The organism is Corynebacterium lemuris (genome assembly GCF_024919295.1).
GTDB classification, from domain to species: domain Bacteria; phylum Actinomycetota; class Actinomycetes; order Mycobacteriales; family Mycobacteriaceae; genus Corynebacterium; species Corynebacterium lemuris.
In genome coordinates this window covers 1-57,671 of sequence record NZ_JANWTC010000005.1, presented here as the reverse complement: position 1 = coordinate 57,671, position 57,671 = coordinate 1, and the positions used below count along the sequence as shown (strand labels likewise).

Sequence of the window (57,671 nt, the reverse complement as noted above, 5' to 3'; positions counted from 1 at the left end):
GGCACCGCCACCGTCATCGACGCCAAGACCCTGAAGGTCACCGCGAACCTGCCGGCCGGCGTCAACGCCAACCACATCTCCGTCGGCCCGGACGGCTCCGCCTACCTGGTCAACAAGGCCGGCCGTGAGGAAGGCGACAAGCGCGTCGACGACCTCTACCGCTACCGCCCGATCGGCAAGACCGGCGGCGAGAACCCCGGACCGGGCAAGCCCAACCCGGGCAAGCCTTCCGGTTCCGCCAAGCTCGGCGGCTCCTCCCACTAGGTGACGCCCCCGGAGGTGTCGTCCGCCCCGCCTTCCTGGCGGTGGGTAGCACCTCCACCCACCTGGTCCAGGCAGTGACCGGGTGTTGAGATTCCCTTCCGACCGCGGGACATCCGGAGTTTTCCGGGTGTCCCGCGCAGGGTTTTCCCTCCATATGACTGATTTGCTCATCTTCCTCGAAAGGAATCCCCACACATGAACCGTAGTTCCAGGTTCAGCCTCCTCGCCCTGCTGCTGACGGCACTGCTGACGGTCAGTGCCTGCAGTTCAGGTGCCGACGGCTCTGCGGGTGGCCCTACCCGAACCGTCACCGACATTGAGGGCACCGAAGTGCAGGTGCCTGTCGAACCCGCCCGCATCGTCACCCTCTCCGAACCGACTCTCGACGCCGTCCTGGCCCTGGGCCTGACCCCGGTGGGCACCGTGTCCGGGCGTGGCCTGCAGACCGTCCCCGACTACCTGGGTGCAGCTGCCCAGGAGATCCCCCTGCTGGGTACTGTCGCCCAGCCCAACTTCGAGGCCATCGGTTCCGTCTTCCCGGACCTCATCCTGGTGGACGGAACGAGCATCAACAACAACCCGCCGGTGATCGAGGCCCTGCGCCAGATCGCACCGGTTGTCTACACCGGCTACGCCGGCGGCGACTGGCGGTCCAACCTGCAGCTGGTCGCCGAATCCGTGAACATGGCGGAGGAGGGCGAGTCGCTCATCGCCGACTATGACACCAGGGCAGCCGCTGCCGCCGAGCAGCTGAAGGGCCACCAGGACCAGACCTTCTCCGTGGTCCGCTGGCAGGGCAACTCCGCCGCCCTGATCCTCAAGGAACTGCCTGCGGGCCGGGCGCTGACCGACGTCGGCCTCCAGCGGCCGGCCAACCAGGACCGCATCGGCCGCGGCCACTCCGAGCCGGTCTCCGCAGAGAACCTCAACGAGATCGACGCCGACCACATCTTCTTCGGAACACTCGGCGGCTCCAGCGTCGGCAACCCGCTCGCGGGCGGTGGCGCCGACGTCGGTGAAGCCCAGGCCGCGATCGACCAGGCGGCGAGCGTCCCCGGTTTCACCCAGCTCAGCGCCTACCAGCAGGGCAACATCATCCCGGTCGACGGTTCCGCCTGGACCTCGACGGGAGGCCCGCTGCTGATGTTCCGCCTCATCGACGACATCCTCACCGCGCTCACAGAGGGGAATTCCCCGTGATCCTGAACAGGAAGACCATCCGTTCGGCGACCGTCGCCGCCTTCGCCACCTGCCTCGCGTTCTCTGTCCAACCCCTCACCGCCACCGCTGCACCCCAGCCGGAGATCCGCACCGTGACCACCGCCGCCACAGGCGCGGTCCAGCAGATCACCGTCGGCACCGCCACCGTGGAGGTGCAGCAGGACGTCGAGGACGGCGGAGAACTCCGGCTCAAGGGCACCGGTTGGCGTACCACCTCCGGTTCCGGGGGCTCCGTCATCACCGTCAAGCTGAACAAGGAGACGGCCGGCATCAGCCAGCAGTACATCCGCACCGGCGCCGACATCATCAACCACCCCAGGAACGGCGCCCCGGACCAGACCATCTGGGCCATGATCAACGCGGATACCCAGGGCAACTTCGACACGACCATCGACCTCCCGGTCGGCCTCGTCGCCGGGCAGAAGCTCACCGCCAACATCGCCAGCGGACTGACCGACGGCGATGTGGAACGCACCGTCAACACGAGGCCGCTCACCGTCGGCGGGATCCCTTACGGGGACGATGCGGGAGAGGCAGTCACTTGCACACCGGCCGTGAATCCGGCAACCGTCGAGGTCGCTCCGACCCCGGACGGCGACGGCGTGCTCAAGGTGACGGGCCGCGGTTGGTGCAACACCATCAGCGGTGGTTCCATCGTGGCCATCAAGCTGGATGAGGGCGGGATCAGCCGCCTCGACACCTCCGTGCATTCCAACCAGACGATCTGGTCGGTCTTCCCGGCGGATGACCGCACCGGTGACTGGGAGTACGACCTCGTCCTGCCGGACGGCACCACCTCCGGTGCGCGGGGGTCCACCCCGGCCTTCACCCCGGGTGAGCACACCATGCGTGTGCTCAGTGGATCGCTGAAGAACGGTGACCCCATCCGGAGTGTGCCCGGCCGTGGCGCCACCCTCGCCTTCACCGTCGGTGAATACCGGCCCAACAGCTTCCCCGATCCGCTCGACTACGCCGCCGACCTCGCGGCCGGCACGGATGGCGGTGTCGAGGTGGCCAGAAGCAACAAGAACCTCGTGGTCACCGTCCCCGGCGGCAAAGCCGGCGACTGGGTCCACCTCACCGCCTACAGCACGGGTGGCACCCCGCAGCTGCCCTGGCAGGGGGAGTGGCACCAGCTTGATGAGGGTCTTTCCTTCACCGTCGCCCAGCAGGACGTCCTGCTGCCCGCGGGAGACCTGAAGATGGTGGTGCAGTCCGGCAACCAGGGCCAGCGCGGTGCGCTGCTGGGCTGGGATCTGCTCACCGTCGCGGAGACGACGACCACGGACACCACGACCACGGAGGCCACGGCCGGCACCCTGGCAGGGGACCTCACCGGCCTGGCCGGCGACATCAACGGCATGTTCAACGCCCTCGGCGTCCTGTCCGATGACATCGACCGTCTCCGCGGAACCGATGCCGCCACGCCGGTTGTGGCTGCTCCCGCCACGGAGATCGAGACCTTCGACGACATCGAGGAGGTGGGCACCCGGACAGACTTCGTCGACGTACCCGCTCTCGTGCCCGCCGGTGGACAGTTCCTCACCCCCACCACCACGGTCACCGCGGCGGCAGTGACCGGCACCGTGACCGCCGCGGCAGGTTCCCGCCCGGCACCCACCCATGAGCCGGACGCACCGGTGGCCCACCAGGATGAGCTGGACGACCCGAAGTCCGGCGACCTGGAGGCGGTCCTGGAGAACGAACTGCTCACGGTGACGCTCAGCAACCGCGAGCCGGGGGACTGGGTCTTCCTCCATGTCTACGGCCCCGAGCCGGTACCGGTGGGCTGGACCCAGGTGGATGATGAACGCAAGGTCCGCCTGGAGACCGGCACCATCCCGAACGGTGAATTCAAGGTCTCCCTGCTCAGCGAGGAGGATTCCCTGCTCGGCTGGGTCGCCATCGCCCTGGGTGAGCCGGGTGCCACCGAGAGCGCCGACCCCACTGTCCCGCGTCCCACGACCGTGATCAGGACCGCCAAGGTGGTCGGTGCCACCGACTGGTGGATGATCGGCCTCGGTGCCCTCATCCCCTCCCTCTATGCGCTCGCCCTCTGGGGCGGCAACCGACGTACACAGCGATCCGGGAGGATCTGACATGGCTGCTTCCGCTCTCTCCACGCCGCGCCGACGGGCGGGCCTGACCACCCTCATCGCTGCTGGCGCCGTCGCCCTGGTCATGGGCCTGCAGTCCTCCCCGGCCATCGCGCTGCCTCCGGGAGGTGCCTCCGGGGACACCCCGGGAACCACGTCCACGGTTTCACCCACCACCCTCGAGCCCTGCGGAACGCTCAACTTCACCCTCCACGGTTTCCCCGCCGGCGAGGTCGTCAGCGTCAAGATCGACGACGGCCAGGGTTACGGTGACGAGTCCGTACAGGGCACGGGCGTGGTGGCCACGCAGCGGATCAGTGCATCGGGAACCGCCTCCGGTTCCGTCCAGGTGCCCTGCGACATCAGCGAGGGCGACCACTGGCTGCGGTACCTGGCCAGCGAGGTCATGACCGACGCCTCCGGCGCCCAGATCGGCGTCAAGGGCTACTCCAACCGCGGCAACTCCAACTTCAAGGTGGTCAAGGCGGCCGGGGCAGCGGCAACCACGGCCGCCGCGGCCACGACGGCTGCGGGTACCCCGGCGACCACCGGGGCCCGGACGAACACCACCGGCACTACGGCGCGTGCCGCCGGTGCCGCCAACACCGCGCAGGGGGCCCGGGTAGCCGGTACCACCGGTACGGCCGCCACCACCGGGACCGGTGGACAGGCTGCAGGGGCCATGTCCGGTGGCGCAGTTGCCGGCGGCACCCAGACGGCCGCCACCGGTGGCGGCGCGGACTCAGTCGGCACCGCCGCGGGGGATACCGGCAACAACGGCCAGCCGCTCGGCATCGACGGCGCCGCCTTCGGTGCCGGCGGGGAGCAGATACTCGCTGAACAGGGGCAGGTGATCACCCCGGCCGGCACGGTCGTGGCCACCTCTGCCTCGGCCGGGGGAACGGTGCCCTACATCGGGTTGTTCATCGGCGGAGCCATCCTGCTGGTCGGGCTCACCGCGATCAACACGTGGCTGACGGTGCAGCGCCGCAGTAGTGGCGCGCACCGTTACCACGGGGGCGCCGTGGGGGACACGACTGAGTTCCAGCCGCGTCCTGAAGGACAGGACCGCTAGATGGTCATGCTCAGTTCCCCCGGCGCCGTCTCCTCACAGGCGACGCCGGCGCAGCGCGGGGCGACCGCAGGGTGGGCGCTGCTCACCGTGGCCGTTCTCATCCTGCTGTCCGCGGCCTCCCTGTTCATCGGCTCGAACCCCATCCCCTTCACCCGGGTGATGGAGGTGCTCACCTCCCCGGACGGCAGCTTCGAGGCGACGGTTATTCTGGAGCAGCGTCTGCCCCGGACATTCCTGCTGGTTGCCGTGGGTGCCGCCCTTGCCGTAGCCGGCGCGCTCATGCAGTCGATGACCCGCAATCCCCTGGCCGACCCGGGCATCCTGGGCGTCAACGCCGGTGCCTCCTTCGCCGTCGTGCTCGCGGTGGCCGCCTTCGGCATCACCTCCATCTGGTTCTACCTCTGGTTCGCCTTCGCCGGTGCGGCGCTGGCCGCGGTCGGTGTCTACATCCTCGGCGCAGCCGGTCAGGGATCCCCGGCCCCCGAACGCCTGGCCCTGGCCGGTGTCGCGGTGAGCATGGCGGTCGGCGCGATGGTGCAGACCGTGATCCTCACCGACCAGAACGCCTTCAACGAGTTCCGGTTCTGGGCCGCCGGCTCCGCGGAGGGCCGCGGTGAGACAGTGGTTCTCGCGGTGGCCCCCTTCATCGCGATGGGCCTGGTGCTGGCCATGGCCAGCGCTCCCGCGCTCAACGCACTGGCCCTGGGGGAGGAGACCGCCCGTGGACTGGGCGTGAGCGTCAACCTCTCCCGCACCCTGGTGGTTGTCGCCGTCACCCTGCTGGCGGGCGCTGCCACCGCCGCGGTGGGCCCCATCATGTTCATCGGCCTCGGTGTCCCTTATCTGGCGCGCGGGGTGTGCGGCTCTGACCAGCGGAAGGTGCTGCCCTATGCGGCGCTCGCCGGTCCCTGCGCCATGCTGCTCGCGGATCTGCTCGCCCGGGTGGTCCTGCCCGGGCAGGAGGTCCAGGTGGGCATCATGACCGCGATCCTGGGCGGCCCGGTCTTCGTGGCCCTCGTGCGCCGCCGCCGACTGGAGGCGATGTGACCACCACGAAACCCCTGAAAACCACGAGCGCGGCGGAGGCCCCGCCGCGGCGGAAACGCCACCTGCTGATCACCCTGCCGGGGATCGTGCTCCGCCTGGAGTCACGCACGGTGGCGGTGACGGCCGTGCTCACCGGCCTCATCCTGGCCCTCGGCTGCGGTGCTCTGCTGCTGGGGGACTATCCCCTGACCGTGGGGGAGGCGCTGCGGGCGCTGGTGGGGCGCAGCTCTGATCCCCTCGCCGAGTTCTTCGTGCAGAACCAGCGGGTGCCGCGTGTACTCGCCGCCGTCCTCGTCGGCGCGGCCCTCGGTGCCTCCGGCGCGATCTTCCAGGGACTGTCGGGCAACCCGCTCGGCAGCCCCGACGTCATCGGCTTCACCGTCGGTGCGGCCTCCGGTGCGCTCATCCAGATCATCGTGTTCAACGGTGGCCCAGTGGCGATCGCCTTCGGTGCGCTGCTCGGCGGTTTCGGCACCGCCGCACTCGTCTATCTGCTGGCCTGGCGCGGCGGGCTGAGCGGTATCCGACTGGTGCTGGTCGGCATCGGCGTGTCCTCGGTGCTGCAGGGGCTCAACTCCCTGTTCATCGTCCGGGCCTCGCTGACCGCCGCGCAGACAGCCGGCCAGTGGCAGGCCGGTTCCTTCAACGCGACCGGTTGGCCGACGGTGTGGACGATCATCGCCACCCTGGTGGTGCTGCTCCCCGCCGCCCTGGTGCTCGCCCGCCCGCTGGACATCATGATCAGCGGCGATGACCTGGCCACCGGTCTGGGGGTTCGGGTGGAACGCCGCCGCCTGGAGCTGCTCGTGGTGGGCGTGGCACTGGTGTCCATGTCCGTGGCGGTGGCGGGACCCATCGCCTTCGTGGCCCTGGCTGCGCCGCAGCTGGCCCGCCGCCTCACCCGCACCGGTTCCGTGGGGATCGGGGTGGCCGCCGTCATGGGCGGACTGCTGGTCCTGGCCTCCGATGTGGTGGCCCAGCGGTTGTTCGCCCCCACCCAGCTGCCGGTGGGTGTCGTCACCGGCACCCTCGGCGGCATCTATCTGATCTGGTTGCTTGCCCGTGAATGGAGAACTCGACGATGACCATCCCTGGGACAACGGAACTCAACCTGCAGCAGCCCCGACTCGTGGGCCGGGACCTGTCGGTCGGCTACGGGGACCACCAGGTGATCTCGCACCTGGACGTGTCCATCCCGAGCGGGGAGATCACCGTGATCGTCGGCCCGAACGCCTGCGGCAAATCGACGCTGCTGCGCACCATCGCCCGCCTGCTGCCCACCTCGACGGGTGTGGTGGAGCTCGACGGGGTGCCCATCGACAGCTACGCCTCGAAGGAGGTCGCGCGCCGGCTGGGGCTGCTGCCGCAGTCGCCGCTGAGCCCGGACGGCATCCTGGTGGAGGATCTGGTGGCCCGCGGCCGTTATCCCCACCAGGGGGTGCTCCGGCAGTGGTCGTCCCGCGACCAGGCGGCGGTGGACACGGCCCTGCAACGCGCCGGGGTGGCTGATCTGGCCGGCCGGCGGATCACGGATCTGTCCGGTGGCCAGCGTCAACGGGTGTGGCTGGCGATGATCCTGGCGCAGGAGACCCCGATCCTGCTTCTCGACGAACCCACCACCTACCTCGACATCACCCACCAGGTGGAGGTCCTCAACCTGGCCCGTCAGCTGCACCGGGAGGGGGTGACCGTGGTGATGGTCCTGCACGAGCTGACGCTGGCCTTCCGCTACGCGACGAATCTGGTGGTGATGAAGGGCGGGGCGATCGTCGCCCAGGGGCCGGTATCGGAGGTGGTCACCACGGAACTGATCGAGGAGGTCTATGACCTGCCGTGCCAGCTGCTGACGGATCCGGTCAATGAACGGCCCATCGTCATCCCGATCGACGTCTGATCCGGGGAACGGAGGGGCGTCGACAAGCAGCGCTCAGCACATGCGCTGAGCTGCATGAAGGTGGATCATCACTCACATTCTGGGATTAAATGTGAGGTAAATCTCACTGGACCGGCTATTAAACACGGGAAAACATGTTTAAAATCGGATCCAGTTGATTGCTGACCACCCACATAGGAGTGAGACACCCTTGTTCGTCACCACTGAGCCCACCTCCCGCGACCGCAAGCTGAAGCCTGAGAACGAGGCGATCATCAAGGCCACCCTGCCGGCCGTCGGCGAGAACATCGGGACCATCGCGAAGACCTTCTACCGGACCATGTTCGGCAATCACCCGGAGCTGCTGGCCAACACCTTCAACCGCGGCAACCAGAAGTCCGGCGAGCAGCAGAAGGCCCTGGCCGCCTCCGTCGCCACCTTCGCCTCCATGCTGGTCAACCCGGATGCCCCGGACCCGCTCGACCTGCTCAAGCGCATCGGCCACAAGCACGTCTCGCTCGGCATCACCGAGGACCAGTACCAGATCGTCTACGAGAACCTCTTCGCCGCGATCGTCGAGGTGCTCGGTGCGGATGTCGTCACCGAGGACGTTGCCGCAGCCTGGAGCGAGGTCTACTGGATCATGGCGGACGTCCTGATCACCTACGAGAAGGAGCTCTACGCCTCCGATGGCGTCAAGCCGGGTGATGTATTCCGTGAGGTCAAGGTCGTGGAGAAGGACGAGATCTCCGACCAGGTCACCGTCTATGTCCTCGAGGGCGACCTGAGCAAGCCGCTGCCGGGCCAGTACACCTCCATCGGTGTCGTCCTGCCGGACGGTGCCCGCCAGCTGCGCCAGTACTCCATCATCGCCCAGCGTCCGGGCAGCTACACCATCGCCGTGGAGACCGAGGGTGAGGTCTCGACCCACCTGCGCGAGAAGGTCCAGGTCGGCGACACCATCCAGGCCACCCTGGCCGCCGGCGACCTCGTGCTCGACAGCGGTGAGGGTGCGGATCCGCTGGTCCTGGTGTCCTCCGGCATCGGCTCCACCCCGATGGTCGGCATGCTCAGCTACCTGGCCCGCACCGGTTCCGACCGCCCGACCCTGTACCTGCACGCCGATGACTCTGAGGCGCTGCACGCCCAGCGGGCCCACACCTCCACTCTCCTGGAGCGGCTGCCGAACGTGAAGGCCGAGGCCTGCTACCGCACCGAAGGTGTGCTTGTCGACGTCGCCCAGCACGACCTCGCCGGCGCCGACGTCTACCTCTGCGGCGGCAACGCCTTCCTCCAGGCCGTCCGCGATGACCTGGCGAAGCTGCCCGACGACAAGGCGCCGAAGTCCGTCCGCTTCGAGCTCTTCTCCCCGAACGACTGGCTGCTGAACTAACGCATCAATCGGTCACGGATGAACCCGCTGCAGGACCCCGACCAGGGGCTCCTGCAGCGGGTCTCCTCATTATTCCCGCAGCTCCGCCACAACCTCCGCGACCAGTGCTTCGCGACGCCCCGGTGCCAGCTCCAGCAGCTGCTCCGCCGCCAGCCGATCAAGGGTTACCTCGACAACTCGGGTGGTCCCGGGGGAAGTGGAGAGGACAGAGACCTCGGCGCTGATGACCACCAGGCCGGCGGCGGCGACGCGGGCGGAGAGGGTGTCGGCAAGCCCGCGGGAGAGCTCCGCGCGGGGGAGTGCAGCGACGACCTGACGTAGTGCGGTCTCCGCCCGGGAACAGAGGAAGCCCTCGGCATCATCGACCGCGAAGGTGGCCCGGGCGGTGTCGGCGACCCGCCAGGTGATGTCCGCCCGGGCCCGCACCACATCACCGTCGATGCCGTTGACCTCGACCTGGCCGGTCGTCAGCTCCCGTTCGCGCACACTGACCTTCGTGGACCAGGTCAGCGGCGGGAGCAGTGACATCCCGGTGCGCCGGCTGGTCCCCAGGTAGTGGCCGAAGAACCGGACCACCTGGGCATCGCCGTGGGCGGTGACGCGCACCGTGGCCGCAAGTACCGAGGTGATGACGAGCCCGACCATGCCGTGGACGACGCGGATGGTGTCCCCGAGCTGGAGGCCCCAGATGATCCGCCCGATGCTGCCGAGAAGGATGAGGACGGCGAGGACGATGACGATGCCGGCCCGTCGGGGACCCGCCGTCCGTGCGGGACGTTCCGCGAAATCAACCTCGCTCCCGGGGGATCCGGCAGCCTCGATGGTGGTTGTGGTGGTGGGCATGGCGGAAACCTCTCGGGGTGGGAAAATCTCGTCCCAGATTAATTCGGACGGAATCGGATTTCCACACCTCTGTGCACCGGGTGCCCGTTTCCGCAGCAGGTGACCCCATGGACTAACCTTGGTGAGCGTGAGCGAGCAGAAGAATTCCCAGGCAAGCAAGGCCGATTCCGGCACCGATCTTCCCGAGCAGCTGCGCATCCGCCGAGAAAAGCGTGCCCGTCTGCTCGAATCCGGCATCGAGCCCTATCCCGTGACCGTCGACCGCACCATCTCCCTGCATGATCTGCGGGAGAAGTTCGTGGTCGTGCCGGAGGGGGAGACCGCTGAGGACAGTGAGGGCGTGACCTACCTCGCCCCAGGCGAGGAGACCGACGCCGAGGTCGCGGTCGTCGGCCGTCTGATCTTCATGCGCAACACCGGCAAGCTCTGCTTCGCCACCCTGCAGGCCGGCGACGGCACCCAGGTCCAGGCCATGCTCTCCCTCGCAGAGGTCGGCCAGGAGTCCCTCGATTCCTGGAAGTCCGACGTCGACCTGGGTGACTTCATCTCCGTGCGGGGCCGGGTCATCGCCTCCCGCCGTGGTGAGCTCTCCGTCATGGCCTCCTCCTGGCAGATGGCGGCCAAGGCGCTGCGCCCGCTGCCGGTGACCTTCGCCGAGATGGGCGAGGACACCCGCGTGCGCCACCGTTACACCGACCTGATCATGCGGGAGCAGGCACGCACGAACGCGATGACCCGTATCAAGGTGATGCGTGCCCTGCGCCACCACCTCGAGTCCGAGGGTTTCCACGAGATCGAGACGCCGATGCTCCAGACCCTGCACGGTGGTGCCGCGGCCCGCCCCTTCGTCACCCACTCCAATGCCCTGGACATCGACCTCTACCTGCGTATCGCCCCGGAGCTCTTCCTCAAGCGGGCCGTCGTCGGTGGTCTCGAGCGCGTCTTCGAGGTCAACCGCAACTTCCGCAACGAGGGCATCGACTCCACCCACAGCCCCGAGTTCGCCATGCTGGAGACCTACCAGGCCTGGGGTGACTACACCGACGGCGCCCGCATGATCCAGGGACTGGTCCAGTCGGTCGCCCTCGAGGTCTTCGGTTCCACCACGGTGACCTGGGTCGACGGCACGGAATTCGATCTGGGTGGCGAGTGGCCGGTCATCGAGATGTACCCCTCCCTCAACGAGGCGCTGCAGCGCCGGTACCCGGGCCAGCCCGAGGTCACCATCGACAGCACCGTCGAGGAGCTCAAGAAGCTTGCCGACGTCGTCGGTCTCGACGTCCCCAAGGCCGGCGGCTGGGGCCACGGCAAGCTCGTCGAGGAGATCTGGGAGGTCCTCTGTGAGGACCAGCTGCAGGGTCCGATCTTCGTCAAGGATTTCCCCGTGGAGACCTCCCCGCTGACCCGTCAGCACCGCTCCAAGCCGGGCGTGACCGAGAAGTGGGACCTCTACGTCCGCGGCTTCGAGCTGGCCACCGGCTACTCCGAGCTGGTGGACCCGATCATCCAGCGCGAGCGTTTCGAGGACCAGGCCCGTCTGGCTGCCGGCGGCGACGAGGAGGCCATGGTGCTCGACGAGGAGTTCCTCGCCGCCATGGAGCAGGGTATGCCGCCCACCGCCGGTTGCGGCATGGGGCTGGACCGCCTGCTCATGGCCCTGACCGGCCTGGGTATCCGCGAGACCGTGCTGTTCCCGCTGGTCAAGCCCGAGCAGAAGTAGGTTCCGGCAACCAGCGTCCTGGCCCATGAGGAAAACCCTGTGATCTGATGATCACAGGGTTTTCTTCGCTGCCGGGGTGGGGTCAGTCGACAGCGGCTGGCTGCAGGCTCTGCCCGCGGGAGTTCAGGTAGTTGGCGATGGCCATGCGGTTGATGGCGGAACGGCTGACGATGCCGACGACCCTGCTGCCGCGGAGGACGGGAACCTTCTTGATGTGGGCGTCGGAAAGCGCGGCCACGGCGTCGGCGACGGAGGCGTCGGCGTCGATGGTCAGGACGTCGCGGGTGGCCAGCTTCAGCACGTTGAGGCTGCCCAGGTCGGTCATTGCCTGCTCGAGGTCATCTTCTGCGCCGATGGCGAAGGAGTAGATCGAGGTCGACGACGGGTGGGTGGCGGAGAGGTAACGCATGACGTCACCGTCGGAGATGAAGCCCGCCAGGGAGCCGTCCTTGTGCATGACCGGCGCACCGGAGAAGCCCCGCTCCGTGAAGGTCTGCAGTGCGCTGAGCACGGTCTGGTCGGAGGACAGGGTGTAGACGTCGGTCTTCATGATGGCCTCGACGGCGTTCGTCTGCGGCGCGGTGGACTCGACGACCCCGGCCGCAGCCTTCCTGCGGTAGGCCAGGAACGCCAGGGCGATACCGATGGCGGAGGTGACGACGACCAGCCCGACGGAACCGCGGAAACCTGAGAGCAGAGATTCCACCTGACCTCCGGATGCCCGGGAGGCTGCGACGGCACCGTAGATACCGGTGGCCAGGGAGGTGCCGACGCTGCCGGCGATCTGGAAGCTGGTGGAGACGACGGTGACACCGTGCGGGCTGGTCTCGCGGTCCAGGCTGGACAGGGCGAAGGTCTGGGAGGGCCCGATCACGAATGCGGTGGACAGGACCGCGGGGACGTAGAGGACACCGAACAGCAGGATGGAGTCCTGACCTGCGGCGACACCGACGAGGGTGACGAAGACGGCCATGATCGTAAAGCCCAGCGGGATGGACCAGCGGCCACCGTGACGGTCGAACAGTTTGCCCGCGATCGGTCCCAGGACGACGGTGAGCAGGATGCCCGGTGCCAGGGTCAGGGAGGCGCCGAGCGGATCCATGTCCCGTGCCCCCTGCAGGAACAGCGGAATGGTGACGTTCATGGCGAAGACGAAGACCAGGCCCAGCATGGTCATGAGGACGCCGATGACGAACGGTGTGCTGGAGAAGGGCCGCAGATCGATCAGCGGGTTCTCGATACGGCGCTGACGGAGGACGAACAGCCACAGGGCGACCAGGCCGACGATGAACGAGATTCCCGCATATATGGCGGAGCCGCCGAATGCGGAGGACGCGCCGTAGAGAATGCCGATCAGACCCACTGCGACGAGGAGGAAGGACAGGACATCCAGGACAGGGCGGCCGAGTGCTGCGACGTTGCGCAGGATGACGGCACCGGCGATCAGGACGAGGAGGGTCAGGACGCCGAAGACCCACATCAGGGTCTGCCACGGTGCGACGGTCAGCAGGACGCCGGACAGGACGATGGCCAGGGACGGGCCCAGGGTGGTCATCGCGGCCATGATGCCCATGTTCTGGCCGAGCTTCTCACGCGGGGAGACCGCCAGAGTGACGTTCATACCGATCGGGGTGAGTAGACCGGTGCCGACAGCCTGCAGCAGTCGGGCGATGAGCAGCACCCCGAATGACGGTGCAAGTGCGCCGATCACCGAGCCGACGACCATGATCGCCACGACGGCGACGAAGAGCTGGCGGGTGGGGAAGCGGTGGTACAGGACGTTGGCGACCGGCACGAATACGGCGGCGACCAGCAGGTAACCGGTGGTCAGCCACTGGACGGTGTTCACGTCGACCTGGAAGTCCTGCATGATCGGTGTGAAGGCCACGTTGAGGAAAGTCTCATTGAAGGTGGCGAGGAAGGCGGCTGCTGCCGCGACGGCAATCATCCAGGGAATACGCTTCGGTGACTGCACGGGTGGGGTCTGGGTATGCGTCAAGGGTCCTCCTGACATTTCGGCTGGTAAAAAATCGCTCAGTGCCGTGTCAGGAGATTCCGCAGGGATCCCTACCGTGTCGTGTCATCGATTTCCGGGCCCGTATGGGCCATCGGGCTCAATATGATAGCACCTGATTTGTTGAAGTGTCAAATACTGTGCCGGTCCCTGGTTCCACGTGGAACCAGGGCCTGATGGTCTCCGGCAGGTGATCAGATCTCCGGTGGCGCCTCCTCCAACTCGACGGTTGCCCAGCTCGTCCCGTCGAATTCCGCCACCCCGGTAGGTGTGGGCCGCTCCCACCGCTCAGCACCCTCCGGGTGGACGAGCACTACGAAACGGGTGGGGGAATCGATCCGGACGTCGACGAAGTGCCCTGCAGGGACGGCCCACCGGGTGATCTCCCGGCCGGTGTCCTGCTCTACGAAGCTCACTTCCGGACCCGCACTCTGCACGGCGACACCGTGTTCGGCGGACCACCGCCAGGGGATGTCATCCATCGTGCTCTGCTCCACGGACTCGACCCGGAAATCAGGACCGATGACCAGATGGAGCTGCCAGCAGTCGACGAAATACCGGTCCCCGACGCGGGTGGCCTGGTTGATGGTGAAACCACCGGTGTCCATGGGGCAGACCTCCATCCTCCCGTCCCCATCCCGCCGTCCCAACGCGGTGCGGGAACCGTCCTCGGTCAGCATGACCAGGGAATACAGCCCATCCGACAAGTGATGGTCGATCTCCCACGGTTCCGGGACAGGCGGAGGGACCTCCGGTTCAACCTCCTCATCTGGGGGAGCCCAGTCCGGGACTGCGACTGTCACTGCGGAACCGGGGGACAGGCGCCAGGCGCCCTGCTCACTGTGGACGACACCTGCCCCGAACCGCAGGAAATGGGCATCCCGCACTGAGACCGGCACCAGAGTCTGGCCACGGTAGTCACCGGTCCGCAGATCCCAGCAGCGCAGCACCGGGCAGGCCCAGTCCCTGATCCACAGGTGGGATCCCTCCACATGTTTCGTGCCGGGGCGGAACAGTTCGGGTACCAGGGGTGGGGGCACCGCCCCGTCGAGAGTGACGTCGAGAACCACATCCCGCAGCCCGATCTCTTCACCGCGGTAGGCCTCGGTGGTGTCCTCGACCTCCTGCCACACCCGCTGCGGGTCGGAATAGACACCCAGAGAGACATAGATGCGTTCCACCCGGACATCATTCCCGCCCGAGTCCGGGTCCCAGGCGGAATAGTCGAACCACCCCTCCAGCTCCGCCTCCTGCCGGACCGGTGTGGGCAGGAGGGCGTAGCCCGACCAGCCGTCGCCGCTGAAGATCACGGGCCAGTGCGGATCGGGCAGTGGTTCCCCCACGTGCCGGACCCAGCCGCGCCGGGTGCTCAGCAGCTCCGGCAGGGGAGGGGAGGTGAGGCGGAAGGCCAGGGGCAGGCGTTCGGAGCGACCCACCCGGTACTGCGGGTAGGCGCCCTCGAGGGAACCGTCACCGATGTATATCCGCAGTCGCCGCGGGTCCGTGGGGTGCGGTGGGAGCTGCTCCAGCAACCCCGGGATCTCCTCCGCAGGCGGGAACTGGACCGACTCCTCAAGGTCGGCGCGCTGTCCGTCCCATTCCGTCCGCCAGTCGGTGGCCGGGCCCTCCCAGGCGATACCGGGGAAGTCGGCGGGGAAGGAGACGGTGGCGGCCTCCACCCGTTCCCGGTCAGTCTCCACCGCCAGCAGCGTCCCGTGTTCCCGGTCGATCTCGATGAGGCGGGGGTGATCCTCCTCGGCGAAGCGGCTGTGGGCGGCACTGGGCACGACCCAGGTCTCCCGCCCCGCGATCTCACCGACAGTGATCCGGTCGGGTTGCGCATCAATGAGGTTCATCTCCCGGATGAGCCGCTCCTGGTCGAGGAAACAACCGGTCGGGCTGAACACCGCCAGGTCGTCGATCTTCGCATGGGCGGGGATGTCCCGGCCCTGGAAGAGCCACCGGTCCTGACCTCTGCCGCGCAGGACATCATCCCCATCCCGTAACGCGTGCACACCGGCGGGGGAGCGGTGGACGGTGAGCCCGGTGGCGTCGATGAGCGCGAAGAGCTTCGGTGCCATCACCCAGCCGTAGCGGCCGGCGGGTTCCTCCGCGTGGGGCACCGACAGCGTCAGGGACACGGGCGTCCCGGCGCCCCGACGGATGAGGGACAGTAGTTCGGGTACGGACTCCATTGGCTCAGGGTAGGTCAGTGGCCTGCGTCCCGCCCCGGAACGCTGTTGAGTCCCGGGACAGGCACCACCGCACTCACACGCGGAGCACAAGGTGATTTAAGCTACCTCCATGGCTGAAGCGCCCCGCAACCGAGCGGGTGCCGCGAACCGGAGCGTCGGCAGCCAGTAGACAGCCGGTCACCGGCGTGAGGAGACCCACGGGCAATGACAAGTCAGACCCAATCCGCCCGGCCGAAGACCCGGGAGAGCTGGAGCAGCCGACCGGCGTTCATCATCGCGGCCATCAGCTCCGCGATCGGCCTGGGCAACATCTGGCGTTTCCCCGGCGTTGCCTATGAGAACGGTGGTGGAGCCTTCCTCATCCCGTACCTCATCGCCCTGTTCACCGCCGGCCTGCCGATCCTCTTCCTCGATTTCGCCGTCGGTCACCGCTTCCGCGCGGCCCCGCCGCTGGCGTTGCGACGCATCAGTAGGAAGCTGGAGCCGCTGGGCTGGTGGCAGGCGATCATCTGTTTCGTCATCTCCTCCTACTACGCCGCGATCCTGGCCTGGGCCCTGTGCTACGTCTGGTTCTCGCTGCGCCAGTCCTGGGGAGATGATGCCGCCACCTTCTTCGCGGTGGACTTCCTCAAGGCGACCGACCCGGGTGTGACCCCCACCGTTGTGCCGGCCATCTTCTTCTCCCTGGCGGTGATCTGGCTGGGCATCATCATCTTCGCGGCCCTCGGTTTGCGCAGGGGCCTGCAGCTGGCCAACCGCATCACCCTGCCCGCCCTGGTGGTGCTCTTCCTCATCATCGTGATCTACGGTGTGACCCTGCCAGGCGCGGTCGACGGCCTGAACACCTTCTTCACCCCGAGCTGGGAGGCGCTGGCCGACCCGACGGTGTGGATCGCGGCCTACGGCCACATCTTCTTCTCCTTCTCCATCGCCTTCGGCATCATGCTCACCTACTCCTCCTACCTGAAGAAGCGGAGTGACCTGACCGGTTCCGGTGTCGTGGTGGCCTTCTCCAACACGAGCTTCGAGCTGCTCGCCGGAGTCGGTGTCTTCGCCGCCCTGGGCTTCCTGGCCAACCGCCAGGCGACCACCGTCGCAGAGCTGGAGGGCATCACCGGCGTGGGGCTGGCCTTCATCACCTTCCCCACCCTGCTCTCGGAGATGCCCGGCGGCCAGATCATCGGCGTCCTGTTCTTCCTCAGCCTCGCCTTCGCGGGCTTCACCTCCCTGCTCTCGCTGATGCAGGTGGTCATCGGTTCAGTGGCGGACAAGACCGGCTGGTCCACCGCCCGCAGCGCCATCGCCGCAGGCCTGGCCACCGGCGCGCTGTCCCTGGCGCTCTACTCCACCTCCGCGGGCCTGAGCATCCTCGACGTCGTCGACGCCTTCATCAACAACGTCGGCGTGGTGGCCTCCGCCATCGCGATGATCCTCGCCCTCGGCTGGGGTACGAAGATCCTGCCGACGCTGGCCGCCCACCTCAACGCGGTCAGTTCCCTGCGCGTCGGCCGCCTGTGGAGCCTGATGATCAGGGTGGTCACCCCGGCCATCCTCATCGTCATCTTCATCACCGGCACGTGGAGTTACATCGTCGACGGTTACGGCGGTTACCCGACCTGGTTCCTCCTGACCGCCGGCTGGGCCATGCTCGCCGTCGTCGCGGTGGCCTCACTGCTGCTGAGTTTCTCCCGTTACCGCCGCCCCTTCGCCGAGGACTACGACCCGGAGAAACAGTTCGACCTCAACGACACCAGCTACCACCACGTCAAGGGAGAGTAGACCATGACCCCCATCGCCATCACCGTGTTCGTCCTCTCCGCCGGTGTCCTCTGGGGAGGGCTGGCCTGGAGCATCATCCGCCTGCGCAAATACCCCGACAACCTGCAGGATTCCCCCATCGACGAGTAACCCCCGGGGGCCGGGTGGCCTGAGACGCCCCTGAGAGCTACAGTGAACGTCTTTCCTCAAGGACGTTCCGGAAGGCTTCCCCAGTGAGTACCACCCATAACCCTGCGCCGACCACCTCGGAGAACCCGGCACCGCACCCCGCGCCGGGCCTCCCCGCCGAGGTGAAGATCATCCTCACCGTGCTGGTCGGCTCAGCGCTGGTGATGTTCCTCAACGAGACGATCCTGTCGGTCGCCCTGCCCGCGATCATGACGGACTTCGACGTCCCGGCCACCACCGCGCAGTGGCTGACCACCGGCTACATGCTCACCATGGCCGTGGTCATCCCGGCCACCGGCTGGGTGATGCAGCGCTTTTCCACCCGCCAGGTTTTCCTGGTCGCGATCATCAGCTTCCTCATCGGCACCATGGTGGCTGCCGCGGCCCCGACCTTCGCCGTGCTGCTGACCGGCCGCATCATCCAGGCCACCGGTACCGCGCTGATCATGCCGCTGCTGATGACGGTGGCGCTGACCGTGGTGCCCGCCAACCGCCGCGGTTCGGTGATGGGCGTGATCTCCATCGTCATGTCCGTGGCCCCGGCGCTGGGCCCGACGGTCTCCGGTTTCATCCTCAACCGCCTCACCTGGCACTGGCTGTTCTGGCTCGTCGTGCCGCTGGTGGTCATCGCGCTGATCGTGGGTGCGGTGTTCATCCGCAACATCGGCGAGACCTCCCGCGCGCCCTTCGACCCGCTCTCCGTTGTCCTGGCCACCCTCGCCTTCGGCGGTCTCGTCTACGCCCTGAGCTCCCTGGCGTCCCAGCCCCGCACGGCGGTCATCCTCGCCGTGGTCGGCGTGTTCGCGCTGGCGTTGTTCGTGTGGCGCCAGCTGCGCCTTGAGGCCCCGCTGCTGGACCTGCGCCCCTTCACCATCCGCAACTACACCGTCTCCGTGGTCACCGCGCTGCTGGTGATGGGCACCCTCCTGGGCGTGGTCATGGTCCTGCCGATCTACCTGCAGAACTCCCTGGGCGTCTCCCCGCTGGTCACCGGTCTGCTGGTCATGCCCGGTGGACTCCTCTCCGGCCTGGTCGCCCCCTTCATCGGACGGCTCTACGATTCGGTCGGCCCGCGTCCGCTGCTCATCCCGGGCGCGGTCCTGCTCACCGCCGCCACGTGGTGGATGACGCTTCTCGACGAGTCCTCCTCCATCACCCTGGTCATCTCCATGCACCTGGTATTCTCCGCGGCGCTGGCGCTGATGATGACCCCGCTGATGACCACTGCTCTGGGTTCCCTGCCCTCGCGGCTCTACGGCCACGGCTCGGCGATCCTCAACACCCTGCAGCAGCTGGCGGGCGCGGCGGGCACCGCGGTGCTCATCGCCGCGCTGACCGCCGGGACGCAGGCCTCCCTGGACCGCGGTGCGGGCGTGGCGCAGGCCACCGCCGACGGCGCCCACACCTCCTTCCTCCTCGCCGGCGTCTTCGCCATCCTGGTCCTGGTGGCCAGCCCCTTCGTGACCAAGGTCGCCGAGGAGCAGCAGGAGGAGGGCCAGGCCGCCTGATCCGGTCTGATCAGCCCCGCGGCATGCCCTCCGCGAAGCCCGCGGCCGACTGCACCCCGACGACCGCGCGGCTCCGGAAGGACGCCAGGTCCGCCGCCCCGGCGTAGGCGAAGGCTGAACGCACTCCCGAGGTGATGCGGTCGACGAGGTGCTCGACGCCGCCGTCGCGCGGGTCGAGGTGGATCTGCCCGCTGGAGATCCCCTCCTCGAACATCGCCCGCTTCGCCAGCTCGAAGGCCCCGGCCTCCACGTTGCGGCGCTCCACCGCACGCCGGGAGGCCATGCCGAAGGACTCCTTGTACATCCGGCCCCGGCTGTCGGTGTGCAGGTCACCGGGGGACTCGAAGGTGCCTGCGAACCAGGAGCCGATCATCACATTCGAGGCGCCGGCCGCCAGCGCGAGAGCCACGTCCCGGGGATCACGCACCCCGCCGTCGGCCCACACGTGTGCACCGATCTCCCGGGCCGCTGCGGCACACTCCAGCACCGCCGAGAACTGCGGCCGGCCGACCCCGGTCTGCATGCGGGTGGTGCACATCGCGCCCGGACCGACACCCACCTTGATGATGTCCGCCCCGGCCTCCGCGAGATCCCGCACCCCCTGGGCGGTGACCACGTTGCCGGCCACCACCGGCACACCGATGTCGCACGCGCGCACCCGCCACAGCGCCTCCATCATGGACTCCTGGTGGCCGTGCGCCGTGTCCACGACGAGGACGTCGACGCCGGCGTCGGCAAGCGTGGCGACGTCGCCCTCGATGTCCGAGTTGATGCCGATCGCCGCCCCCACCCGCAGTCGGCCCGCGTCGTCGGCGGCGGGGTGGTAGACCGCGGACCGCAGGGCCCCGGACCGGGTGAAGATCCCCACCAGACGGCCCTCGGCGTCGACCACCGGGGCGAGTTTCCGGCTGGCGGTCACCAGCGCATTGAAACCGTCCTGCGGGGAGATGCCCTCCGGCAGGGTGAGCAGGGCGGTGGACATCAGCGTCCGCACCTGGGTGAAGTTGTCGGAGTCGAGCAGGTCCCGCTCGGTGATCAACCCGACCGGGCGTTCCTCATCCACCACCACCGCCGCCCCGTGGGCACGTTTGTGCAGCAGGTTCCGGGCGTAGCCGACGGTGTGGTGCGGTTTCACGGTGATCGGGGTGTCATAGACCAGATGCGACTGTTTGACCCGCCTGATCGTCTCCGCGGCGATTTCGGCGGGCACATCCTGCGGGAGGACCGCCAGGCCACCGCGGCGGGCGATGGTCTCCGCCATCCGCCGGCCGGAGACGGCCGTCATGTTGGCGACGACAACCGGGATCGTCGTCCCGGAACCGTCATCGGTGGAGAGGTCGACCGAAAGGCGGGAGCGGACCTCGGAGCGGGAGGGAACCATGAACACGTCCGCGTAGGTCAGCTCATGGTGTGGGGTGGACTCGTTGAGGAAGCGCATGTGGCCGAGGTTACAAGTCCGGCTGATTTTCGTCGCCCGGAACCATCATCATGGGCGGTTCCTGGCCTGTTCGCTAAAGGCGTACATGCCTTTGACCTGCAGATATATGCATAAGTTGGCACTTGAGGAATTCGAGTGCAAATAGTTTGGCCCGTCCGCGCGTTAGAGTGGATGACAAGTTAGGCACAAAGGTTAGGGGTAACGACATGTTTGAACGGTTCACCGACCGGGCGCGGCGCGTCATTGTTCTGGCGCAGGAAGAAGCGCGGCTGCTCAACCACAATTACATCGGCACCGAGCACATCCTGCTCGGCCTCATCCATGAGGGCGAGGGGGTGGCGGCGAAGGCCCTGGAATCCATGGGCATCTCGCTGGATGCCGTGCGTCAGGAGGTCGAGGAGATCATCGGCCACGGCACCCAGCCGCACACCGGCCACATCCCCTTCACTCCCCGCGCCAAGAAGGTCCTGGAGCTCTCGCTCCGCGAGGGGCTGCAGATGGGGCACAAGTACATCGGTACCGAGTTCCTGCTGCTCGGCCTCATCCGTGAGGGTGAGGGCGTGGCCGCCCAGGTGCTGGTGAAGCTGGGCGCTGACCTGCCGCGCGTGCGCCAGCAGGTCATCCAGCTGCTCTCCGGTTACGAAGGCGGCCAGGGTGCGAACCCGGAGGCCACCCCCGAAGCGGGCTCCGGTCCGGTCGGCGCCGGCACCGGTGCCGCCCGTGGCGGTCAGCCGGGTCAGGGCGGTCCGGGCGAGCGTTCCAGCTCCCTCGTGCTCGACCAGTTCGGCCGCAACCTCACCCAGGCCGCCCGCGACGGCAAGCTGGACCCGGTGGTCGGCCGTGGCAAGGAGATCGAGCGCATCATGCAGGTGCTCTCCCGCCGCACGAAGAACAACCCGGTCCTCATCGGCGAGCCCGGTGTGGGTAAGACCGCGGTGGTCGAGGGCCTGGCCCTGGACATCGTCAACGGCAAGGTGCCGGAGACCCTCAAGGACAAGCAGGTCTACTCCCTGGACCTGGGTTCCCTGGTCGCCGGTTCCCGGTACCGCGGTGACTTCGAGGAGCGCCTGAAGAAGGTGCTCAAGGAGATCAACCAGCGCGGCGACATCATCCTGTTCATCGACGAGATCCACACCCTGGTGGGTGCGGGTGCCGCCGAGGGCGCGATCGACGCCGCCTCACTGCTCAAGCCGAAGCTGGCCCGCGGTGAGCTGCAGACCATCGGAGCGACCACGCTCGACGAGTACCGCAAGCACATCGAGAAGGACGCCGCCCTGGAGCGTCGTTTCCAGCCGGTCCAGGTCCCGGAGCCCTCCGTCGAGCTGACCATCGAGATCCTCAAGGGTCTGCGTGACCGCTACGAGGCACACCACCGTGTCTCCATCACGGACAGTGCCCTGGTTGCCGCGGCGAACCTCTCGGACCGCTACATCAACGACCGTTTCCTGCCGGACAAGGCCGTCGACCTCATTGATGAGGCCGGCGCCCGCATGCGCATCAAGCGTATGACCGCCCCGGAGGGTCTGCGCGAGATCGACGAGCGCATCGCCGACGTCCGCCGTGAGAAGGAGGCGGCGATCGACGCCCAGGACTTCGAGAAGGCCGCGGGTCTGCGTGATAAGGAACGCAAGCTGGGTGAGGAGCGCTCCGAGAAGGAGAAGCAGTGGCGTTCGGGTGATCTCGAGGAGATCGCCGAGGTCGGCGAGGAGCAGATCGCAGAGGTTCTCGGTGCCTGGACCGGTATCCCGGTGTTCAAGCTGACCGAGGAGGAGTCCTCCCGCCTGCTGCGCATGGAGGATGAGCTGCACAAGCGCATCATCGGCCAGGAAGAGGCCGTCCAGGCCGTCTCCCGTGCGATCCGCCGTACCCGTGCCGGTCTGAAGGACCCGAAGCGTCCCTCCGGTTCCTTCATCTTCGCCGGCCCCTCCGGCGTGGGCAAGACGGAGCTGTCCAAGGCGCTCGCCGCGTTCCTCTTCGGTGACGACGACGCCCTCATCCAGATCGACATGGGCGAGTTCCACGACCGCTTCACCGCCTCGCGCCTGTTCGGTGCTCCCCCCGGATACGTCGGTTACGAGGAGGGTGGCCAGCTCACCGAGAAGGTCCGCCGCAAGCCCTTCTCCGTTGTGCTCTTCGATGAGATCGAGAAGGCCCACAAGGAGATCTACAACACCCTCCTGCAGGTCCTCGAGGACGGTCGTCTCACCGACGGCCAGGGACGTGTCGTGGACTTCAAGAACACGGTGCTCATCTTCACCTCGAACCTGGGCACCCAGGACATCTCGAAGGCCGTCGGCCTGGGCTTCACCGGCTCCTCGGAGACGGACTCCGACGCCCAGTACGAGCGCATGAAGAACAAGGTCAACGATGAGCTGAAGAAGCACTTCCGCCCCGAGTTCCTCAACCGTATCGACGAGATCGTGGTCTTCCACCAGCTCACCCGTGAGCAGATCGTCCAGATGGTGGAGCTGCTCATCGGCCGCGTCGCGAAGGCGCTGGCCGCCAAGGACATGGGCATCGAGCTCAGCGACAAGGCCAAGGCACTCCTGGCCCGACGTGGCTTCGACCCGGTCCTCGGCGCCCGTCCGCTGCGCCGCACCATCCAGCGTGAGATCGAGGACGTGATGAGTGAGAAGATCCTCTTCGGCGAGCTCGGTGCCGGTGAGATCGTCACCGTCGACGTCGACGGCTGGGACGGTGAGGACAAGAACACCGACTCTGCGAAGTTCACGTTCACACCGCGCCCGAAGCCGCTGCCGGAGGGTACCTTCTCGGAGATGTCCCCGGAGGCTGCGGAGGCGATCCGCGATGTTGAGGAGGACACCGTGATCCCGGACGTCCCGGAGATCACCGACGACCTGTCCACCGCCGGCACCGATGAGGGCCCGGCCGGCGCAGGCGGCGCACAGCCCCAGGCGTAGGTTCACCCGCCGACAGGGCACCGTAGAGCCCGCCCTCCCTTTCCCCGCAACCCCGGGAAAGGGGGGCGGGCTCTGTTCTGCGCGCGGAGGTATCCCCGGCTCCGAGCACCTCCACTCCGGAGGCCGGGCGTCCTATAATCGGGGCAATACCACCGGGTGACCAGTTGAGGAGCGTGGGGATAGTGGGCATCACCTTCCGCAGGAGAAAGAAGCTGGGGAAGAACAGCTGGCTGAACCTCTCCGGTTCCGGGGCCTCCGCCTCCACCCGGATCGGGCCGGTGACCGTCAACAGCCGCGGCGGGATCTGGGTGAAGCTGCCCGGTGGACTGAACTACCGCGGCAGGTGGAAGTAACCGCGCTCGTCCTGTTCCGCCAGTCCGTCCTCCAGCAGGGAGTACAGGGCGCGTGAGCGTTGCGCGGCATCGGGCCAGACGACGTCGATCGCGGACTGCGGCACCGCCGTGTCCGCCCCGCGCAGCACATCCATGATTTTCCCGCGGACCTGCCGGTCGGTGCCGAGGAACTTCTGCACCTTCTTCTTCGCCAGTTCCTCCGCGCTGGGCGGTGGACTGCCGGCCGCGACCCACGCGCAGCGGCTGCGCAGCGGGCACACCCCGCACTCCGGAGCACCCGCGGTGCACACCAGGGCACCGAGCTCCATCAGCGCCGCGGAGAAGCGCGGTCCCCGCCCGTCCTGCGGCAGCCACGCCGCGACCGCCGCCAGCTCGCTTTTCGACGCCGTCCCCGCCAGATAGCGCCCCTCCACCGCGCGACGGTGCACCCGCCGCACGTTGGTGTCCACGACCGGCACGTTCTGCCCGTAGGCGAAACACGCCACGGCGCGGGCGGTGTAGTCACCGATGCCGGGCAGGGCGAGGAGCTCATCGACGTCCTCGGGGACGCGGCCGTCGTGAAGCTCCACGATCTGTTGCGCGCACTCCAGCAGGCGCAACGCCCGGCGCGGGTAGCCCAGCTTGCCCCAGGCACGCAGCACCTCCGCGGGGGAGGCCTGCGCGAAGGCCGCCGGATCGGGCCACCGGGCCATCCACTCCCGCCACACCGGCTCCACCCGGGCGACGGGGGTCTGCTGGCTCATCACCTCGCTGAGCAGGATCCCCCATGCGCCGGTGCCCGGTTCCCGCCACGCGAGGGGGCGTTCATTGCGGTCAAACCAGGCGAGCACAGAAGAAACAGACATGATCGACCAGTCTAGGACAGGTCATGTGCGCACCCGGGCGGCGGAGTCTGGAACAATTGCGCTCATGCCAATGAAAGATGTCGCCGACAACCCCCAGGCCGTCTGGGAAGCACTGCAGGCCGGAAATCAACGATTCGTTCTCCAGCAGCAGGAACGCCCCAACCAGGACATCCTCCGCCGGACGGAGCTGCGCCGCGGCCAGAACCCCCGCGCCGTGGTCCTCTCCTGTTCCGATTCGCGTGTCCCCGTCGAGTTGATCTTCGACGTCGGCCTCGGTGACCTGTTCGTGGTCCGCACCGCCGGGGAGATCCTCGACCCGGCCGTGCTCGCCTCAATCGAGTACGCCATCAAGAGTCTCGGCGTGGAACTCGTCGTGGTCATGGGGCACGAGTCCTGCGGTGCGGTCGCCGCCACCGCCGAGGCCCTGTCCGGCGGGAACATCCCCAACGGCCTGGAGCGCATCCTCATCGAGAAGGTCGCCCCCTCCATCCTCGAGGCCCGGGCCCGCGGCATGAACACCCTGCCGGGATTCGAACGCCAGCACATCATTGAGGTGGTCATGCAGATCAAGCACCGGCTCGCCCCGCTGCAGAAGCGGATCGCCGACGGCCGGGCGGGCATCGTCGGCCTGCGCTACCTGCTCTCCGACGGTTCCACCGAACTCGTCATCGCCGACGGCGTGCAGTAGGCGGGCAGGACACGCGGGGAGCTGAGGTACCCCTTCCGCGGACCCCGGGAATTAGAGTGGTGGGCGTGAGCAACAGCAGCCCCCGACTCCCCGAAGAGATCTACGTCCGCCGTCGCGTCGCCGCGGCCGCGATCATCCTGGTCCTCGTCGCGCTGCTGGTCTGGGGTCTGGTGTCCTTCGCCAACCGCGGCTCCGACGACCCCACCCCGGCCTCCCCGACGGAGACGACCGCTGCAGCGGCCGCTGCCACCGACACGACCGAGGTCTCGGAGACCTCGGAGACCACCTCGGAAGAAGAGGCGGCGGAGGAGAGCGAGAGCACGCGGGCGTCAGCAAGCGAGGAGCCCAGCGCCGAGGGCAAGGACATCTGCGAGCTGCCTGACCTGCGGATCGCGGCCTCCTCCGACCGGCCCTCCTACGGGGATGACGTCCAACCCACCTTCTACATGACGGTGACCAACCCCACCGACGCCGACTGCGAGATCAACCTCGACGACGATGAACTGCGCTTCGAGGTCTACGACCTGGAGTCCAACGCGCGCGTGTGGGCCGACACCGACTGCTTCCCCTCCATCCTCACCGGTGAGGAGACCTTCCCCGCCGGTGATGAACGCCGCTTCCAGGCCGTGTGGTCACGGCTGGGTTCCCAGCCCGGGCAGTGCAGCAACCGGCAGAACGTGGGCACCGGCGCCTTCTTCCTGCACGCCGTCATCGGGGACAACCCCTCCGATGCCCACACCTTCAACCTGGGCTAGGTCCGCCGGCTCAGACCAGACGGTTGAGGCCCTCATGCACGTGACGGGCCCACAGGGTACCCACGTTGTCGATCCCGGCCAGCTCCTCCTCGGAGGCGGCCAGCAGCGCCTTGACGTCACCGAGCGCGGTGATGATCTTGTGCTTGAGGAACATCTGCACCCGCGGCACCCGGCTGAGCACCCGGTAGCCGCGCGGCACGATCCACTGCGTCAGTGACTCCTCCGTGGCCGGCAGACCCAGGATCCGGGCCACATTGGTGGGCTTGAGCAGGTCCGCGTCACCCAGCTCATCCAGCGCCCGGGTCGCCTCACCCACGGCCTCGTCCGAGGGCGGGCCCTCCGCCACCAGGTAGTCGCGGATGAGCAGGTCGATCTGCCGGTCATTGTCGCCGCGCAGCTCCGTCAGCTGGAGGTTGAGCTGACGGCCGTCGGTGCCCAGTTCGAGGACGTTCTGGTCCAGCTCGATACCGACGCGTTTGACCAGCAGCTCCCGCTGCATCACCGACACGACATCGGACACGGTGGCGTAGTTGTTGATCTCGGAGACGAACAGACGCTGGTTCGCGTGGTCCAGCCGGGTGCGGTAGCGCTCGAGCGTGCCGATCGCCTGATTGGCGCGGGTGAGGATCGTCTCCGGGCTGTCCAGGACATAACGCGCCCCCTCGACGTAGAGGGTGATCACGTTCATCGACTGGCTCACCGCGATGACCGGACGCCCCGACTGCAGCGCGGTGCGCTCGGCGGAGCGGTGGCGGGTGCCGCTCTCCGAGGTGGGGAAACCCGGGGAGGGCACGACCTGCACATTGGCCCGCCGGATCCGGGAACCGTCATCGGAGAGGATCACCGCGCCGTCCATCTTCGACAGTTCACGCAGCAGCGTCGGGGCGAAGGGCACGTCGAATTCGATGCCGCCGTCACACAGGTCGATGACCTCGGGTCCGTCGCCGAGGACGATGAGGGCACCGGTGCGTCCGCGCACGATCCGGTCGAGTCCGTCACGCAGCCCGGTCCCGGGGGCCAGGTGCTGGAGGGTCTCCCGCAGGGTGGCGGGCGCGGGGGTGCTGGAGGCAGGCGTCATGGGGGGTAATTGTAGCGCTGCGCTGCGCCGGTCCCCTGCGCCGACCGTCAACTACGCCCGCTGCCGGCCGCTCACCTGCGCGGGGAGACCAGGTTGATCGCCTCCCGCAGAGTGGTGGCCTCCGCGATGCGCATGCCCTTGACGCTGAGTTCCTCCCCGGCGGGCACGACGGCGTACTCGTATCCCAGGCGGGCGGCCTCCGCGAGGCGGCGGCCCAGGTTGGGCACCCGCCGCAGCTCCCCGGCCAGCCCGACCTCGCCGATGACGACGGTCTTCTCCGGCAGCGGCTGCTCATGCAGCGAGGACCAGGTGGCCAGGGCGACGGCGAGGTCGGTGGCGGTCTCGGTGATGCGCACCCCGCCGACGGTGGCCACGTAGGCGTCCTTCTCGTTGGTGCGCTCGCCTGCCCGGGCCTGCAGCACGGCCAGCACCATGGGCACCCGGTTGGTGTCCAGGCCGGTGACCACGCGGCGGGGATTCTTGGCCACCGGGTCCACCGTCAGGGCCTGCACCTCGGCCAGCAGGGGACGCACGCCGTCCATGGCCACGGTCACCGCTGAACCGTCCGGGGTGTGGCCGTGGTGGGAGAGAAACAGCCCGGAGGGGTCGGGGACCTCCCGGATGCCGTCGGCGGTCTGCTCGAAACAACCCACCTCATCGGTGGCGCCGAAGCGGTTCTTGATGCCGCGCAGCATGCGCAGGGAGGACTGCCGGTCACCCTCGAAGTTGAGGACCACGTCCACCAGGTGCTCGAGCACCCGCGGGCCGGCGACGTTGCCGTCCTTGGTCACATGCCCGACCAGCAGGATGGGGATCCCGGAGGTCTTGGCCAGGGTGGTCAGTGCGGCGGTGACCGCGCGGGACTGGGCCACTCCGCCCGCGACCCCCTCCACCCCGGAGGCGTGCATGGTCTGCACCGAGTCGACGATCAGGAGGGAGGGTTTGAGCTGTTCCACATGCCCGAAGACGATGTCCAGGTTGGATTCGGCCGCCAGGTACAGGGTGTCCTTGAGCGCGTTGGTGCGTTCAGCGCGCACCCGGACCTGACCGGCGGATTCCTCCGCGGTGACGTAGAGCGCCTTGCGGGTACCCTGCCCGTCGGCGGCGGGCTGGGAGGCCCAGCGGCTGGCCACCTCCAGCAGGAGGGTGGACTTACCCACGCCGGGCTCACCGGCCATGAGGACGACGGAACCGGGCACCACACCGGAACCGAGGACACGGTCGAGTTCACCGATACCGGAGGGCACGGAACTCGCGGCGGTGCCGCTGATCCGGGTGATGGGGGTGGCCGGGGTGGTGGGGGTCAGACCCTGCGGGACAGCGCCGGAGACCGCAGCCACGGCGGCGGCACCGGCGGAACCGCTCTTCGGGGCCACGGCGGATTCCACGAGGGTGCCCCAGGATCCGCACTCCGGGCAACGCCCCAGCCATTTGGGGGAGGAGTAGCCGCATTCGGAGCAGGTGTGGACGGACCGGGGTTTACGCGCCATGGACACCACCTTAGAGCGCACAACGCCCGGACTCCCTGTCGGGAGTCCGGGCGTCGGTGATGATGGCGACTAGTTCAGGCTGTAGTCGGACTCTGCACCCGGTTCGCGGTCGAAGCTGCCGGCCGGCAGCTGCGGGGCGGACACGGTGGCGTCCACGGCGATCTCACCGGAGTCGAAGGTGAAGACGACGGGGACATTGCCGGCGTAGGCGAAGTTGTCGTTCGGCAGGGAGGCCTCGACGTACTCGATGCAGCCGATGCCCTCAGCCTGGGGGGTGGCCTCCAGGCCGGCGGCGGAATCCGCCACGAGGACGCAGTCGCGGGCGAGGGTGGTGGACTCAATGTCGACGGGGGTGCCGTCGACCTCGACGGACTCGAGGGTGTGCTCAGTCATGGTCGTGTCCTGGTTCACGGCGGTGAACTTCAGGGCGGCCTCACCCTCATGATCCACCATGATGGTGACGTCGCGGACAACCACGGTGCCGTCCTCGGAGTTGCCCTCCGCGCCGTTGACTGCAGCGACCTGCGAGGCGGTCTGGGTTACCTGGCCTGCAGAGCAGGAGGCCAGTGCCAGCGCGGACAGGGCGGCGGCGGAGATGATGCCGCCGCGACGGGCGGCCGACTTCAGGGACTTCACGGGGGTGTCCTCCATCAGTTCAAGTTCGTGATGCTGTTTCAGCAGCCTACCTTAGTCTCTCCAGCCCCCCGGCACACAGTTCCCGTCGAACACGTTCGTGGCGGCGGGGGGAGTCGGGGGTGGGGGCAGGGTGTCGATAAGTGCTGGTGGAGAGCGTGGTAGAATGCGTGGTCTAGTGTGCCGTCTACCGCACCAGAGGAGTGGGAATGGATTTCAAGGTCGGGGATGTCGTTGTCTATCCGCATCACGGCGCCGCCGTGATCGCTGACATCGAGAAGCGTGTGATGGGAGGGGAGGAACTGGAGTATCTGGTTCTGCAGATCAACCAGTCTGACCTGATCGTCCGTGTGCCGACCAAGAACGCGGAGCTCGTCGGCGTCCGTGATGTCGTCGGCGAGGAGGGGCTGCAGAAGGTCTTCGGCGTGCTACGCGAGACGGACGTGGAGGAGGCCGGCAACTGGTCCCGCCGCTACAAGGCAAACCAGGAGCGTCTTGCCTCCGGCGACGTGAACAAGGTCGCCGAGGTCGTGCGCGATCTGTGGCGCCGCGACCAGGACCGTGGGCTGTCCGCCGGCGAGAAGCGCATGCTGGCCAAGGCCCGTCAGATCCTCGTCGGTGAGCTGGCCCTGGCGGACACCGTCGACGAGAAGAAGGCCGACGAGTTCCTCACCAAGGTAGAGGCCCACGTCGAGGTGGATCCGGAGGACGCCGCGGATGCCGGGGACGGCGACATCGACGTCGACCTGGACGACCTGACCTTCGACGACGAAGACGACGACAAGTAGGAGCCCGTCCGTGAGGGTCATCGCGCTCGTCGCCGCCGCCGGTCGGGGGACCCGGCTGGGGGCGGCCATCCCCAAGGCCTTCGTGCGCCTGCGTGGTCGTTCCCTGGTGGAACGCTCGGTGGCGGCGATGATCAACTCCGCGGTGGTCGATGAGATCATCGTGCTGGTCAGCCCCGACATGGAGGATTACGCCGAGGAGCTGCTCGACCAGGCTGGGCTTCTCGACGCCGCCGCCACCGGCGTGCCCGTCCACCTCGCCCACGGCGGTGGGGAACGTGCCGACAGCGTCTGGGCGGGCCTGCGGACCATCAGCGCCGGGGAGGCCGTGGTACTCATCCATGACGCCGCCCGTGCCCTGACCCCGCCCGGAATGATCGCCCGCGTCGCCCGCCGCGTGCTTGAGGGCGCACCCGCGGCGGTGCCCGTCCTGCCGGTGGCCGACACCATCAAACAGGTCGACGCTGACGGCACGGTGGTGGGCACCCCCGACCGCGCCGGGCTGCGGGCGGTGCAGACCCCCCAGGGTTTCCTGCTCAGCAGTCTGCGGGCCGCCAATGAGTCCTATTTCGCCTCCGCCGACCCCGGTTTCGTGGCCACCGACGACGCCTCCCTCATGGAGTGGCACGGCGTCCCGGTGGTCACGGTGCAGGGCGATCCCATGGCCTTCAAGGTGACCACCCCCATCGACATGACCCTCGCGCGCACCATCACCGATGAGGCCGAGCCCACGATCTTCGAGGTACCCAGTGAATAACCTGATCATCCCCCGCGTCGGTGTGGCCACCGACGCCCACCAGATCGAGGCCGGTAAACCCTGCTGGATCGCCGGCCTGCTCTTCGAGGGGGTCGACGGCTGCGAGGGGCATTCCGACGGTGACGTCGTCGCCCACGCCATCGTCGACGCCCTGCTCTCCGCGGCGGGCCTCGGTGACCTGGGAACGCTCGTCGGGGTGGGCCGGAAGGAGTACGACGGTGTCTCCGGTGCGCAGCTGCTGCACGAGGCGCGGGAGGCCGTCGAGGCCGCCGGCTTCGTCATCGGCAACGCCGCCGCCCAGTTGGTGGGGCAGAGCCCGAAGATGGGGCCGCGGCGCGGAGAGGCGGAGGAGGTCCTCTCCGGGATCCTCGGGGCCCCGGTGTCCGTCTCCGCCACGACCACCGACCACATGGGTTTCACCGGCCGGGGGGAGGGGCGGGCCGCCGTCGCCACCGCCCTCGTGTGGCACAGACGGGGTTAGGACGGGTGGGTGATCGGGCGGATCAGGTTCCGGTCCGTATTATCTAGCAGGATCAGAGATTTTCGGCACCTGAAGGATTCCCCGCCACATGCGCATCATCATCCGTCCCACCGCAGACGAGGTCGCGGTAGCCGCGGCAGACATCGTTGTGCCTCATATCCGAAGAGGCGCCACGCTGGGTCTCGCCACCGGCTCCACCCCCGTGGCCACGTACCAGGAACTCATCCGGCGCCATAATGCCGGTGAGGTCAGCTTCGCTGACTGCCGGGCGTTTCTCCTCGACGAGTACATCGGTCTGGCCCCGGAGCACGAGCAGAGCTACCACCACACCATCCGCCATGAGTTCACCGCCCACATCGACATCGATGATGCCCTGGTCGCCAGCCCCGACGGCATGGCTGCCGACCCTCACGCCGCGGCCGACACCTATGAGCATGCGATCGTGAATGCCGGCGGCATCGGTGTCCAGCTCCTCGGTGTAGGCACCAACGGCCACATAGGTTTCAACGAGCCGGGTACCGCCCTGACAATGCCCACCCACGTGACCACCCTGCATCCGCAGACCATCGCCGACAACGCCCGCTTCTTCGACACCGCCGAAGACGTGCCGGTCCACGTCCTCACCCAGGGCCTGGGCACCATCCGCCGTGCCGGCCACCTGGTGCTGTTGGCCACCGGCCAGCACAAGGCCGCCGCCGTGGCCTGCCTGGCCGAGGGCCCGCTGACCACGATGTGCCCCGCCTCGGTGCTGCAGCTGCACAACAACGCCACCGTCATCATCGATGAGGCCGCCGCCAGCGGGCTGAAGAACCTGGAGTACTACCGCTTCGCTGAGGCCAACCCCCTGAAGGTCTGATGCGCTCCAGAAGGGCTCGTCTAGGATATGTAGGTGTGACTCTCCGTATCTTCGACACCGCCACCCGGTCGCTGCGTGACTTCGTCCCCGTCAGGGAAGGACACGCCTCGATCTACCTGTGTGGTGCCACCCCGCAGTCCCAGCCGCACATCGGTCACGTCCGTTCCGGCGTGGCCTTCGACATCCTGCGCCGGTGGCTGGTGGTGAAGGGGCTGGACGTCGCATTCGTCCGTAATGTCACCGACATCGACGACAAGATCCTCACCAAGGCCGCAGAGCACGGCCGTCCCTGGTGGGAGTGGGTGTCCACGCACGAGCGGGCCTTCACCTGGGCCTATGACCAGCTGAATGTGCTGCCGCCTTCCGTGGAACCCCGCGCCACCGGGCATGTCACCCAGATGATCACCTACATGCAGCGCCTCATGGACCGCGGCTTCGCCTACGAGGCCGCCGGCTCCGTCTACTTCGACGTCGCCGCCTGGGTGTCCACCGAAGATTCCGACTACGGTGCGCTCTCGGGCAACCGGGTGGAGGAGATGGAGCAGGGGGAGACCGACAACCAGGGCAAGCGTTCCCCGCAGGACTTCGCCCTGTGGAAGGCCGCCAAGCCTGGCGAGCCCTCCTGGCCCACCCCCTGGGGCGAGGGCCGCCCCGGCTGGCACCTGGAGTGCTCCGCCATGGCGACCTGGTACCTCGGCGACACCTTCGACATCCACGGCGGCGGTCTGGACCTGCAGTTCCCGCACCACGAGAACGAGATCGCCCAGGCGCATGCCGCGGGTGATGACTTCGCCAACTACTGGATGCACAACCACTGGGTCACCATGGCGGGTGAGAAGATGTCCAAATCGTTGGGCAACGTCCTCTCCGTCCCGCACCTGCTCGAACTCGTCCGCCCCGTCGAACTGCGCTACTACCTGGGCTCCGCGCACTACCGCAGCGTGCTGGAGTACTCTGAGGCTGCCCTGCAGGAGGCGGCCACCGCCTACCGGCGCATCGAGGACTTCCTCGGCCGCGTCGGCCCTGTCGAGGTGGGCACCTGGACCGAAGCCTTCGCCGAGGCCATGGACGATGACATCTCCGTACCCCGCGCTCTCGCCGAGATCCACAACGCTGTCCGCGCGGGCAACACCGCCCTCGCGGAAGGCCGCACGGACGACGCCGCCGGCATCGCCGCCGGGGTCCGTGCCATGACCGCAGTGCTCGGCGTCGATCCGCAGGATGAGCGCTGGGCCGGTGGAACGCAGACCAGCGACGCCCCCCTGCAGGCTCTCGACGTGCTCGTCGCCGCCGAACTCGAAAGACGCACCACCGCCCGGACCGAGAAGGACTGGGCCACCGCCGACGCCGTCCGCGATCGACTGATCGCCGCCGGCATCGACGTCACCGACACCCCCGACGGCCCCTCGTGGTCGCTGAAGAACTAGAAGGAAACATATGGCCAACCAGGGACGACCCGGGGCACGACGCACCAACAAGAAAGGCGCCCAGAAGGGCTCCGGCGGGCAGATCCGCCGCGGACTGAAGGGCAAGGGCCCCACCCCCAGGGCGGAGGACCGTGAATACCACGCCGCCCACAAGCGCAAGCGGACCGCCGAGCGCCGTGCCTCCGGCCGCCACGTGAAGGAGAACACCTTCGAGCTGGTCGTGGGCCGCAACCCCGTCATCGAGTGCCTCCACGCCAAGGTGCCCGCCACCACCCTCTACGTCGCCGAGGGCACGGGCGCCGATGACCGCCTCTCCGAAGCCGTCCAGCTGGCCACCAGCCGCGGCATCTCCATCACCGAGGTCCCACGCTTCGAGCTGGACAAGATGACCGGCAACGGCCTGCACCAGGGCATCGGCCTGCAGATTCCGCCGTTCAAGTACACCGACGTGCACACCCTGATCTCCAGTGTCGCCGACACCGGTGAGCCGGGCATGTTCGTCGTGCTGGACAACATCACCGACACCCGCAACCTCGGCGCCGTCATCCGTTCCGTCGCCGCCTTCGGTGGCCACGGCGTGGTCATCCCGGAGCGGCGTTCCGCCTCCGTGACCGGTGTGACCTGGCGGACCTCCGCCGGCACCGCCGCCCGTCTGCCCGTTGCGCGTGAGGTCAACCTCACCCGCACGCTGCAGGAATTCCAGCGCAACGGCTACCAGGTCGTCGGCCTCGACGCCGGCGGTGAACACACCCTCGACACCTACGACGGCGGCACCGACCCGGTGGTCATCGTCGTCGGTTCCGAGGGCAAGGGCATCTCGCGCCTGGTGCGGGAGAACTGCGACGTCATCATGTCCGTGCCCATGACCGACTGGGTCGAGTCACTCAACGCCTCCGTGGCCGCGGGTGTGGTGCTCTCCGAGTTCGCCCGCCAGCGTCGGGCTGCCGGGGGAGCAGCCGCAACCAAATAGGTCCTCTCCTGGAGGAGTTATCCGCCCGAGCTCATCCACGTGGGTGAGCCCGGGCGCTGCTGTCTGTCGGGGCGGGCCTGAAAATCTCGCCTGAATCGCTGACCGCCGCCGTGTTCCCCCTGCTCGGCGAAGGCGTGAGGTGAGGTTTTCAGGCGCCTGAATATCTGACCTGAAAATCTCACGCGCAGCCCGGTGCTGCGTACCGGCCCTGCCGGACCCGCCCCTCAGTCCCAGCCGAAGAAGCGGGCCAGCACCTCCGAGGCGATGACCGCATCCGTACCCGGACCGATGCTCCCGGGCAGCTGCTTCGGGGTGGGCACGACATGACCCATGCCCTCGATGCTCCACAGCTCAACCGTGGGTGCACCTTCGCGTGCCCAGCGGTCGACGGTCACACCCGCCGGGCCGGTGACCATCGTGTGGTCAGCCTCGCCCAGGCCGTTGGCGGTGGCGAAGTACCCCGCTGATTCCCACGCGGAGATGAGCACGCCCCGGGAGTGTGCCGGGTCGAGTCCGGCGATCCCGCCGTCGTAGGGCACGATGCGGTCGGCGGTCCCGTGCATCGCCAGGTAGGGCGTGGGCACACTGATCTCACGGAGACCGGGTACCCGGTTGTCGGCGGCGGGCATGGTGGCGGCGAAGGTGGCGGCGCCGGCGAGAAGGCCGGGGGCCTCGTGGAGCAGGCGCATGACCATCTGACCGCCGTTGGAATAGCCGCAGGCATGGACCCGCTGCCTGTCGACACCCCGGTGCTCCGCCAGCCAGTCCACGATTGCGCGGGTGAAACCGACGTCGTCGACGTTCAGCTCGCGGGTCTTCTCCCGCAGACGCAGGCGGGTGTCATTGAAATGCCGGTCGACGCCGTCGGGGTAGACCAGCACCGCGCCCACCCGGGCGGCCATGTCATCGAAGATGCGGCCGGTGAAGCTGCGGGCGACGTTGCCGTTCTGGAGGGAGCCGTGGAAATAGAGCAGCGCCGGTGGACTGGCGGGCAGCTGATCAGGCGTGACCACGACGAAACGCCGCTCACGTCCCTGATGCCGGATGATGACGCGTTCGGCGGTGTACGGCTCCCGGTTTCTCACGACGCACAGTCTAGTCGCACACCCCTGCTAGGTTGGGGGCATGGTCAAACGTGCCCGCAGCCGCGGGACTCTCGCCTCGCTAGCCGCTGAACTGGGGGTTTCGCGGACGACGGTGTCGAACGCCTACAACAACCCGGACCAGCTCTCGGCGCAGCTGCGCCAGCGGATCCTCGCAGCAGCACACGCCCGCGGATACCCGGGTCCCGACCCCATGGCCAGGTCCCTGCGTACGCGCCGGGTCGGTTCGATCGGGGTGCTGCTCACCGAGGACCTGACGTATGCCTTCGAGGATGCCGCCTCCGTGGATTTCCTGGCCGGCATGGCGGCGGCCACCCACGGTTCGGATTCCTCCCTGACGCTCATCCCTGCGGGCCCCTCGGAGACCGACGCCTCCGCCCTGGTGGGCCGTGCCGTGGTTGACGGGGTGGTCGTGTACTCGGTGGCGGAGGGGGACCCGCACCTCTCGGCTGCCTGCGCACGGCACCTGCCGTTGGTGGTCTGTGACCAGCCGACCGGCATCGACACCCTCCCCTTCGTGGGTATCGACGACCGCGCAGCCATCCGCCCCGCAGCCCGCGCCCTGGTCGAGGCCGGCCACCGGCGTATCGGCATCCTGGCGATCCGGCTGCAGCGCGAACACCAGGACGGCCCCGTCGACCGTGCCACCCTCCCGCAGGCTGCCCTGCACGTACAGCGTGACCGGGTGCTGGGCGCCCTGGATGAATTCGCCGCCGCCGGCATCGATCCGGCCCAGGTCCCGGTGATCACCCGCCACATCAACGATCACGCCAACTGTTTCTCCGCCGCGCGTGAGCTTCTGGAGACCCATCCGGACCTCACCGCCGTGCTGTGCACCACCGACTCCATGGCGCTCGGTGTGCTGGAGTACGCCCGCGATCACGGCATCTCCGTACCCGAGGAGCTCTCGGTGACCGGTTTCGACGGCATCCGCAACGCGCTGATCCTCGGCCTGACCACCGTCATCCAGCCGAACAAGGAGAAGGGTACCGCCGCGGGCCGGATGCTGCTCTCACTCATCGACGCCCACCTGGCCGACCAACCTCCCCCCGACCCGCCACCCCGCCAGATCCTGCCCACCACCTTCCACGCGGGTAGGACTGTCGCACCGCCGCGGGACTGATTCCCGGGTGGGTAGGGAGCGCCGGAGTAGCATGAGAGTCATATGCCGTAGCTCCATCACCTTCCCCCGTGACCAGCAAGGACAGAGATCATGCTCGATTTCGCCCGGCGTTCCTCCCTCATCCTCATTGTCTCCGGTGCGCTCGCCGTCATAGTCGGCGTCATCGCCGTTGCCTGGCCCGGCCTGACGGTGCTCACCCTCGTGCTCATCTGGGGGTGGTACGCGCTGGTCGACGGTGTCTTCGCTCTCGCCGCCGCCTTCCGCCCGGAGAACCGCAGCTCCCGGATATTCCTCGGGATCATCGGCGTGATCGGGGTGGTGGCCGGCCTCATGGCCGTCTTCCGGCCTCTGGACAGCGGGGTGGCTCTGGCCTGGATCCTCGGGATCTGGCTGCTCGCCCGCGGTGTCTCCGAGTTCGTCTCGGCCTTCTCCCAGAAGGGGCAGACCTCCCGCTGGCTGCTTGTGCTCGGCGGTGTCTGCTTCATCCTGGCGGGCATCATCTTCATCAACAACCCCGGCGGGGCGGCCCTCGCCCTGAGCAGATGGCTCGGGATCCTGGCGGTCCTGTGGGGTGTGTTCATCCTCGGCGCGGGCGTGGCCCGGCGCTGGATGGCCAAGGAGAAGGAGGAAGTTACCGTCTAAAGCCCGAAGCCGGGGTCCCGGCCGACGTAGGCCATCAGACGTACCCCGGCCGGTTCCGCCGGAGACACGGACACCGGCGGGCCGAACTGTCCTGTCTCGTGGAGGGCTTCGCCCAGGGATTCCAGCCCGGCGAGGTTGCGGGCGGCGTAGTCCTCGTCGAGACGCACATCGTTGCCCTGTGAGCGGGCCAGGTCCCAGGTGTGCATGAAGATGTCCGGCAGCAGGAAACCAGCGGTGGCCCGCGCCACGGTCCCGCCTTCGTCGGGGCCGGCGGTGAAGACGGCGTCGGCACGCTCCGGATCGGCCAGCAGCCCGCGGACCGCCTCGACGAAGGCGAACCAGGTGCCGGCGGGATCAGCCTGCAGGTCGTGGGTGAAACTCAGGTCGATGCCGGCATTGCGCAGATTCGCCGGATACCAGGTGACCAGGTGATTGACGATGTCCCGGGCCGACCAACCCGCACACGGGGTGGCAGCCGACCAGTCGTGCACGCGGTGGACCTCCGCGGAGAACCCTGCGGCGACGGCCTCGAAACGCTCGGCGACGGGGCGGGGGAGTCCGAGGTGGGTGGCGCGGGCGTCGGCAAGCGAGGTGAGCCACTCCGCCACCGCGGGAATGTCGGCGAGGCGCCCGGTGGCGGCGGTCTCCCCGTCGCCGACCTTGATGCCGACATCATCCGGGCGCAGCACCCGGAAACCGTCCTCATCGGTGGTGTCGTCGCCGATGAACACCGCCACATCCGGGTCCACACGTTCGATCTCCGCGGCCAGCCACGTGCCCTTCGTTGCGGTGCTGACGGAGAATTCCACGATGTTGTGCCCGCGGGTCACCCGAACTCCCGGTATCTCAATGGCCGCGGTCTCCTCGAGGAAACTGTCCGCCGCCGCCTGATCCGTGGCGGCCAGCTCCGCGACGTGCGCCACCCGCTGGAAGGGCTTGGCTTCGATGGAGGTACCCGGCTGTGCGGCGAAACCAGCCAGCGACTCCTCCACCTCCCGCAGCTTCGCGCGCATCCCATCCGTCAGCGCCACGGCGTGCTCCGCGGACTCGGAACCGTGCGAACCGGCCAGCACCACCGGGGCCTGCAGGGCACACACCTTCGCCAGGCCCGCCAGATGTCGTCCGGTCAGCAGCGCGACGTGGGTGGCCGGCATCCCGGCGAGCCGGGTGAGCGCAGCCAACGAATCCCGGTTGACGGGCACCGCGTAGATGTCGGTGGAGAAACCGGCCAGGGTGCCGTCGAAATCAGAGACGACGAGCAGACTCCCGGCCTCGGCCAGGCGGGTGATGGTGGGGCTCAGGTTCATGGGCCCACTCTAATTGATTGGTTTCTGGCTGATCTGCGGCGTTGTTGACGCGTCATGACGAAAAATACGTGGCCCCGCAAAAGTTGACGCCGAGTCGGGAAATGCATACGCATGTATTTTTATAAGCCCAGTTCAGGGCTTTGGTGGGAAAATGCGGCTGCCCGTCAATACGCGCACCTGTATTTTCCAACATGACACATCAGCAGGAACCGTCCGGAATCCCCGGCCTCAGACCGCAGCGAGCCCGATGGCGGGCCGGTCGACGGCATCCGTGCGCAGCGTCAGCACCAGGTCCCTATCGTCGTGGCGGACATCGAAGACCGCTCCGGGTTCGATGAGCTCGGTCAGTTGTTCATGCACCGCGGCAGACGGGCAGTCCGCCGCCGGTTCCTCCACCTCGAGGCGTTCGACGGTGAAGGTGTGGGCGCTCTCCACATCGGTGTCCTCACCCTCGCGGGTGAGGCTGACGGTGCCCTGCATCGGCGCGCAGCCGGTGTGCCCGGTCATGGAGTGCGCACCGAAGGCCAGCCGCGCCCGCCCGGCCGCCTCGGGGGGCAGGGTGGAGGGTTCACCGGGCACCGTCCAGATGTCGGTGACCAGCCAGGAGGTGCCCGTGACCTCGGCGGTGGGTTCCGTGGTACACGCGGACAGGGCCAGCACGACCGCGGTGGCACCCGTCAGCAGCAGGCGTTTCACCGGACCTCCTCCAGGGAGCTGAGGAAGGCTCCCGCCCACCTGTTGACGTCGTATTCGGCCACCTGACGGTGCATGGCCAGCATCTTCTCCTTCATCATGTCCGGATTCGTCGACAGTCCCTGCACCGCGGTGAGCAGTGCGCGTTTGATGGACTCCAGGTCGAAGGGGTTGCACAGGTTCGCCTCGTGGAGTTCCACCGCCGCACCGGCGAACTCGGAGAGCACCAGCGCCCCCGAGCCGTCACCGTGGCAGGCGACGTATTCCTTGGCCACCAGGTTCATGCCGTCCTTGAAGGGCGTGACCAGCATGACGTCGGCCGCCTCGTAGTAGGTGCGCAGCTCATTTTTCGGCAGCGACTGGTGCAGGTAGTGCACGACCGGCCGGCCCATGGAACCGAAGCGGCCGTTGATCCGGCCCACGGCCTCCTCCACCTGGGAACGGGCCACGCGGTACTGCTTGATGCGTTCCCGTGAGGGGGTGGCCACCTGCATGAGCACAGTGGTCGCCGGGTCGAGCGCTGCTGATTCCAGCAGCTCCTCGAAGGCGAGCAGACGCTGGAGGATGCCCTTGGTGTAGTCCAGGCGGTCGACACCGAGGATCACCGTCGCCGGGTCCCCCAGCTCCGCACGGAGCTTATCGACGCCCCCTCCCACCCCCTCGCCGAGCGAGTCCATGTCGATCGAGATGGGGAAGGCACCCACGGCGGTGCAGTGGCCGTCGTGGCCGGTGACGTGGGCGTCGATACACCTGGTCGCAGCAGTACCCGCCACCGTGAGGCCGTCGGTGACGGCGCACAGGTCGAGGAAGTTGCGGGCGTTGGACTCGAGGTGGAAGCCGATGAGGTCCGCGCCCAGCAGGCCGCGGATGATCTCCTCGCGCCATGGCAGCTGGCGGAACAGGTCCGGCCCGGGGAAGGGGATGTGCAGGAAGAAACCGATCCGCAGGTCGGGGCGCAACTGCCGCAGAATGCCCGGCACCAGCTGCAGCTGGTAGTCCTGCACCCAGACTGTGGCCCCCTCGGCGGCGACCTCGGCGACCTCCTGGGCGAAACGCAGGTTGACGTCGCGGTAGGTGGCCCACCACTGCCGGTGGTAGACCGGCGTGACAATCAGATCATGGTAGAGCGGCCACAATGAGGCGTTGGAGAACCCCTCGTAGAAACCCTCGAAATCCGCCCCGGTGAGACGCACGGGATGCAGGAGCACGCCCGCATCAGTCCGGAAGGGTTCGGGGGCCTCATCGGCGATGCCGGGCCATCCCACCCAACAGCCCTGCTGGCTGGCCAGGACAGGGGAGAGCGCGGCGACCAGCCCACCGGGGCTGGGAGACCATGTGCGGGTGCCGTCGGGGGCGGTGGCCAGATCAACCGGCAGGCGGTTGGCCACGACCACGAAGTTGTTGTCGCCGCTCATAACCTGGCGCTTAGGCCTTCTTTGCCGTCTTCTTGGCGGTGGTGGTCTTCTTCGTGGCCTTCTTGGCGGTGGTTTTCTTCGTCGTCTTCTTCGTGGTTTTCTTGGTCGTCTTCTTGGTGGTCTTCTTCGTGGCCTTGCGGGTGGACTTCGCCGTGGTCGGCGCAGTCTCCTCCAGCTCGTCGGCGACCTTCTTGTAGACCAGACCCTTCGGCTCCACACCCAGCATGCACATGAGGGTCACACCGTCCATGAAGTCCTGCGAGTATGTGGCGACGATGCGTCGGGCGGAGGCTGCGGTCTTCTCCTCCACAGCATGCAGAGCCTCGGGAGTAGGGCGGGTGTCAGTGACCTTCGGCGGCACGTATCCTCCTGTGAAAGTGGTGGTCAGGGCACAGTAGGCTGTCTATTCTACGCTACTGTCCCGGGTATCTGCGCAAGCGCCCACGGGAACGCGCGGAATCTGCCCGCCGGACCGCATTCTTCTGCCGGGCCATCTGCTGGAACGTGAAGGAACGGGCCGTGCGGAAATAGCGGTAGGGGTTCAGGCGCGGCGGGCGACGCAGTCGACGGGCCACCCACTCGCCCAACACCACGCCCGCCGCCAGCCCGCCGGCTGTGGACAGCGCCACGACGACGCTGGTGAAACCGATGAGTGTCTGCTCATGCATCATCGCGTACATGCCGCGGTAGACCGACAGGCCAGGCAGCAGCGGTGTGATGCCCGCGACAGCGGTGATCAGCGGTGGGATGAGGAAACGCCGGGCCAGTAGGCCACCGGCCAGGCCGATGACGACCGCGGCCATCGATGCACCGATGACCGGACCGACGCCGAGGGGGCCGAGCAGGAGGTAGTAGAAGGCCGAACCCGCCACCGCGGTCAGACCGGAGATGAACACCGAGGACCACTCCGCGTAACTGGCGACCGCGAAACCCGCCGCCGCCAGGCCACCGGAGATCACCCGCACCGTCGAGGATGCGAAACCTGTGGTGGGCATGGTCTCCAGGGGTGGCAGCGGCATCCCGATCAGGACGGAGACCTGGATGCCGATACCCACCCCCGCCACGATCGCCCCGGTGAACAGCAGCGCCTCGAAGAAGCGGGCCGAAGCCGTCACCGGGGCACCCGTGATCCCGTCCTGCAGCGACTGCACCAGCGTCAGGCCCGCCAGCAGGACGATGATGCCCGAGGCGATGATCTGCCCCGGCGGGATCCGCACACCGGCGTCGGCCGCGACCGTGTAGATCACGGCCGCCGGCAGGGTGGCGATGATCCCGCCGAGCATATTCTGGAAGAAATACGGCAGCCCGCGCCGGTCCAGCCAGGTGTTCAGGGTCATGATGAGCACCGCGGTGAGGAAGGCCGTGATGATCTCCAGGAGACCACCACCCAGCAGGCCCGCGACGGAACCACCCAGCACCCCCCAGCCCAGGATCGCCGTCCAGGTGCCGTAGGCGGCGGGTTTGACCGCCAGGGCGTCGAGAATCTTCTCCGCGACCTCCGGCGGGGTGGCACCGGCCTGGATCGACCGGATCAGCCGGTCCACCTCCGAGAGCCGGGAGAAGTCCGTGGTCATCCGCCGCACCACCCGGAACACGTTCACCGGCGTCTTGTGGGTGGTACCGATGGTGGTGAAGATCGTGATGGTGTTCATCGTGATGTCCACGTGGCAGTAGTGCAGGCCGTAGGCAGAGGTGACGGTGTGGATCTGCGCCCGGGTGTCCGAATTCGACGTACCGGAGGACAACAGGATGTCCCCGATCCGGGCAGCCAGGTCCATCACCGCCGCGACCTGCGCCTGATCCGTCAGATCGACAGGGGCGAGCGGGGACGGTGGCGGGGCGGCCTTCGCCGCGTCAATCGTGGCGATTCGCCCCGGCGCGCTCAGGCGCGTTCTGAGTCGGTCGAACAGGGAGGACACTGCCGCCACAATAGCGGGGTGGGCGGTTTCTGACACGGACGCCCCCTCGGGTACGATCCACTACAGGTGGGGATCACCGTTCCTGCCTGTGCTGGAGTGGCGCAATTGGTAGCGCAACGCACTTGTAATGCGTAGGTTGCGAGTTCAAGTCTCGTCTCCAGCTCTGTTTCTTTCTTCCATGGCACATCACTGTAGAGCCCTATCTCGAAGCCCTCGTTGAGGCAGCCCAGCAGGTGTTCGGCACAGAGTTCGTCGGGGCATATGCCGCCGGCTCCCTGGCCTTGGACGCCTTCCACCCCGGTCGCAGCGACATCGACATCGCCCTGCTCTGCCGCGATCAGCTGAGCGAGGCTGTGAAGCGGGAGTTGATCGCCCGAATGCGGCACAGCTGCCTGCCGTGTCCCGCCCGGGGACTGGAGCTGGTGGTCTACACCGTCGCTGCGGCGCAATCGGGGACCGCGGAACCGGGCTTCGAACTTGAGTTGAACGATGGTCCGGACATGGCCTTCCGGCAGAGCCTGCACCCGGGGGACCGTCCGGCGGCGGACGGGGCATTCTGGTACGGACTGGACCGCAGCATCCTGCATCAGAGTGGCCTGGTGCTGGCGGGGCCACCGGCCGCAGCGGTCTTCGCGGAGCTGTCACCGGATGAACTGCGGGGTCTGCTGGTCAATTCGCTGCACTGGTGGATGGCGCAGTCCGGCCATGCCGATGACGCGGTTCTGGGAGCCTGCCGGGCGCTGGTCCGGCATCGTCACGGAAGGTGGCTGTCCAAAGTCGACGCGGGCCGCCGGCTACCAGCCGGGCGGGGTGATCGAGCAGTCCATTGCTGCACGCTCCGGCAAGCTCCCGCCCACAGGCCGGCAGGCGCGGGCTTTCCAGGAAGGCGTTCTGGCGGAGATACTGACAGCCTGACCCCTGACGAACATCATCGCTAGGCTGAGCACCATGATCTATGAGGCCATCCTCTTCGACATCGACGGCACTCTCGTGGACTCCACCAGCTCAGTGGACTACGTGTTGCGGACCTGGGCGGCCGCGAACGATCTCGACGGTGACCACATCATGTCCATCAGCCATGGTCGACGCAGCCGCGACACCCTGGCGGAGCTCATCCCGGAGGAGCGTATCGACACCGCGCTCGCCGACATGCGCGTCCTCGAGCTGGAGACCATGCACACGGTGCGGGCGCTGCCCGCGACCGTCGAGATCCTCTCTGCACTGCCCCGCGACCGGTGGGCGGCGGTGACCTCGGGGGACCGGCCGCTGATGACCGCGCGCATGGAGGCCTGCGGATTGCCGGTCCCGGACGTGATGGTCACCTCCGAGGAGGTCTCCCGCGGCAAACCCGATCCGGAGGGGTACCTGCTGGCGGCCTCCCGTCTCGGGGTGGATCCGCGCGTCTGTCTGGTCATCGAGGATGCACCGGCCGGCCTACAGGCGGGACGTGCGGCCGGCGGCGGGGTCCTCGCCGTCGCCACCTCCCACGACCCGGCCGAGTTGGAAGGCTATGACCTGGTTCCCGACCTCAGCCATGTCACCGTCACCCCCGTCGACGGAGGCACCCGGGTCATCTTCTAGAGGGTGGTGGCACCGGGCTCGTGCTGTCGGCCAGCCGCGTGGTGCAGGGAGGCCCGGGTGGGCAGGGCTAAAATTTCTGGGTGGCCATCTCCGAATTCATCGCCCTGTTCGCTGTGTGGATCGCCGCGATCGTCTCCCCCGGACCTGATCTGGTGCAGATCATCCGGCTGGGTGTGAGATCGCGGGCCACCGGTGTCTGGACCGCGCTGGGCATCATGACGGGTAACACCCTGTGGATCACCGGATCCCTGCTCGGTCTGTCCGCCCTGATCAGCACCTATCCCGGGATCCTCGTGATCCTGCAGCTGCTCGGTGGGGCCTATCTGCTGTGGATGGGCGGCAACGCCACGCGGGGCGGGCTGGCGGCACGCAGACAGGCCGCCGTCCCCGTCACCCGGGAGATAGGCGCCGGGGCGGAGAGGGATACCGCCACCACGGTGCTGCAGGCCTGGTGGCAGGGGCTGACCACAAACCTGGCCAACCCCAAGGCCGTCCTCTTCTTCGGTGCCGTCTTCGCCCAGTTCGTCCGGCCCGACATGGGGACCGGGTGGGCACTGGCCATCGCCGTGATACTCATCATCACGGGTGTGGCGTGGTTCGTGGGATTCGCACTCGGGGTGCGCCTGCTGGCGGTGAATCTGGTGCGCAACGCCTCCGTCATCGACATCGTCTCCGGCGTGGTATTCATCGCCCTGGCCCTGTTCATGCTCTGCGAGGGCATCATGGGCGTGGGGGAGTGGCTGGCGTGACCTGGCTGATCCTCCGGACCAGGACCTCAAGGAGGGCGGGGAGCACCACATTCGGGGGCCAGTAGGGCCAGGTCAGCGCAGGCACCAGACTCAACATGAAGGCCTGTGCCCAGCGGAGCGCACCGGTCACCCGACGACCGCGGAGCAGATGCCAGGCCACCGCCGCCTGGAAACCGACGACACCACCAATCACCGCCGGGGCAGCGGGCAGCAGTACCCGCAGCACGCGGCGGTAGGGCGGCAACCACGAGTCGTCGGCGAAACTGGCCAGCACCTGCCGGGACCTCGGGAGGGTGACGGTGAGATTGAACAGCGAGGCGGCGGCAAAACCGAGCCCCACGGCTTTCAGGGTGATCTGATGTGCTGGAACTGACGTCGGGGGCTTCCTCGGCAGACGGGATGAAGAAAGTGCTGCCCCCATTGTGCCCCGCACGCCACCGGGTGAAGGTCACGGAATGATCCGTCGGAGTATCCGTCCCACTGTCCGTAGAATGGGCCACTGCAACTTTCCCCCACGCTAGGAGAACAGCACATGGCCAACATCAGGGTCGCAATTGTCGGATACGGCAACCTCGGCAAGTCCGTGGAGAAGCTCATCGGCCAGCAGCCGGACATGGAGCTCGCGGGCATCTTCTCGCGCCGGGACACCCTGGACACCCTCGAACCGGCCACCCCGGTGCTGCCGGTCGCCGATTTCGCAGAGCACACCGATCTTTTCGACGTCGCCGTGCTCTGCCTCGGCTCCGCCACGGACATCCCGTCGCAGGCCCCGGAGTTCATCCGCCACGCCAACACCGTCGACACCTACGACAACCACCGTGATGTCCCGCGCCACCGCGGGGAGATGGACCGCATCGCGAAGGAGAACGGCACCGTCGCCGTCGTGTCCACCGGCTGGGACCCGGGCATGTTCTCCCTCAACCGCACCATCGGTCAGGCGCTTCTGCCGGGTGGCAGCCAGCACACCTTCTGGGGTCCGGGCCTGTCCCAGGGTCATTCCGATGCGGTGCGCCGCGTCGAGGGCGTGCACAAGGCCGTGCAGTACACCATCCCCTCCCCGGAGGCACTGGAGGCCGCGCGCAAGGGTGAGGCCGACCACCTGAGCGGCAAGCAGACCCACCTGCGACGTTGCTTCGTGGTCTGCGATGATGCCGACCGCGAGCGCATCGAGAACGAGATCCGCACCATGCCCGACTACTTCGTCGGTTACGAGGTCGAGGTCAACTTCATCGATGAGGCCACCTTCGACGCCGAGCACACCGGCATGCCCCACGGCGGCCACGTCATCACCGCCGGCGATACCGGCGGGTTCACCCAGACCATCGGCTACACCCTCGAGCTGGAGCGCAACCCCGATTTCACCGGCGCGGTGGCCCTGGCCTACGCCCGGGCGGCGCACCGTCTGCAGCAGGCCGGCCAGTCCGGTGCCTACACCGTGCTCGAGGTAGCGCCCTACCTGATCTCGCCGACCCCGCTCGACGAGCTCATCGCCCGCGACGTGTAGCAACCGGGGCTGGCCAACGTTCAGCGGGTGAGCATACCCGCGGCGTAGGCGGCCTGGCCGACATGCTGGGCGGCGTCGTCGATGATGGAGACCAACCGGACCCCGCGGGTGACGGCCGGGTCCCAGTTGTGGTCGATGACCTCCGAGAGGTCAGCTTCGCTGAGGCCGGCGACGTAGTCGCTCAACGCTTCCAGGGTGGCCCCGAGATAGTCGGTGAGCACCTGCTGGTCATTGATGATGACCGCCCCGGCCTCCTCCGCGTCGTGGCCGTAGCCGAGGGTGTCGCCCACCTCGCCCAGGCCGAATCTGTCCCGGAAGTCCGACCAGAGTTCGGGGCGGCCGCTGAGGTGGGAGAGCTGGACATCGACCTCGCGGCCGCTGTGCCACAGCAGCCAGGCGATGGAATTGGGGTGATCCCCGGGGTGGGCGTTGAGTTGGGCGGGGGTCAGGGACGGCAGTTGCTCGGCCGCGGCTATGGGGCGGGCGGCCATGTCCTGGATCAGTTCGGTGACGTTCATGGCTCCACTGTGCTCATTTCCGGGGCGCGGCGGGTACGCGTGTGCGGGTCGCGGACCCTGACCAGCAGCGCAGCGCCCACGGCCAGGACGGTGACGATGCCGAGGATGCCGTAGCGGTCGTCCCCGCCGCCGAGGAAGACGAAGGCGGCGAAGGCCACCGGTGCGAGCCAGGAAACCGCCCGCCCCGTCGTGGCGTAGAGTCCGAACATCTGGCCCTCCCGGTGCGCCGGCGCCACGCGGGAGAGGAAGGAGCGGGCGGCGGACTGCGCGGGGCCGACGAAGGTGCACAGGAGGAGTCCGAAGATCCAGAAGCCCTGCGGGCCCTCCACGAACAACAGGATCACGCCGACGGCGATCATGATCCCCAAGGAGCCGAGGATGACGGGCTTCGGGCCGAGACGGTCGTCGAGCCAGCCGCCGACCAGGGCGCCGAGGGCGGCGGTGACGTTGGCGGCCACACCGAAGAGCAGGACATCGCCGGCGGAGAGACCGTAGACGCTCACCGCCAGGATCGCACCGAAGGTGAACACGCCGGCCAGCCCGTCGCGGAAGACGGCGGAGGAGAGGAGGAAGAACACGGCGTTGCGGTCCTCGCGCCACAGGCTCCTCAGGTCCCGGAACAGTCGGCGGTAGGACTCGCGGAAGGAATCGGCCTGCTCCCCGGAAGGGCGGATCTCCGGCACGCGGAAGAGCACCGGCAGGGCGGAGACGGCGAACCACACGGCAGCGAAGACTGCGACCAGCCGGATGTTCAGCCCGTCCTCGGTCGGCAGGTTGAGCAGCCCGCGGGTCTCGCCCTCTCCGGCGACGAAACCGAAGTAGCAGGCCAGCAGCAGGACGATGCCGCCGAGATAACCCATGCCCCAGCCGAAGCCGGAGACCCGGCCCACGGTCTCGGGCGTGGAGATCTGCGTGATCTGCGCGAAGTAGTTGACCTCGGCGATCTCGAAGGTGACGGAGGCGACGGCCATGATGAGCACGCCGAGCCAGAAGTAGAAGGCGGCGTCGTCACGCACGAGAAAGAGCGCGGCCATCAGCACCACGGTGAGGAACGTCCACACCCCGAGGGAGCGCCGTCTCGTGCCGCGCAGATCGGAGCGTTGCCCCATGACCGGGGTCAGCGCGGCGATGAGGACCCCGGCCAGGCCGATGGCGAAGCCGTAGTACTGGGCCGGGGTGAAGGGGCCGGAGATGTTCTGGCCGACGGAGTCGGTGAGGTACACCGCGAAGATGAAGGTGACCAGCACGGCGTTGAAGGCGGCTGATCCCCAGTCCCAGAGTCCCCAGGCGAGGACGGTGCGGCGGTCGGTCATGGGTGCTGAGTCTATGTGGGGATCTGCTCCAGCGCAGCCGCAATGAGCCGCTTCCGGTCCGCCGCCTGCAATGGCTCGTGGTGGACGTGGTCGTGTGCCCACAGCCCGTAGGCGATGAGCTGGACGAGGTAGGCGTCGGAGGAATCGGGCTCCGGCATCCACCGCTTATCGACGCCCGCCCACACCTCCTTGTACTCGGGCTCATTGCGGGCGTCGAGGACCATGAGCAGCTCCGGCAGTTCGGCGGTCCGGCCCATGGAGATGACCACCGCGCGCAGTCGCTGGGCCTGGCTGAGTTCGGCGGCCCGGGCACCGGCGATGCGTTCGAGTTCGACCTCCCACGCCTGGGCGAGGTGCCGGTGGATGCCCAGCATGAGTTCGTGGCGGCTGGGGAAGTGGTAGATGATGCCGGATTTGGACAGGCCTGCCGCTTCGGCGAGGGCCTCGAAGCTCACCGCCTCGAGCCCGTCTGCGGCGATGAGGGCCACGGCGGCGTCGATGATGTGTTCACGTCTACTCCGGCGCATGGGCACCTTTCGGGTTGCCGCGGAAACACCAGGCGGTGATCAGGGCGAAGATGCCCGCGATCACGGCGAGGGCCGCGAGGAGGTTGAGGTAGGCGGCGTCATAGGCGGCGGCGTCAAGATCCGTGATCACCATGCCGACCCCGGCCCCGCGGGCGTAGAGCAGCGGGAGCAGGCTGCCGAGGACCGCCACGGAGAGCAGCGTGCCGAATTCATAGGAGACCGATTCCACACCCGCGGCCATCCCGGCGCGGCGCACGGGGGCGGAGCCGATGATCGCCGTCGAGGACACCGACATGATCGCACCTGCCCCGGCACCGACCAGGGCGAGTGCTCCGATGAACAGCACCAGCCGGTCCTGGCTGCCGGCCCAGGCACCCAGGCCGACGCCGAGGGCCATCGCCGCGAAACCGCCGGGGATGAGCGGGACGAAACCCACCCGGTGCAGGCTGGCCCCGCCGAGCAGGGAGAAGGGGAAGGCGGCGATGGTCACCGCGACGACGATGAGGCCGGCCTCCAGCGGGCTGTAACCGGCGACCAGCTGGAAACGCTGGGTGGTCAGCAGCTCCAGGCCAGCCACGGCGAACATCGCACCGGCCGCGGCGAGCACACCGCCGGTGAAGATGCGGGAGCGGAAGATGTCGAAGGTGAGCAGCGGGTCGTCGAGACGGCGCTGGCGGCGGACGAAGAGCACCGCGCCGCCGACGGCGAGCAGGCCGGCGACCGCCGGCAGCCAGCTGTTGCGCTCCGGGTTGGCCAGTTCCTTGATGGCGGTGACCAGCGAGGCCAGCGTGACCAGGGCCTGCAGCGAGCTGAGTACGTCCCAGCGGCGGGTCGGGTTGGGCATGTTCGGCGGCGCCACGGCTACGGTGGCCACCAGCGCGGCGATCACGATGGGCACATTGATGAGGAAGACCGAACCCCACCAGAAGTGCTCGAGGAGCAGACCGCCGATGACCGGGCCGAGGGCGGCACCGATGACCGCGACCGAACCCCACACACCGATGGCGGTGTTGCGTTCGCGTTCGTCGGTGAAGGTGATGCGGATCAGCGCCAGGGTGGCGGGCATCATCGTCGCGGCACCCAGGCCGAGGAAGGCGCGGGCGGCGACGAGAAACCAGGCGCCGGGGGCGAAGGCTGCCGCGAGGGAGGCCAGCCCGAAGATGGCCAGGCCGATGAGGAACATCAGGCGGTGACCGATCCGGTCACCGAGGGAGCCTGTGCCCAGCAGCAGGCCGGCCAGCACGAGGGGATAGGCGTTGATGACCCACAGCGCCTGGGTTTCGCTGGTGCCCAGCTGCTGGCGCAGCTCCGGCAGCGCGGTGTAGAGGATGGAGTTGTCCACCCCGATCATGAGCAGACCGAGGGAAATGACCAGCAGGAATGCCCATCGCTGGGCTGGCGTGGAGTCCACGTTGTCGAGATGTCTCACACCAGGAAACTGTACCGACCGTTCATTACAGTTACAACGTATGCGCGTAGCGTTGTGTGCATGGCACGCAACTACGCAGAACAACTGATCGCCACGCTGGAGAATCAGGGCGTGGAACGCATCTACGGAGTCGTCGGGGACAGTCTCAATCCCATCGTCGACGCGATCCGCAGTTCCAGTATCGAGTGGATCCATGTCCGCAACGAGGAGGCCGCCGCCTTCGCCGCAGGTGCGGAATCCCTCATGACCGGGAAGCTCGCCGTCTGCGCGGGCTCCTGCGGCCCCGGCAACACCCACCTCATCCAGGGGCTCTACGACGCCCACCGCAACGGCGCGCAGGTTCTCGCCCTGGCCTCCCACCTGCCCAGCCTGCAGATCGGCAGCTCCTACTTCCAGGAGACCCACCCCGAGATGCTCTTCCGGGAGTGCTCCGGCTACTGCGAGATGGTCAACTCCCCGGACCAGGGAGCCCGCCTGCTCCACCACGCCATCCAGTCCACCGCCGCCGGCCGTGGTGTGTCGGTGCTGGTCATCCCCGGTGACATCAGCGAGGACGAGGCGGGCGACGACCTGTTCCTCGGCTCCACCATCGCCACCGGCCGACCGGTCGTCTACCCCGACGCCGCGGAGGCGGCCGGCCTGGTCACCGCGATCAACGACGCCGAGACCGTCACCCTCTTCTGTGGCGCCGGCGTGGCCGATGCCCGCGAGCAGGTCCTCGCCCTGGCGGAGAAGCTCAAATCCCCCGTGGGCCACGCCTTCGGCGGCAAGATGCACATCCAGTACGACAACCCCTTCGATGTCGGCATGTCCGGACTCCTCGGTTACGGTGCCTGCCATGACGCCATGCACGAGGCCGACCTGCTCATCCTCCTGGGCACCGACTTCCCCTACAGCGAGTATCTGCCGCGGGAGAATGTCGCGCAGGTGGACATCGAGGCCGCCCACATCGGCCGGCGTACCACCGTCCGCCACCCCGTTGTCGGCGACGTGGGTGCGGTCATCGAGAACATCCTCCCGCATATCGAGGAGAAAACCGACCGCTCCTTCCTGGACCAGCAGCTGCGCCGCCATGCCGACCTGCTGGACAGCGTCGTCGACGCCTACGCCGACAAGGCGGAGAGCAGGAAACCCATCCACCCCGAGTACCTCGCAGCGCTGATCGATGAACTGGCCGACGAGGACGCCGTCTTCACCATCGACACCGGCATGTGCAACGTCTGGGCCGCCCGCTACCTCACCCCCAACGGCCGCCGCGCCGAGCTCGGTTCCTTCCGGCACGGCACCATGGCCAACGCCCTGCCGCACGCCATCGGCGCGCAGATGGCCGACCGCGACCGCCAGGTGGTCACCTTCGCCGGCGACGGTGGCCTGTCCATGCTGCTCGGCGAGCTGCTCACCGTGAAACTGCATGACCTGCCCATCAAGATGGTCGTGTTCAACAACTCCTCCCTCGGCATGGTCAAGCTCGAGATGCTGGTGGCCGGCATGCCGGACCACGGTACCGACCATGAGCACGTCAACTTCGCCGCCATCGCCGAGGCCATGGGCATCCGCTCGGTCCGCATCGAGGACCCGAAGAAGCTGCGCAAGGGGCTGAAGGAGGCCTTCGCCCACCCCGGCCCGGTGCTCATCGACGTGGTCACCGATCCCAACGCCCTGTCCATCCCTCCGGAGATCACCTGGGACATGCTGGTGGGTTTCTCCAGGGCCGCGACCCGCACCGTCTTCGGCGGCGGTGTCGGCCGCATGGTTGACCTGGCACGGGCCAACATCCGCAACATCGGGGCCGCCGGGGCGGTGTAGGGGAGGGCCCCATGAGTGCGGTGATCTGCCCGGTGACGGTGGGGTGCTGAGTGAGATGGTGGCGTCTCCGGCAGGCGCCACAGCTTCTGCACCTGCGGTCAAGCTTTGTTCCGCGTGGTGAACGGGTGGCTATTGCTACAGGGTGACTCTGGCTTCAGCATGGCACGGGGGCCTCCCCTCCTGTATCACGGATATCTGCCGCTGACCTTCCAACCACATTGCGACCTGCGTTCGGGAAGAAAAGCCGAGCTTGGCCAGGATCCTCTCAACGTGCCCATCCACAGTACGGCGGGAAAGGACCAGCTCCTGGGCGATCTGCCGGTTAGTCAACCCCCGGGCGACGAATTCCGCGACTTCCACCTCACGCGTGGTCAACGGGTTTTCCTCGGTATGGATCACCTTTCCTGCGGCTGCAGAGGTGGAATCCAGCGCCACGTCAAAGGCTTCAGAGACCGTGAGCGAATCTGACAGCTCCGGCATCTGTCCAGCCGACAACTTCAGTGCCTCCCGGCAGGTATCCACGGTGTCATGGGTGACCTTCGCGATATGGGGACCGAAAGCAAGCAGAGACGTACCCATATTGCGCCAGACAGAATCAGCGGCCTCCGCCAGCTTCCATCCTCTCCCGTACTCCCCGGTGGACACTGCAGTCCAGCACAACACCTCAATACTCATGGCGGTGCAGATGAGGTCATGGAAATCCTTCTGGATCTCCAACGCCGTCAAAGCGGCTTCCTTGGCGCCTGCGTAGTCACTCAGATGCCAGTGGCATACGCCTGTGATCCACCATATGAATGACAGGTTCCACCGCTCCTCATATTTCTCCGCCAGCTCCCGGGCCTTCCGGGCAACCTCCAGACCTGTCTCAGCCTCCCCGTTGAATGCCAGAGCCATGACCAACTGGAACATGGCCAGCAACTGATCAGCCACACGGCCCTCTGCTTCGTGGGAGGCTATGGCAGTGCGGTAGAACGCGATGGAAGTGGGGAGGTCCCCGGTGAAGAGGTGGTGGAGGGCCTTCCAGTGCTGGTAGTGCCCCTTCATCACGGTGTCACCCAGGTTCTCGGCGATGCGGTGGGCCACTTCGAGGTGCTTTGCAGCTGCATCATGGTCACCCTGTATGAGACATACCCAACTGATGGCCCAGGAAGCCGTTCCCCGTTCCTGCTGGGACAGTTCCCCCTGCCGGAGAATCCGTTCCATAGTTTGTCGACCATCACTCAGATATTTTCCGGACACCCAGTGATAACGCAGCTTTGATCCCATATGTGCTGCTGCATCATGTTCTCCCGGGGCACTGAGCGACCAGTCCATGGACACCATCAAGTTCGGACGTTCCCTCCGGGTGGCCGCCAGAGCTTCCGCCTGACCGGGACCACACCATGCCTCCGCGCGGGTGATCACTCGATTCAGGTACACATCCCGGTGCCGTGACCGTAGCCGGGTGAGTTCCTCCTCATCTGTGGGCAGTTGTGTCCCGTATTCCCGGATCGTCATCAGCATGCGGTAGTTGACCTCATCGGAGTCATGCTCGGCCAGCAGGATTGATTTGCTGACAAGCTGATCGAGAAGATCAAAGATCTCTTCAGGGGAGAGCTCGCCGAAGCCACAGACCTCTTCAGCCGCTTCCAGATCAAAAGCGCCCGGAAAAATTGACAGCCTACGCCACAGGAGCTGTTCCGCCGGCGTGCACAGTTCGAAGCTCCAGCTGATCAGGGCCTGGAGTGTCTGTTGCCGGGGCAGTGATGTGCGATCACCGCGGGTGAGGAGCTGGAAACGCCGGTCCAACCTCTGGAGCAACTGCCTGGGGGATAACGTCCGCAGCCGAGTGGCCGCCAGTTCAATGGCCAGGGGAATTCCGTCCAGTTGAATACAGAGCTGTGCGATGGCATCGCGGTTGCTGTCGGTGATCATGAAGTCAGGTATGACCTGACGGGCGCGATCCACGAGCATTGCAACCGATTCGAATTGCTCTATGTCCCGGACAGCGGTGGTGTCTCCGTCGTTGAGCGGTGGAGTGGACAACGGAGGGACCACACAGATCTGTTCGCCGGCAATACCGAGGGGCTCACGGCTGGTGGTCAGGACCCGGACCTTCGGCGCTGTCGCCAGGATCGTGACCACCAGTTCAGCTGCGGCCTCAAGAACGTGCTCACAGTTATCCAGAACTAGCAGGAGTTCTTTATCGGCGAGATAACTGGAAACCCGTTCTGATGCCATGCGATTGGACTGGTCAGGGATCTGCAGTGCATCAGCGACGATCGATGCCACCCGGTCACCGCTCTGCAGACTGTCCAGCCTGGCCAACCAGACACCGTCGGTGAAGGCCGGCGCCGTACGTTCAGCCAATTCTGTGGCAAGACGGGTCTTACCCACCCCGCCAGGTCCGATCATGGTGACCAGCCGGGATCCCACAAGTTGGTTCCGCGCCTCGACAAGCTTTTGTTCGCGGCCCACGAAACTGGTGACAGCCGCCTGGCGGCGTAACGGGCCCTGTGGCAGCGTGCCGGTCCTCATGGTCATCGTGGTAACTCCTTGTTTTCTGAACGAGTTCTTGATCTGGGTACCCAGAAAGCCGGGATCTGACTGAAGCCAATCTGAACTGGGCACACCGTCTGGATCACCCTCACTCAAGAGGAAATTCCCTGTTTGCCCGGGTATACCCGTTACACCCTGCCAGGGGGTCAGTAGCAGAAACAGGTAATCAGATTGGGCATTTTTACTCGTGTTCTGACTCTCAGTGATCGTTAAATTGTAACTTACGACACGGAAAGGGATGGAGGGAAGACACCTTCCTGACATGCCTCTGGTCTACTCCCCGGCCGCTGCACCGTTCCGCCGGAACGCCCCTGCCGCTGGGGAATCATCACAACCAACCACACATCCCCGACGTCCTGGAAGACAGTTTGGAGACTAGTGTTGAGTACTAAATCATCCCTCTCAGCAGTGGAAACTGCTGAATCGACCTCAGTCATTGATCCCCGGGAGTTGCGCAACGCGTTCGGTAAATTCGCGACCGGTGTCACCGTGGTGACGTGCCGGACCCCTGACGGGACCCCGCACGGCGCCACCGTCAATGCCTTTACCGCGGTGTCCCTGGACCCCCCACTGGTCCAGGTGACCCTCATCCGTGGCAACAAGGCTTCCCAGTACCTGGAGGACGCCCCCTTCGCCATCAACATCATGGCGGCAGAGCAGCTGGACATCTGCCTCAACTTCGCTGGAAAACCCATGAAGGAACCACCACGGTGGCGCTCAGATGACGGCATCCCCGTCCTGGAGGGCAATGCCGCGACTCTGGAGTGCAAACCTTGGCGCATCTATGACGGCGGTGACCACATCATCGTCATCGGTGAGGTCATCGCCATGGAGATCAATGACGCCGATCCATTGTTGTTCGTCTCCGGTAAGTTCCGCGAACTCGGTGGCTACTGCGACGGCAACCCGTGGGAGGCGTCCGGCGACGCGCTCGCTTTCGGCTGGTTCGAGGGATCCACCTCGTTCAAGTCCTTCTGACCGATCCACCCCCGGCACAACAACACCTTTTACCTCATCGAAGGAGAAGACCATCATGACCACCTCTACCGCCCAGAGTGACATGTCCGTCCGCACCACCCCGGCCAACCCGAAGTTGCCGATGACCGGGGATGAGTACATCGAATCCCTGCGCGACGGCCGCGAGATCTACCTGCACGGCGAGCGCGTCAAGGATGTCACCACCCACCCTGCCTTCCGTAACTCGGTGCGGATGGTGGCCCGGATGTACGACGGATTCCATGACCCCGCGACCGCTGATCTCCTGCTCACGGACACGGACACCGGTTCGGGTGGCAAGACCCACCCGTTCTTCAAGGTGCCCCGTTCCGTGGAAGATCTGCAGAAGTCGCGTACCGCCATCGAGACCTGGGCCCGGATGAGCTACGGCTGGTTCGGCCGTTCCCCGGACTACAAGGCGGCGTTTTTGGGCACCCTGGGTGCCATGCCGGAGTTCTACTCCCCGTACCAGGAGAATGCGCAGCGCTGGTACAAGGAGTCCCAGGAGAAGGTCCTCTACTGGAACCACGCGATCATCAACCCGCCGGTTGACCGGCACCTGCCGCCGGACCAGGTCAAGGACGTGTTCATGAAGGTGGAGAAGGAGACCGACAACGGCGTCATCGTCTCTGGCGCGAAGGTGGTGGCCACGGGTTCGGCGATCACGAACTTCAACTTCATCTCCCACTACGGACTGCCCATCAAGAAGCCCGAGTACGCGCTGATCTGCACCGTGCCGATGGACGCCCCCGGCATCAAGCTGATATCCCGGACCTCCTACGCGCAGAACGCCGCTGTCACCGGTACCCCCTTCGACTACCCGCTGTCCTCGCGGATGGACGAGAACGATGCGGTGTTCATCTTCGACAAGGTGCTCGTGCCCTGGGAGAACATCTTCGCCTACGGTGATCCGGACCAGATCAACGGTTTCATGCCGCAGACCGGTTTCATCCAGCGTTTCACCTACCAGGGGTGTATCCGCCTGGCGGTGAAGCTCGACTTCATCGCGGGTCTGCTGCTCAAGGCCCTGGAGATCGCCGGCACCCAGGATTTCCGTGGCGTGCAGGCCCGGGCCGGTGAGGTGATCGGGTGGCGCAACATGTTCTGGGCCCTGGCTGATGCCATGATGCTCAACCCGGATCAGGGGCCGAACGGTTCGCTGTTGCCGAAGATGGATTACGGCCTGGCGTACCGAATGTTCATGGCACAGGGCTACCCGCGGATCAAGGAGATCATCGAGCAGGATGTGGCTTCCGGTCTGATCTACCTGCCGTCGGGTGCGCTTGATTTCAAGAACGCTGAGATCCGTCCCTACCTGGATAAGTATGTCCGTGGTTCCAACGGTATCGAGGCGGTGGACCGGGTGAAGCTGATGAAGCTGCTGTGGGACGCGATCGGTTCGGAGTTCGGAGGCCGCCATGAGCTCTATGAGCGCAACTACTCGGGCAACCACGAGAACGTGAAGATCGAGATGCTCATGAATGCCATGAACAACGGCACCACCGCCACGATGAACGGCATGGTCGAGGACTGCATGGCTGAGTATGACCTGGATGGTTGGACCGTTCCTGACCTGTTCAGCGGTGAGGACGTCAACATGTACCTCAGCCGTAACCGCCACTGAGCCCACACCGCAGGAGACTGCACCGGCCGGTGACCTGGAGTGTTCCGGGTGGCTGGTCCGGCGGCTGTCCCGGTTCCTTCCCCTGACCTAATCCCCTAAGGAGACAATCATCATGACGCAGGCTGATATGAACCCCACCGCCCATGATTCCGGTAACAAGGCCACTGAAAAGTTCAAGGGCGAGTCCATCAAGTCGGACACCTCCAAGGAG

General features: G+C 67.2%; 51 protein-coding genes, 1 tRNA gene and 1 pseudogene (1 of these 53 running past the window's edge). 32 read left to right on the top strand and 21 right to left on the bottom strand.

All coding sequences use genetic code 11. The annotated features are described in order from the left end of the window. From NYP18_RS08265 to NYP18_RS08230, 8 genes are all read left to right on the top strand, one after another. Nucleotides 1-264: the 3' portion of a YncE family protein gene (locus tag NYP18_RS08265; protein WP_259427717.1), read on the top strand. 1,983 nt of this gene lie to the left of the window's left edge; the window shows 264 of its 2,247 coding nt (coding positions 1,984-2,247); the start codon falls outside the window, past its left edge; the stop codon is at nucleotides 262-264. A 195-nt stretch (nucleotides 265-459) separates the two neighbouring features. Continuing rightward, a complete protein-coding gene (locus NYP18_RS08260; protein ID WP_259427716.1) occupies nucleotides 460-1,464 on the top strand; it encodes an iron-siderophore ABC transporter substrate-binding protein in 1,005 nt (334 codons plus the stop codon). After that, nucleotides 1,461-3,584, top strand: a complete 2,124-nt coding sequence (locus NYP18_RS08255) for a hypothetical protein (protein WP_259427714.1) — start codon at nucleotides 1,461-1,463, stop codon at nucleotides 3,582-3,584. Before NYP18_RS08260 ends, NYP18_RS08255 begins: the two co-directional genes overlap by 4 nt. 1 nt (nucleotide 3,585) lies before the next feature. Then, a complete protein-coding gene (locus NYP18_RS08250; protein WP_259427713.1) occupies nucleotides 3,586-4,656 on the top strand; it encodes a hypothetical protein in 1,071 nt (356 codons plus the stop codon). Next, entirely contained in the window at nucleotides 4,657-5,703 is a 1,047-nt protein-coding gene (locus NYP18_RS08245; protein ID WP_259427712.1) for a FecCD family ABC transporter permease, read from the top strand. It begins immediately after the preceding gene. Further along, complete coding sequence (locus NYP18_RS08240) at nucleotides 5,700-6,788, top strand: FecCD family ABC transporter permease (protein WP_259427711.1); 1,089 nt, start codon at nucleotides 5,700-5,702, stop codon at nucleotides 6,786-6,788. Before NYP18_RS08245 ends, NYP18_RS08240 begins: the two co-directional genes overlap by 4 nt. Continuing rightward, entirely contained in the window at nucleotides 6,785-7,597 is an 813-nt protein-coding gene (locus NYP18_RS08235) for an ABC transporter ATP-binding protein (protein ID WP_259427710.1), read from the top strand. Before NYP18_RS08240 ends, NYP18_RS08235 begins: the two co-directional genes overlap by 4 nt. Nucleotides 7,598-7,787: 190 nt before the next feature. Next, nucleotides 7,788-8,969, top strand: coding sequence for an NO-inducible flavohemoprotein (locus tag NYP18_RS08230; RefSeq protein WP_259427709.1), 1,182 nt, complete (start codon nucleotides 7,788-7,790; stop codon nucleotides 8,967-8,969). A gap of 69 nt (nucleotides 8,970-9,038) precedes the next feature. Here NYP18_RS08230 and NYP18_RS08225 read toward each other — a convergent pair whose 3' ends face one another. Next, the gene (locus NYP18_RS08225; RefSeq protein WP_259427708.1) at nucleotides 9,039-9,812 is read right to left on the bottom strand and encodes an SPFH domain-containing protein; all 774 of its coding nucleotides are present in this window, start codon (nucleotides 9,810-9,812) and stop codon (nucleotides 9,039-9,041) included. 127 nt (nucleotides 9,813-9,939) lie between these two features. On the opposite strand from NYP18_RS08225, the gene lysS reads away from it, so the two are divergent. Then, nucleotides 9,940-11,532, top strand: coding sequence for a lysine--tRNA ligase (gene lysS, locus NYP18_RS08220; protein WP_259427707.1), 1,593 nt, complete (start codon nucleotides 9,940-9,942; stop codon nucleotides 11,530-11,532). 82 nt (nucleotides 11,533-11,614) lie between these two features. Here the strand turns inward: lysS and NYP18_RS08215 are convergent, their stop codons facing one another. Together NYP18_RS08215 and NYP18_RS08210 are read right to left on the bottom strand one after the other, a co-directional pair. Further along, nucleotides 11,615-13,531, bottom strand: coding sequence for an MFS transporter (locus NYP18_RS08215; RefSeq protein WP_259427706.1), 1,917 nt, complete (start codon nucleotides 13,529-13,531; stop codon nucleotides 11,615-11,617). A 209-nt stretch (nucleotides 13,532-13,740) separates the two neighbouring features. Then, entirely contained in the window at nucleotides 13,741-15,741 is a 2,001-nt protein-coding gene (locus NYP18_RS08210; protein ID WP_259427705.1) for a hypothetical protein, read from the bottom strand. Nucleotides 15,742-15,945: 204 nt separating this feature from the next. On the opposite strand from NYP18_RS08210, the gene NYP18_RS08205 reads away from it, so the two are divergent. From NYP18_RS08205 to NYP18_RS08195, 3 genes are all read left to right on the top strand, one after another. Continuing rightward, nucleotides 15,946-17,520, top strand: coding sequence for a sodium-dependent transporter (locus tag NYP18_RS08205; RefSeq protein ID WP_259427704.1), 1,575 nt, complete (start codon nucleotides 15,946-15,948; stop codon nucleotides 17,518-17,520). A 3-nt stretch (nucleotides 17,521-17,523) separates the two neighbouring features. Then, nucleotides 17,524-17,649, top strand: coding sequence for a methionine/alanine import family NSS transporter small subunit (locus tag NYP18_RS08200; RefSeq protein ID WP_126119818.1), 126 nt, complete (start codon nucleotides 17,524-17,526; stop codon nucleotides 17,647-17,649). Between the two features lie 83 nt (nucleotides 17,650-17,732). Further along, on the top strand, nucleotides 17,733-19,196 hold the full coding sequence (locus tag NYP18_RS08195) for an MDR family MFS transporter (protein WP_439648074.1): 1,464 nt from the start codon (nucleotides 17,733-17,735) through the stop codon (nucleotides 19,194-19,196). A gap of 10 nt (nucleotides 19,197-19,206) precedes the next feature. Here the strand turns inward: NYP18_RS08195 and NYP18_RS08190 are convergent, their stop codons facing one another. Then, nucleotides 19,207-20,634: a GuaB1 family IMP dehydrogenase-related protein gene (locus NYP18_RS08190; RefSeq protein ID WP_259427702.1), complete on the bottom strand. Its 1,428-nt coding sequence runs from the start codon at nucleotides 20,632-20,634 to the stop codon at nucleotides 19,207-19,209. Between the two features lie 206 nt (nucleotides 20,635-20,840). On the opposite strand from NYP18_RS08190, the gene NYP18_RS08185 reads away from it, so the two are divergent. Together NYP18_RS08185 and NYP18_RS08180 are read left to right on the top strand one after the other, a co-directional pair. Beyond that, entirely contained in the window at nucleotides 20,841-23,555 is a 2,715-nt protein-coding gene (locus tag NYP18_RS08185; RefSeq protein ID WP_259427701.1) for an ATP-dependent Clp protease ATP-binding subunit, read from the top strand. A gap of 182 nt (nucleotides 23,556-23,737) precedes the next feature. Continuing rightward, on the top strand, nucleotides 23,738-23,908 hold the full coding sequence (locus tag NYP18_RS08180) for a DUF4236 domain-containing protein (protein ID WP_259427700.1): 171 nt from the start codon (nucleotides 23,738-23,740) through the stop codon (nucleotides 23,906-23,908). On the opposite strand, the gene NYP18_RS08175 is transcribed toward NYP18_RS08180, so the two are convergent. Continuing rightward, nucleotides 23,887-24,753, bottom strand: coding sequence for an HhH-GPD family protein (locus tag NYP18_RS08175; protein ID WP_259427698.1), 867 nt, complete (start codon nucleotides 24,751-24,753; stop codon nucleotides 23,887-23,889). The two genes, NYP18_RS08180 and NYP18_RS08175, sit on opposite strands and share 22 nt — an antisense overlap. A 64-nt stretch (nucleotides 24,754-24,817) precedes the next feature. Here NYP18_RS08175 and NYP18_RS08170 point away from each other — a divergent pair, with 64 nt between their 5' ends. Both NYP18_RS08170 and NYP18_RS08165 read left to right on the top strand, forming a co-directional pair. Beyond that, entirely contained in the window at nucleotides 24,818-25,441 is a 624-nt protein-coding gene (locus tag NYP18_RS08170) for a carbonic anhydrase (protein ID WP_259427697.1), read from the top strand. Nucleotides 25,442-25,506: 65 nt separating this feature from the next. Continuing rightward, entirely contained in the window at nucleotides 25,507-26,196 is a 690-nt protein-coding gene (locus NYP18_RS08165; protein WP_259427696.1) for a hypothetical protein, read from the top strand. A 10-nt stretch (nucleotides 26,197-26,206) separates the two neighbouring features. Here the strand turns inward: NYP18_RS08165 and disA are convergent, their stop codons facing one another. From disA to NYP18_RS08150, 3 genes are all read right to left on the bottom strand, one after another. Next, nucleotides 26,207-27,274 (bottom strand): DNA integrity scanning diadenylate cyclase DisA, encoded by a 1,068-nt coding sequence (gene disA, locus NYP18_RS08160; protein WP_259427695.1) that lies wholly within the window; start codon nucleotides 27,272-27,274, stop codon nucleotides 26,207-26,209. 71 nt (nucleotides 27,275-27,345) lie between these two features. Further along, nucleotides 27,346-28,764, bottom strand: a complete 1,419-nt coding sequence (gene radA, locus NYP18_RS08155; protein ID WP_259427694.1) for a DNA repair protein RadA — start codon at nucleotides 28,762-28,764, stop codon at nucleotides 27,346-27,348. 69 nt (nucleotides 28,765-28,833) lie between these two features. Then, a complete protein-coding gene (locus NYP18_RS08150; RefSeq protein ID WP_259427692.1) occupies nucleotides 28,834-29,415 on the bottom strand; it encodes a hypothetical protein in 582 nt (193 codons plus the stop codon). Nucleotides 29,416-29,606: 191 nt separating this feature from the next. On the opposite strand from NYP18_RS08150, the gene NYP18_RS08145 reads away from it, so the two are divergent. From NYP18_RS08145 to rlmB, 6 genes are all read left to right on the top strand, one after another. Further along, nucleotides 29,607-30,185, top strand: coding sequence for a CarD family transcriptional regulator (locus NYP18_RS08145; protein ID WP_259427691.1), 579 nt, complete (start codon nucleotides 29,607-29,609; stop codon nucleotides 30,183-30,185). 10 nt (nucleotides 30,186-30,195) lie between these two features. Beyond that, entirely contained in the window at nucleotides 30,196-30,939 is a 744-nt protein-coding gene (gene ispD / locus NYP18_RS08140; RefSeq protein WP_259427690.1) for a 2-C-methyl-D-erythritol 4-phosphate cytidylyltransferase, read from the top strand. Then, complete coding sequence (ispF, locus tag NYP18_RS08135) at nucleotides 30,932-31,420, top strand: 2-C-methyl-D-erythritol 2,4-cyclodiphosphate synthase (protein WP_259427689.1); 489 nt, start codon at nucleotides 30,932-30,934, stop codon at nucleotides 31,418-31,420. The genes ispD and ispF overlap by 8 nt, the downstream gene beginning before the upstream one ends. 88 nt (nucleotides 31,421-31,508) lie before the next feature. Beyond that, the gene (nagB, locus tag NYP18_RS08130) at nucleotides 31,509-32,276 is read left to right on the top strand and encodes a glucosamine-6-phosphate deaminase (RefSeq protein ID WP_259427687.1); all 768 of its coding nucleotides are present in this window, start codon (nucleotides 31,509-31,511) and stop codon (nucleotides 32,274-32,276) included. Between the two features lie 35 nt (nucleotides 32,277-32,311). After that, nucleotides 32,312-33,703, top strand: coding sequence for a cysteine--tRNA ligase (cysS, locus tag NYP18_RS08125; RefSeq protein ID WP_259427686.1), 1,392 nt, complete (start codon nucleotides 32,312-32,314; stop codon nucleotides 33,701-33,703). Nucleotides 33,704-33,713: 10 nt separating this feature from the next. Beyond that, nucleotides 33,714-34,673, top strand: coding sequence for a 23S rRNA (guanosine(2251)-2'-O)-methyltransferase RlmB (rlmB, locus tag NYP18_RS08120; protein WP_259427684.1), 960 nt, complete (start codon nucleotides 33,714-33,716; stop codon nucleotides 34,671-34,673). A gap of 224 nt (nucleotides 34,674-34,897) precedes the next feature. On the opposite strand, the gene NYP18_RS08115 is transcribed toward rlmB, so the two are convergent. Next, nucleotides 34,898-35,758 (bottom strand): CE1 family esterase, encoded by an 861-nt coding sequence (locus tag NYP18_RS08115; RefSeq protein WP_259427683.1) that lies wholly within the window; start codon nucleotides 35,756-35,758, stop codon nucleotides 34,898-34,900. 40 nt (nucleotides 35,759-35,798) lie between these two features. Between NYP18_RS08115 and NYP18_RS08110 the strand changes: the two genes are divergently transcribed. Both NYP18_RS08110 and NYP18_RS08105 read left to right on the top strand, forming a co-directional pair. Continuing rightward, entirely contained in the window at nucleotides 35,799-36,899 is a 1,101-nt protein-coding gene (locus tag NYP18_RS08110; RefSeq protein WP_259427681.1) for a LacI family DNA-binding transcriptional regulator, read from the top strand. 90 nt (nucleotides 36,900-36,989) lie between these two features. Continuing rightward, nucleotides 36,990-37,541, top strand: coding sequence for an HdeD family acid-resistance protein (locus tag NYP18_RS08105; protein WP_259427680.1), 552 nt, complete (start codon nucleotides 36,990-36,992; stop codon nucleotides 37,539-37,541). Here the strand turns inward: NYP18_RS08105 and NYP18_RS08100 are convergent. From NYP18_RS08100 to thrE, 6 genes and pseudogenes are all read right to left on the bottom strand, one after another. Then, on the bottom strand, nucleotides 37,538-38,032 hold the full coding sequence (locus tag NYP18_RS08100) for a TIGR03086 family metal-binding protein (protein WP_259427830.1): 495 nt from the start codon (nucleotides 38,030-38,032) through the stop codon (nucleotides 37,538-37,540). The genes NYP18_RS08105 and NYP18_RS08100 overlap by 4 nt on opposite strands. 78 nt (nucleotides 38,033-38,110) lie before the next feature. Continuing rightward, nucleotides 38,111-38,848: pseudogene (gene otsB, locus NYP18_RS08095) on the bottom strand (trehalose-phosphatase); the annotation flags it as partial. Nucleotides 38,849-39,076: 228 nt separating this feature from the next. Further along, nucleotides 39,077-39,544, bottom strand: coding sequence for a hypothetical protein (locus tag NYP18_RS08090; protein WP_259427679.1), 468 nt, complete (start codon nucleotides 39,542-39,544; stop codon nucleotides 39,077-39,079). Beyond that, nucleotides 39,541-40,956, bottom strand: coding sequence for an alpha,alpha-trehalose-phosphate synthase (UDP-forming) (locus NYP18_RS08085; protein ID WP_259427678.1), 1,416 nt, complete (start codon nucleotides 40,954-40,956; stop codon nucleotides 39,541-39,543). Before NYP18_RS08085 ends, NYP18_RS08090 begins: the two co-directional genes overlap by 4 nt. A 10-nt stretch (nucleotides 40,957-40,966) precedes the next feature. Next, nucleotides 40,967-41,317, bottom strand: a complete 351-nt coding sequence (locus NYP18_RS08080; protein ID WP_259427677.1) for a hypothetical protein — start codon at nucleotides 41,315-41,317, stop codon at nucleotides 40,967-40,969. Between the two features lie 52 nt (nucleotides 41,318-41,369). Further along, nucleotides 41,370-42,875 (bottom strand): threonine/serine exporter ThrE, encoded by a 1,506-nt coding sequence (gene thrE / locus NYP18_RS08075; RefSeq protein WP_259427676.1) that lies wholly within the window; start codon nucleotides 42,873-42,875, stop codon nucleotides 41,370-41,372. Nucleotides 42,876-42,965: 90 nt separating this feature from the next. On the opposite strand from thrE, the gene NYP18_RS08070 reads away from it, so the two are divergent. The 4 genes from NYP18_RS08070 to NYP18_RS08055 all read left to right on the top strand — a co-directional run bounded on the left by NYP18_RS08070 (nucleotide 42,966) and on the right by NYP18_RS08055 (nucleotide 45,205). Beyond that, nucleotides 42,966-43,038, top strand: a tRNA-Thr gene (locus NYP18_RS08070). Between the two features lie 70 nt (nucleotides 43,039-43,108). Then, entirely contained in the window at nucleotides 43,109-43,813 is a 705-nt protein-coding gene (locus NYP18_RS08065) for a nucleotidyltransferase family protein (RefSeq protein WP_259427674.1), read from the top strand. Between the two features lie 10 nt (nucleotides 43,814-43,823). Beyond that, nucleotides 43,824-44,456 (top strand): HAD-IA family hydrolase, encoded by a 633-nt coding sequence (locus NYP18_RS08060; RefSeq protein ID WP_259427673.1) that lies wholly within the window; start codon nucleotides 43,824-43,826, stop codon nucleotides 44,454-44,456. Nucleotides 44,457-44,536: 80 nt separating this feature from the next. Beyond that, entirely contained in the window at nucleotides 44,537-45,205 is a 669-nt protein-coding gene (locus NYP18_RS08055) for a LysE family translocator (protein WP_259427672.1), read from the top strand. Here NYP18_RS08055 and NYP18_RS08050 read toward each other — a convergent pair. Next, nucleotides 45,177-45,545 (bottom strand): hypothetical protein, encoded by a 369-nt coding sequence (locus NYP18_RS08050; RefSeq protein ID WP_259427671.1) that lies wholly within the window; start codon nucleotides 45,543-45,545, stop codon nucleotides 45,177-45,179. The two genes, NYP18_RS08055 and NYP18_RS08050, sit on opposite strands and share 29 nt — an antisense overlap. A 192-nt stretch (nucleotides 45,546-45,737) precedes the next feature. On the opposite strand from NYP18_RS08050, the gene NYP18_RS08045 reads away from it, so the two are divergent. Then, nucleotides 45,738-46,709, top strand: coding sequence for a diaminopimelate dehydrogenase (locus NYP18_RS08045; protein ID WP_259427670.1), 972 nt, complete (start codon nucleotides 45,738-45,740; stop codon nucleotides 46,707-46,709). Between the two features lie 20 nt (nucleotides 46,710-46,729). Here NYP18_RS08045 and NYP18_RS08040 read toward each other — a convergent pair whose 3' ends face one another. Genes NYP18_RS08040 through NYP18_RS08025 form a run of 4 tightly spaced genes read right to left on the bottom strand, consistent with a single transcriptional unit; the run spans nucleotide 46,730 to nucleotide 50,496 of the window. Continuing rightward, nucleotides 46,730-47,227 carry a mycothiol transferase gene (locus tag NYP18_RS08040; protein WP_259427669.1) on the bottom strand — a complete coding sequence of 166 codons (498 nt, stop codon included), beginning with the start codon at nucleotides 47,225-47,227 and terminating at the stop codon, nucleotides 46,730-46,732. Continuing rightward, nucleotides 47,224-48,540: an MFS transporter gene (locus tag NYP18_RS08035; RefSeq protein ID WP_259427668.1), complete on the bottom strand. Its 1,317-nt coding sequence runs from the start codon at nucleotides 48,538-48,540 to the stop codon at nucleotides 47,224-47,226. The genes NYP18_RS08040 and NYP18_RS08035 overlap by 4 nt, the downstream gene beginning before the upstream one ends. 11 nt (nucleotides 48,541-48,551) lie before the next feature. Then, nucleotides 48,552-49,067 (bottom strand): TetR/AcrR family transcriptional regulator, encoded by a 516-nt coding sequence (locus tag NYP18_RS08030; RefSeq protein WP_259427667.1) that lies wholly within the window; start codon nucleotides 49,065-49,067, stop codon nucleotides 48,552-48,554. After that, on the bottom strand, nucleotides 49,054-50,496 hold the full coding sequence (locus NYP18_RS08025) for an MFS transporter (RefSeq protein ID WP_259427666.1): 1,443 nt from the start codon (nucleotides 50,494-50,496) through the stop codon (nucleotides 49,054-49,056). The genes NYP18_RS08030 and NYP18_RS08025 overlap by 14 nt, the downstream gene beginning before the upstream one ends. Nucleotides 50,497-50,556: 60 nt before the next feature. Between NYP18_RS08025 and NYP18_RS08020 the strand changes: the two genes are divergently transcribed. Then, nucleotides 50,557-52,302: a pyruvate dehydrogenase gene (locus NYP18_RS08020; RefSeq protein ID WP_259427665.1), complete on the top strand. Its 1,746-nt coding sequence runs from the start codon at nucleotides 50,557-50,559 to the stop codon at nucleotides 52,300-52,302. Between the two features lie 135 nt (nucleotides 52,303-52,437). Here the strand turns inward: NYP18_RS08020 and NYP18_RS08015 are convergent, their stop codons facing one another. Continuing rightward, complete coding sequence (locus tag NYP18_RS08015; RefSeq protein ID WP_259427664.1) at nucleotides 52,438-54,936, bottom strand: ATP-binding protein; 2,499 nt, start codon at nucleotides 54,934-54,936, stop codon at nucleotides 52,438-52,440. 339 nt (nucleotides 54,937-55,275) lie between these two features. On the opposite strand from NYP18_RS08015, the gene NYP18_RS08010 reads away from it, so the two are divergent. Together NYP18_RS08010 and NYP18_RS08005 are read left to right on the top strand one after the other, a co-directional pair. Continuing rightward, entirely contained in the window at nucleotides 55,276-55,818 is a 543-nt protein-coding gene (locus NYP18_RS08010) for a flavin reductase family protein (RefSeq protein ID WP_439648075.1), read from the top strand. A 55-nt stretch (nucleotides 55,819-55,873) separates the two neighbouring features. Then, the gene (locus tag NYP18_RS08005; RefSeq protein ID WP_439648073.1) at nucleotides 55,874-57,460 is read left to right on the top strand and encodes a 4-hydroxyphenylacetate 3-hydroxylase family protein; all 1,587 of its coding nucleotides are present in this window, start codon (nucleotides 55,874-55,876) and stop codon (nucleotides 57,458-57,460) included. Nucleotides 57,461-57,671 lie beyond the last annotated feature (211 nt).

Excerpts from the sequence above, each read along its gene's own strand:
- NYP18_RS08200 (WP_126119818.1), top strand. The coding sequence starts at position 17,524 with ATGACCCCCATCGCCATCACCGTGTTCGTCCTCTCCGCCGGTGTCCTC.
- NYP18_RS08260 (WP_259427716.1), top strand. The coding sequence starts at position 460 with ATGAACCGTAGTTCCAGGTTCAGCCTCCTCGCCCTGCTGCTGACGGCA.
- NYP18_RS08245 (WP_259427712.1), top strand. The coding sequence starts at position 4,657 with ATGGTCATGCTCAGTTCCCCCGGCGCCGTCTCCTCACAGGCGACGCCG.
- NYP18_RS08145 (WP_259427691.1), top strand. The coding sequence starts at position 29,607 with ATGGATTTCAAGGTCGGGGATGTCGTTGTCTATCCGCATCACGGCGCC.
- NYP18_RS08045 (WP_259427670.1), top strand. The coding sequence starts at position 45,738 with ATGGCCAACATCAGGGTCGCAATTGTCGGATACGGCAACCTCGGCAAG.
- NYP18_RS08085 (WP_259427678.1), bottom strand. The coding sequence starts at position 40,956 with ATGAGCGGCGACAACAACTTCGTGGTCGTGGCCAACCGCCTGCCGGTT.
- radA (WP_259427694.1), bottom strand. The coding sequence starts at position 28,764 with ATGGCGCGTAAACCCCGGTCCGTCCACACCTGCTCCGAATGCGGCTAC.
- NYP18_RS08105 (WP_259427680.1), top strand. The coding sequence starts at position 36,990 with ATGCTCGATTTCGCCCGGCGTTCCTCCCTCATCCTCATTGTCTCCGGT.
- NYP18_RS08040 (WP_259427669.1), bottom strand. The coding sequence starts at position 47,227 with ATGAACGTCACCGAACTGATCCAGGACATGGCCGCCCGCCCCATAGCC.
- NYP18_RS08035 (WP_259427668.1), bottom strand. The coding sequence starts at position 48,540 with ATGACCGACCGCCGCACCGTCCTCGCCTGGGGACTCTGGGACTGGGGA.
- NYP18_RS08205 (WP_259427704.1), top strand. The coding sequence starts at position 15,946 with ATGACAAGTCAGACCCAATCCGCCCGGCCGAAGACCCGGGAGAGCTGG.
- NYP18_RS08150 (WP_259427692.1), bottom strand. The coding sequence starts at position 29,415 with ATGGAGGACACCCCCGTGAAGTCCCTGAAGTCGGCCGCCCGTCGCGGC.
- NYP18_RS08225 (WP_259427708.1), bottom strand. The coding sequence starts at position 9,812 with ATGCCCACCACCACAACCACCATCGAGGCTGCCGGATCCCCCGGGAGC.
- NYP18_RS08185 (WP_259427701.1), top strand. The coding sequence starts at position 20,841 with ATGTTTGAACGGTTCACCGACCGGGCGCGGCGCGTCATTGTTCTGGCG.
- NYP18_RS08110 (WP_259427681.1), top strand. The coding sequence starts at position 35,799 with ATGGTCAAACGTGCCCGCAGCCGCGGGACTCTCGCCTCGCTAGCCGCT.
- NYP18_RS08030 (WP_259427667.1), bottom strand. The coding sequence starts at position 49,067 with ATGCGCCGGAGTAGACGTGAACACATCATCGACGCCGCCGTGGCCCTC.
- NYP18_RS08190 (WP_259427702.1), bottom strand. The coding sequence starts at position 20,634 with ATGCGCTTCCTCAACGAGTCCACCCCACACCATGAGCTGACCTACGCG.
- NYP18_RS08170 (WP_259427697.1), top strand. The coding sequence starts at position 24,818 with ATGCCAATGAAAGATGTCGCCGACAACCCCCAGGCCGTCTGGGAAGCA.
- NYP18_RS08060 (WP_259427673.1), top strand. The coding sequence starts at position 43,824 with ATGATCTATGAGGCCATCCTCTTCGACATCGACGGCACTCTCGTGGAC.
- NYP18_RS08020 (WP_259427665.1), top strand. The coding sequence starts at position 50,557 with ATGGCACGCAACTACGCAGAACAACTGATCGCCACGCTGGAGAATCAG.
- NYP18_RS08210 (WP_259427705.1), bottom strand. The coding sequence starts at position 15,741 with ATGGAGTCCGTACCCGAACTACTGTCCCTCATCCGTCGGGGCGCCGGG.
- nagB (WP_259427687.1), top strand. The coding sequence starts at position 31,509 with ATGCGCATCATCATCCGTCCCACCGCAGACGAGGTCGCGGTAGCCGCG.
- disA (WP_259427695.1), bottom strand. The coding sequence starts at position 27,274 with ATGACGCCTGCCTCCAGCACCCCCGCGCCCGCCACCCTGCGGGAGACC.
- NYP18_RS08175 (WP_259427698.1), bottom strand. The coding sequence starts at position 24,753 with ATGTCTGTTTCTTCTGTGCTCGCCTGGTTTGACCGCAATGAACGCCCC.
- NYP18_RS08005 (WP_439648073.1), top strand. The coding sequence starts at position 55,874 with ATGACCACCTCTACCGCCCAGAGTGACATGTCCGTCCGCACCACCCCG.
- rlmB (WP_259427684.1), top strand. The coding sequence starts at position 33,714 with ATGGCCAACCAGGGACGACCCGGGGCACGACGCACCAACAAGAAAGGC.
- NYP18_RS08235 (WP_259427710.1), top strand. The coding sequence starts at position 6,785 with ATGACCATCCCTGGGACAACGGAACTCAACCTGCAGCAGCCCCGACTC.
- NYP18_RS08250 (WP_259427713.1), top strand. The coding sequence starts at position 3,586 with ATGGCTGCTTCCGCTCTCTCCACGCCGCGCCGACGGGCGGGCCTGACC.